This is a genomic window from Limnohabitans sp. Jir61, assembly GCF_003063545.1.
Classification (GTDB): domain Bacteria; phylum Pseudomonadota; class Gammaproteobacteria; order Burkholderiales; family Burkholderiaceae_C; genus Limnohabitans.
Genome location: NZ_NESD01000003.1, coordinates 230,687 through 285,731, shown reverse-complemented (window position 1 = coordinate 285,731; position 55,045 = coordinate 230,687). Strand labels below are relative to the sequence as shown.

Below are 55,045 nucleotides of genomic sequence, written 5' to 3'. Positions count from 1 at the left end.
GCTACACTTTGAGGCATGCCTAATCCCCTTTCGGCTCCTATTGATACGTGTGCCTGCCCTTTGTGCGGCCAACCGAATCAGTGCTCCATGGAAGTCGCCAAAACAACCGGGCAACCCATTGCCAAGTGCTGGTGTTTGAACGTGTCGTTCTCGCCTGAGTTACTCGCCCAAATACCCGTCGCCGCGCAAAACAAAGCTTGTATTTGCCAAGCCTGCGCCACGAAAGAAGCCAATGGCTGAACGCGGCTCATTGGCTGACCTTCAAAGTCGCTACGGCACACGCCACCGTTGGCTGATGCTGACCACGGTGATGATCGGCTCCATGGCTGCCATCATGTCGTCCACCATCATGAACGTGGGCATTCCCGACATGAGCATGCAGTTTGGCATTGGTCAAGAATTGGCTCAGTGGGTGAGCTCTAGCTTCATGGTGGCCATGACAGTGTCCATGCTCACCACGCCTTGGCTGTTGGCACGCTTTGGCTATCGCACCACCTACTTGGGCTGCATGCTGGTGCTGCTCTCGGCAGGCATTGCAGGCGGGCTATCCACCGACTACAACCTTGTGCTGGCTGCACGCGTGATTGAAGGCTTGGCCGCTGGTGTGGTGCAACCTATTCCCGCCATCATCATCTTGCGTGCGTTTGACACCTCAGAACAAGGCCGTGCCAACAGCTTCTTTGGCATGGGCGTGGTGTTGGCACCCGCGCTTGGGCCCAGTATCGGCGGCTTGCTGGTGGACTGGATGAGTTGGCGAGCGTTGTTCTTCATGGTCGTGCCGTTCTGCACAATTTCCATTTGGATGGCTATGCGATACGTCCCCACCACCGCACCTGGTGGCGTGAGTGCCAACCACGGCAAGCCCTCGCTTGACTTAGCTGGTCTCGCACTCGCCACAGTTGGCACGCTGTGCTTGCTCAATGGCTTGGTGATGCTGCACAGCGGCAATGTCATGGGCTCTCTGACCTTGATCGGCGCCGCCATCTTGTGCACGGTGGGCTTTGTGGTGTGGCAACGTATGCAAATGCAAAACGATGGCAAGCCTTTGATGAACTTGGCATTGTTCACCCATCGCCCATTTGCCATGGGCACCACTGTGGCATTCATCTACGGCATTGCGATGTTTGGCTCCACGTATTTGCTACCGTTGTATTTGCAGCTTGGGCTGGGTTTGTCACCTAGCTATGTAGGCACTTTGCTATTGCCATCTGGCTTGTTGTTGGCGTTCACGATTGCCATTGTGGGCCGCTACTCCAGCACCCACCCCACCCACTTGATGGTGAGCTTTGGCTTGTTGTTGTTGGCACTTTCATTTGCACTCATGGTCACCGTGAATTTGCAAACGGGTTTGTGGGTGCTTGTGGCCTTTGCCATTTTGGGGCGCATCGGACTGGGCTTTATCTTGCCCTCACTCAACATCGGCGCCATGCGCGGCATGGATGGCAGTTTGATTCCGCAAGGCGCCAGCGTGATCAACTTTTTGCGTATGCTCGGCGGCGCTGCAGGCGTGAGCCTGTGTGGCATCTTGCTAGAGTGGCGATTGGCTGTACATGGTGATTCGTTACAAAACACGAACACCTCGGCATCACGCTTGGCAGCGTTTGACGAGGTATTCTTGATGCTCGCTTTTGTTTGTATGCTGGCACTGTTGGCGGCTTGGCGCATTCGTCAGCCTCATCCACACAGCCATTGATTTTTTAAAACACCATGTGTCAACTGCTCGGCCTTAACTGCAAAAACCCAACGGATGCTACGTTTAGCTTCAGCGGATTTGCGCAACGCGCAGGGGTTACCGACCATCATGCTGATGGCTGGGGAATTGCGTTCTTTGAAGGCTCTGAACAAGACCGTGGATTGCGCCACTTCATTGACCATTTACCCGCCAGCACCTCACCCGTGGCCGAGTTGATTCGCAAGTACCCGATCAAAAGCCGTAATGTCATTTCGCACATCCGCAAGGCCACACAAGGCGTGGTGGCGCTAGAGAACTGCCATCCCTTTGTGCGTGAACTGTGGGGGCGTTACTGGGTGTTTGCGCACAACGGGAACCTTGAAAACTATGCGCCCCGCTTGCACGGCAACTTCAAACCCGTAGGTCACACCGACAGCGAGCAAGCGTTTTGTTGGTTGATGCAAGAGATGGCCAAGTCACATGCGAGCGTGCCATCGATTGATGAGCTCACGCTCACCTTGAAAGAGCTGGTACCGCAAATTGCCAAACACGGCACGTTCAACTTCTTGCTGTCGAATGGCCAAGCGTTGTGGGCGCATGCGTCAACCCATCTTTGCTACATCGAGCGCAAGCATCCGTTTTCAAGTGCCACGTTGAGTGACCAAGACATGAGCATTAACTTTGCGGAGCACGCATCGCCCGATGACCGTGTGGCTGTGGTTGTCACTGCGCCGCTGACGACCAATGAGGTTTGGACACCGTTTGCGCCGGGGGAGTTGAAGGTGTTTGTAGATGGGCAACTAAGGGCCTGATGCTTTTGACCTTCGCGTAAGGAGTCACCTCTCTTGCCCGCCACGCATCAGCCAGCATTCGCCGTGGCTTACACCGCTTTGCGGTGAATGGCGCCACACCGAACGCTGACTGCTGTGTGACTGGGTTACTTTTTTGCTGCGGCCTCAAGCGCGTCGACAAACATTGCAGCCACATCGAAGCCGGTCTGGTCAAAAATTTCTTGGAAGCACGTAGGGCTGGTCACATTCACCTCGGTGAGGCAGTCCCCAATTACATCCAAACCGACCAACAACAAACCGCGTTTGGCAAGGATGGGGCCAAGGGCTTCGGCAATTTGTTGATCACGTGCAGAGATGGGTTGTGCCACGCCTTTGCCGCCGGCAGCCAAATTGCCGCGCACTTCGCCGCCTTGCGGGATACGCGCTAAACAATAAGGCACGACCTTGCCGCCGATGACGAGTACGCGCTTGTCGCCTTTGTCAATCGCAGGAATGAACTTTTGTACCATCACGGTTTGTGCACCGTCACGGTTGAGGGTTTCGGTGATTGCGCCCAAATTCAGGCCATCGTCCTTCACACGAAAGATGCCCATGCCACCCATGCCGTCGAGTGGCTTCAAGATGATGTCGCGATGCTGTGCATGGAATGCGCGAATGGCATCGGCGCTGCGCGTGACCAGCGTGGGACTGATGAATTGGGCGAACTCCAGAATGGCTAATTTTTCTGGATGATCGCGTAAAGCAGTTGGCTTGTTGAACACCTTCGCGCCTTCGCGTTCAGCTTGCTCTAGCAAGTGCGTGGCGTAAAAGTATTCGCTATCAAAGGGCGGGTCTTTTCGCATGACGATGGCGTCTGCGCTTTTGAGTGCGTAATGCTCGTCCACACTTTGCACTGCAAACCAATCTTTAGCATCACCCGTCAAGTGCACTTGCTGCACGCGTGCCGACACCTGCTGGCCGCTTTGCCACACGATGTCTTGCGGTTCGCAGGCCAACACTTGGTGGCCACGACGCTGCGCCTCACGCATCATCGCAAACGTGGTGTCCTTGTAAATCTTGAAGGACGACAGCGGGTCTGCGACGAAGAGGATGTGCATGAGTTTTAGATTTCGATTTTGCTGCCCAGCTCCACCACGGAGTTGCTAGGCAAGTTCAAGAAGTCGGCAGCAGAACTGGCGTTAAGGTGCATTTGCGCAAACAGTTTTTCACGCCATTGCGCCATGCCGTTGCCGATCGTGGGCACGATGCTGTCGCGAGACAAGAAGTAGCTGGTGGTCATGGGGTTGATTTCACAGCCCATGCCGTGCAGATGCGTCAATGCGCCCGGCACATCGGGATCGTCTTTAAAACCATAGTGAATCACCACTTGCCAGCACTCATTGCCCAAGGGCGTGATTTCCAAACGGTCTTTGTCTGCAATCCATGGCACTTCATGGTTGTGCACATTCACAAACAAGTTTTGTGCGTGGAGCACTTTGTTGTGCTTCAAATTGTGTAGGAACGCGTTAGGCACGGCGCCCATGCCTGAGGTCAAGAACACGGCTGTGCCATCCACGCGCGTTGGGGGCGATGAAAACACGGCGCCCAAGAAGCTTGGCAAGTCCAATGCATCTTCGCGACGCTTTTCTGCAAGCAACGCACGACCATCGCGCCAAGTGAGCATGAGCATCATGATGAACGAAGCAATCAACAGTGGGAACCAACCACCTTCGAGCAATTTCATCAAGTTAGATGCCCAGAATGCAAAGTCCACTGAGAAGAAGAAGCCGGTTGCGAGCAACGACCACCAGAAAGAATATTTCCAACCGTAGTGAATCACGAAGAACGTGAGCACCGTCGTGATCAACATGTCCGTACACACGGCAATACCGTAGGCAGCAGCCAAATTGCTAGACGACTTGAACATCACCACAGCCAACACAATGACGGCAAACAAGCCCCAGTTCACGAACGGGATATAGATTTGACCTGTGTCTTTCACGCTGGTATGCAGGACTTGCAATCGCGGCAAGAAGCCCATTTGCACCACTTGCTTGGTCACGCTGAAAGCGCCTGAAATCAGTGCTTGAGAAGCAATCACCGTCGCCGCAGTGGCCAACACAACCAAAGGTACCAGCAGCCAATCAGGCGCCATGTTGAAGAAGGGGTTTGTCACAGCACTGGGGTCGCTAAGCAGTAACGCGCCCTGCCCAAAGTAATTGAGCGTGAGCGATGGCATGACCACCATGAACCACGCAATGCGGATGGGCTTCTTACCAAAATGGCCCATGTCGGCGTACAAAGCTTCGCCACCGGTCACGCACAAGACAACGGCACCCAAAATCAGAAAGGTAATGGCGGGTTCATTGACCATGAACATCACCGCGTAATGCGGACTAATGGCCCACATGATTTCTGGATGTGCAGCAATGTGATACACACCCAAAGCAGCGATGGCTGCAAACCACACCACGGTGATGGGGCCAAAGAACTTGCCAATGCCACTGGTGCCGCGCTTTTGCACAACAAAAAGGCCAAACAAAATCACAATCGTGAGTGGGATCACATACTTGGTGAAAGCAGGTGACACAACCTCTAAACCTTCCACCGCAGAGAGCACAGAAATCGCTGGCGTGATGACGCCATCACCATAAAACAAACACGTGCCGAAGATGCCCACGATCAACATGCGCTGACGCAACACAGGTCGGTCTTTGACGGCCATGGAGGCCAAGGCCAACATCGCGACCAAACCACCTTCGCCGTTGTTATCGGCGCGCAGCACCAAAGCCACGTACTTGATAGACACGATCACGGTCAATGTCCAGAAGAAGATAGACAAGATGCCGTAGATGTTGTTGGGCGTGAACTGCACATGGCCAGAGCCAAACACTTCTTTCATCGCATACAGCACACTTGTGCCGATGTCGCCGTATACGACGCCAATGGCGCCTAAGGTGAGCGCCGCGAGCGACGACTTGCCGTGTTGTTCCATCATTTACCTCAGTCGTAATTCTCTGCTTCGGGGTCTGTGGCCTCGAGTTCATAACTCGCAGCCAGCATGGCCAAACGGCCAATGACGCCATACATGTAAAAGCGGTTGGGGGCGCTAGCGCCGGGTTTCATGCCTGGCTGTGGCGTGTGTGCACTTTGCTCGAAAGCCAAAGGCACAAAGCTGGCGCCGGGCGCGTTCAAGTTTTCGTCCACGCCACGGTCGGCATGCACGCGGTAGAAGCCGCCCACCACATAGCGGTCCATCATGTAGACCACGGGTTCGGCCACTGCATCGTTCAAGCGTTCATGCGTGAGCACGCCTTCTTGAATGATGACTTGATTCACTTCTTGACCGTCTTTGACCACGCTCATTTTGTTGCGCGTCTTGCGGTTGACCACATCGAGGTCTTTGACATCGCGCACGGTCATGATGCCCATGCCATACGTGCCGTTGTCGGCCTTGACGATGACGAAAGGTTTTTCGTTGATGCCGTACTCTTTGTATTTGCGTTTGATCTTGGTGAGCAAGGCGTCCACATTGGTCTTCAAACACTCCATGCCTGTGCCTTCAGCGAAGTTCACTTCACCGCACTGGTTGAACATGGGGTTGATCAGCCAAGGGTCGATGCCCAGCAGCTTGCCAAAACGCTTGGCCACTTCTTCATAGCACTCAAAGTGTTTGCTCTTGCGACGCACGCTCCAACCGGCATGCAGCGGTGGCAGCAGATGCTGCTCGTGCAAGTCTTCCAAGATGCCGGGGATGCCTGCGCTCAAATCGTTGTTGAGCAAGATGGTGCAAGGGTCAAAGTCTTTCAGACCCAAACGATGCTTGCCGCGAATCACCGGCTCAAGCGTGACGCTGTCACCATTGGGCAAGTCGATGGTGGTGTTTTCTTTGATCTCTGGGTTGATCGAGCCCACGCGCACATTCAAACCCGCCATGTGGAAGATGCGCTGCAGCTGCGCCACGTTCGACAAGTAAAAGGTGTTGCGTGTGTGGTTCTCAGGAATCAACAACAGGTTGCGCGCTTCGGGACAAATCTTCTCAATCGCGGCCATCGCGGCTTGCACCGCGAGTGGCAACATCTCGGGCGTGAGGTTGTTCCAGCCGCCTGGGTAGAGGTTGGTATCGACCGGCGCGAGCTTGAAGCCTGCATTGCGGATATCAACCGAGGTATAGAACGGGGGCGTGTGCTCCATCCACTCCAAACGAAACCAGCGCTCGATGGCGGGCATGGAATCGAGGATGCGTTGCTCAAGCTCGTTGATGGGGCCGTTGAGGGCGGTGATGAGGTGAGGGACCATGGTGTCTCAAAAAGTTGTGGGCCATTTTAGGACCTATGAGCCACGCATTTTCTAGAGGCACCACCCTCTAAAAAGTGTGGTTTAAACGCGAATTTCGCCTTGGCCCAGCACCACATATTTCAGTGACGTGAGGCCTTCGATGCCCACGGGGCCACGCGCATGGAATTTGTCGGTGGAAATGCCTATTTCGGCACCCAAACCGTATTCAAAACCATCTGCAAAGCGGGTGCTGGCATTGACCATCACGCTGGATGAATCTACCTCGCGCATGAACCGCTGGGCATGCATGTGGTCGCGGGTGAGGATGGATTCGGTGTGGTGACTCGAATAATGGTTGATGTGGGCAATCGCCGCATCCAATCCGTCCACCACTTTGACACTGATGATGGGGCCGAGGTATTCCTCAAACCAATCTTGCTCGGTCGCGTCTTTGAGGTTGGCACCTTTGACTTGCGTGAGGATGGCTTTGGCCACTGGACAGCAACGCATCTCTACGCCTTTGGCGGCATAGATCGCGCCAATCTTTGGCAAAAATTCTGCGGCCACGCCGCGAGCTACCAACAAGCTTTCGCTGGCGTTGCATGGGGTGTACTTTTGCGTCTTTGCGTTGTCGGCCACGGTGACGGCCATGTCGATGTCGCAAGGGTCATCCACATAGGTGTGGCAGTTGCCATCCAAATGTTTGATGACGGGCACTTTGGCGTCGCGGCTGATGCGCTCGATCAAACCCTTGCCGCCGCGCGGAATGATGACATCCACAAACTCGGGCATGGCAATGAGGTGGCCCACGGCTTCACGGTCAGTGGTTTGCACAAGCTGTACCGCATCGGTGGGCAAACCACTTTCGTTTAATGCTTGTTGCACCAACTTGGCCAAGGCTTTGTTGGAGTTAATCGCTTCTGAGCCGCCACGCAGGATGCAGGCGTTGCCGCTCTTGATGGACAAAGACGCGGCTTCGATCGTCACGTTGGGGCGGCTTTCGAAAATCATGCCGAATACGCCTAGGGGCACACGCATTTGACCCACGCGAATGCCGCTGGGTTGCTGCTTCATGCCAATGATTTCACCAATCACATCGGGCATCGTCGCGAGTTGCTCGCATCCCTCGGCGCAGGTTTGTAACACTTTGGGTGTGAGCTTTAAGCGATCCACCATCGGGGCATCCAAACCAGCAGCGATGGCACGCTCAATGTCTTTGGCATTGTCGATTTGCAAGGCATCGATGTTCTCGCGCAGCAGTGCAGCGAGCTTGCGCAGCGCGGTACTTTTGACTGCCGCCGAAGCTTTGGCCATTTGCGCAGACGCAGCTTTGGCTTGCGCGCCCAGCGCGTGCATGTGATCGGCAACGTTGAGAGTCGTCATGTGTATTTTCCTAATTAAGCGTTGCGCGGCATACAAGCGCGGCACAAACGCATGGCCAAACGGTGCAGGGCCTGCCAGTTGTCGGCAGGCCATTCTGGCGTTTTCAAACCTTTGACAATGCCGTCGACCTGATGGGCCGACTGCAACAATTTTTCAAGCATGCCCACACTCAAGCGTGGTAGCACGCGTTCAAACAAACGCTCGCGCGGGCCCCAAATGCGCTGTTCGCGCAATGCCATGGGCAAAGCTTTGCCGGAAGCCACAGCGTCTTTGACGCGCTTCAAGGCGCGGATTTCTTCGGCCAGTGTGTAATGCACCAACACCTCTGCTTCGCCTTCGGCTTTCAAACCATCAAGCATGCGCTGCACGCGTAGAGGCTGGCCACTGAGGACAGCCTCTGAGAGTTTGAACACGTCATAACGCGCCACGTTCAACACGGCACGCTCCACTTGCTCAAAGCTCAGCTCGCCTTCTGGATACAAAAGCGCGAGCTTTTGAATTTCTTGGTGTGCAGCGAGCAAGTTACCTTCCACACGCTCGGCGAAAAACTGCAAGGTGTGCTGACCCGCTTCGCCAGCGGCCACGCGTTGTTGCTGTGCACCCAAACGTTGCGCAATCCATGTGGGCAGTGCATGACGTTCAATCGGGTCAATCTGTACGCTGATGCCATTGTTCTCTAGGGCGCAGAACCATGCTGAGCTTTTTGTTGCTTTGTCTAAGCGAGGCAACAGCACGACTGTGAGTGTGCTGTCGTTGCCAACCGCTAACTCTGCAATTTGCTGCAAGGCGGTGCTGCCCTCTTTGCCAGGCTTACCTGAGGGAATGCGAATTTCAATCAGCTGCTTGTCGGCAAACAAGCTCATCGAACCACCCGCGGCTAGCACCTCACCCCAATCGAAATGAGCACCTGCCACGGTGTACACACTCCGCTCGGTATAGCCTTGGGCGCGTGCGGTGTTACGCAACGCGTCTAACGCCTCTTGCTGCAAAAGCGGCTCATCGCCATGGAAGGTGTAAAGGCTGCGCAGACCCTTGCTCGCCTGTGCTTGCAAATGGTTGGCAAATTGAGCGCTAGCGACTTGCATTTAGATCTGGCGAATCGCGGCCAAGCGGCGTTGAATTTGCAACACCAAGTCGTTTTCCATATCTTTGTAGAGCAAACCCTCTTCCGACTCTTTGGAAAGCGCACCAGTTTCGTTGAAGTTGATGTCTCGATTTAAAGTAATTTCAGTATCTGGAATCAACTCAATTCCGCTTTTAGACCGCACACGAAAACGATAACGCAGCCGTAATTGGTATTCGCGAATAGCGCCTGTCGAGGTACGGCCCACAATGATTTTTTCACGCAGCTCAAACAGCTGGTCAAAAATGACTTCGGCTCGCTCAATTTGACGCGGATCGGTGATGACTTCCACTTGGCCCGAAGATTCCAAGCTGCGTTTTAGCTTAATGCCAAACGGGGACACGATCGGAATACTACTGAACAACGTGCTGAACGCGTAGCGCGGAGGCTTACGCAGCTCGAAACCACACCCTACCAGCCCTGCAACAAGGGCAGTGGACATCAACCAGGCGCGGCGTGTGCTTTGCATATCAACCTTTAAACAACGATGTTGACCAAGCGGCCAGGCACAACGATGACCTTCTTAGGCGCAGCACCATTGGCTTGCTTGATGAAGGCTTCCGTGGCCAAAGCCGCTTGCTCAATTTGTTCTTTGCTCGCGGTGGCGCTGACCAAAACAGAACCACGCAGCTTGCCGTTGATTTGGAGCATCAGCTCCAACTCATCTCGCTGCAAAGCGCTCTCGTCCACTTCAGGCCACGCAGTATCGAGCAAGCCGCCCAAGCGTGCTGCGTAGCCCAGCTCAGCCCACAAGTTGGCCGTGATGTGTGGGCACGCGGGGTAGAGCATGCGCAGCAAAACAGACACGCCTTCGCACAGCACAGCGTTATCGCCATCGCTGCCATCGGCCTTGAAATCTTCCAAGGCATTGAGCAACTTCATGCAGCCCGACACCACGGTGTTGTATTGCATGCGGTCGTAGTCGTAGCTGACTTGCTTCAAAACCACGTGCATTTCGCGGCGCAAATCGGCAGCCTCTTTGCGTGGCTTGGCGGCGCTCAAATTGCCAGCGGTGGCGGCTTTGAGGGTGGCTTCGTGCTTGTGCGCGAAGTTCCACACGCGGCGCAAGAAGCGATAGCTGCCTTCCACCGCCGCATCGTTCCACTCCAGCGTGGCTTCGGGCGGTGCAGTGAACATGGTGTACAGACGCGCGGTATCTGCGCCGTAGCGCTCGATCAAGTCTTGCGGATCCACACCGTTATTCTTCGACTTCGACATGGTGCCCACGCCTTCGTAGTCGATGGCGGTGCCCACAGGCAGTTTGCCGTCGCTGCTGTCGGCTTCGTTCTTGAGCTTAGCGCCCACCACTTTGCCTGCATCGTCGAGCACGTGTTCGACATCGTGTGGCCAGAAATAATCTTTGCCACCTTTGGCGGTGCGGCGTGAGTAGATGTGATTGAGCACCATGCCCTGTGTGAGCAACTTGGTGAACGGCTCGTCCACTTTGACCAAACCCATGTCACGCATGACTTTGGTCCAGAAGCGCGCGTAAAGCAAGTGCAGGATGGCATGCTCAATGCCGCCAATGTATTGGTCCATCGGCGCCCAGTACTGCGCGCCCTCGGCCACCATCGCATTGATGTTGGTTGGGTCGCAATAGCGCATGAAGTACCACGACGAGTCCACAAAGGTGTCCATCGTGTCGGTCTCGCGGCGTGCAGGCTTGCCGCACACGGGGCAGGTCACACCCGCATGGAAACCTTCGTGCTTGTGCAAGGGGTTACCAGAGCCATCGGGGATGCAGTCTTGCGGCAGCACCACGGGCAAATCTTTTTCGGGCACTGGCACCGCGCCGTGTTCGTCGCAGTGAATGATTGGGATCGGCGTGCCCCAGTAGCGCTGACGGCTAATACCCCAGTCGCGCAAACGCCATGTAGTTTTCTTCTCACCTAAGCCTTTGGCAGCGAGCAACTCGGCTACTTTATTGACAGCAGCTTTTTGGCTCAGAGCATCGAGCTCGCCAGAGTTGATGCACGCACAGCTTTGCTTATCGCCGTACCACTCTTGCCATTCTTTGTCGTTGAACGCTTGGTCTTTGACCGACACCACTTGCTTGATCGGCAAGTCGTATTTCAAAGCAAACGCAAAGTCACGCTCGTCGTGCGCAGGCACGCCCATGACCGCGCCATCGCCGTAAGACATGAGCACGTAGTTGCCCACCCAAACTTCGACCTTCGCGCCGGTCAGTGGGTGCGTGACGAACAAGCCCGTGGGCATGCCCTTTTTCTCTTGCGTGGCCAACTCAGCTTCGGTCGTACCGCCGCTTTTGCATTCTTCGAGGAAGGCAGCCATGGCAGGGTTGGTCGCCGCTGCATGCAGCGCCAGAGGATGCTCGGCAGCCACTGCACAGAATGTGACGCCCATGATGGTGTCGGCGCGTGTGGTGAACACATACATCTTGCCGTCGCCAATCAAAGCGCCGTCTGCACCAGCAATGTCGTGGGTGAACGCAAAGCGCACGCCCTCAGATTTGCCGATCCAGTTTTCTTGCATCAAGCGCACTTTGTCAGGCCAGCCGTTCAACGTGGCTTTGTCGTTGCCCATTTGTACATGCTCAAGCAACTCTTGTGCGTAGCTGGTGATGTCGAGGTAGTAGCCAGGGATCTCACGCTTCTCAACCGGTGCGCCTGTGCGCCAGCCTTTGCCGTCAATCACTTGCTCGTTGGCCAACACGGTTTGGTCGACTGGGTCCCAGTTCACCACTTGGGTCTTGCGGTAGGCAATGCCTTTTTCAAGCATCTTCAAGAACAACCATTGGTTCCACTTGTAGTAGGTCGAGTCACAGGTGGCCACTTCGCGTGACCAGTCAATGGCCAAGCCCATCGCCTGCATTTGCTTCTTCATGTAGGCGATGTTTTCGTAAGTCCACTTCGCAGGTGGCACACCGTTTTTCAATGCTGCGTTTTCGGCGGGCAAACCAAAGGCATCCCAGCCCATGGGCATCAACACGTTGTAGCCCTTCATGCGCAGGTTGCGCGTGAGCATGTCGTTGATGGTGTAGTTGCGCACGTGGCCCATGTGCAGCTTGCCGCTGGGGTAAGGCAGCATGGAGCAGGCATAGAACTTTTTCTTGGACGCGTCTTCGGTCACGCGGTAAGCGTCGGCTTGGGTCCAAGCGGCCTGAACGGCACGTTCGACCTCGGTGTGGTTGTATTTGTCTTGCATGGAATCAGTCAGAGAACCCCGTCTTGTGCGGGGAGCAGCGCCTTAAACAGCCAAGGCGCATCAAACCTAGATTTTAGGCTGGGTTGGGAGTAGATCAGGGTTTGGCTGAGGGCTGTTTGCGCTCGGTCACAAAGCCAATGCGGTTCATGCCGGCTTGCTGGGCTAGGCCCATGACTTCGACCACTTTACCGTAAGGCACGCGCTCGTCGGCACGCAGCTGGACTTCGGGCAATTCGCCATGGTCCATGGCCAACGCCTTGGAGGCTTGGGCATTCAGGCTGCGTTTGAGGTCTTCTAGCGAGGTGGCTTTGTCGTCCAAATACACCACGCCTTTGGCGTCGATGCTGAGTTTGACAAAGCGCGGCGGCGCGCTGCTGGCCTGTGCGCCTTCGGTTTTGGGCAAATCCAGCTTCAAAGCGCTGACCATCAAAGGCGCGGTGATGATGAAGATGACCAACAACACCATCATCACGTCGACCAATGGGGTGACGTTGATGTCGCTCATGGGCGTTTGGCCCGGCGTGCGCTCAAAACGTCCAAAAGCCATCAGAGCTCTCGCAGGTCGTGGGCAAAGCCTTCCAGCTCTTGCTCCAGGCGGTTGATCACGCGGCCCATCACGTTAAACGCCAACACGGCTGGCAAGGCCACAGCCAAGCCCGCAGCTGTCATGACCAAGGCCTCGCCCACAGGGCCAGCGACACGTTCGATCGTGAGCTGACCTGCGGTGGCAATGCCAGTCAATGCGTGATAAATACCCCACACGGTACCGAGCAAACCCACAAACGGCGCGGTGGAACCCACCGTGGCCAACAACACTTGGCCCGATTGCAAACGGTGCAGCACCACGTGCAAAGCATCACGCAATACGCGAGTTCGCTGGGCTGACACATCACCTTGCGCACCCAAGGTGCCGGGCATCAGTTGTTGGTTAGCTTGGGCCAGAGGCAGCAAAACAGCCGTGCGCTCAACAGCAACTAGCGCCTGAATACCCTGCTGCACATCACGCGCCTGCCAAAAGGCAGCTTTACCTTGCGCCACACCAGTGCTCACGCGATGCAGCAACCACGCTTTGTAAAAAATCACCGTCCAGCTGGCCACCGACATAACAAGCAAGCCAAAGGCCAATGTTGCGCTCAGCGCGTCACCTTGCAAAGCTGCAGCGAAGAAGTCCATAAAAATTAGCGCAGGTTCAACACGTCAAACATGTCGAACAAACCGTTTTTCTTGCTTGCCAAAAAGCTGGCGGCACGCAAGCTGCCTTGCGCATAAGTGGCGCGGCTAGATGACTTATGCGTAATTTCGATGCGCTCGCCAATGCCCGCGAACAAGACAGTGTGGTCACCCACAATATCGCCACCACGGATGGTGGAGAACCCAATTGTCGATGGGTCACGTTCGCCAGTGTGGCCATAGCGCTCATACACGGCGCAGTCTTTGAGGTCGCGGCCAATGGCGTCGGCAATGACTTCGCCCATTTTCAAGGCGGTACCCGAAGGCGCATCGACCTTATGGCGGTGGTGCGCTTCGATGATTTCGATGTCATAGCCTGTGGGCATGGCTTGCGCAGCCATTTGCAACAGCTTCAAGGTCACGTTCACACCCACGCTCATGTTGGGGGCCATGACGATGGCGATGTCTTTGGCGGCTTCGGCGATTTCTGCTTTTTGCTCGTCCGTAAAACCCGTCGTGCCAATGACAAGCTTCACGCCCAACTCGCGGCAAATTTTCAAGTGAGCCAGCGTACCTTCAGGGCGGGTGAAATCAATCAGCACTTGGCTGTTTTGCAAGCCTTTGCGCACATCAGCCTCGATGCTCACGCCGCTGGCTTGCCCCAAAAAGCCGGTGGCATCGTTGCCAATGCCGGGGCTAGACGGCACGTCCAACGCACCGGCCAATAGGCAAGTGGGATCGTTGCGAACGGCTTCGATCAGCATGTGACCCATGCGGCCACTGGCGCCAGCAATAGCAACTTTCAAAATATCAGGAGATTGAGCCATGGTGTTTCGGCGCTTTCAAAAATCAACGAACCGCTTCGAGCGGTGGGTATGTAACAGGGCCAGCAGGTGCCGCTGGCTGAACTGCGCCTGCCGCTGAGGCAGGTTTGGCGGGGAATTTTGCCAAGTCCGCCTCAGTCGCCTTGAGTTCTGGCAATTTAGCGGGTGGGCGGCGGCTATCTAAGCGCGCAGCGAACTCTGCCTCTGTTGGAAGTGGGTCACCTTCCACACGATCGAGCATGTCATTTTTAAAAAACACACTAAAGCGTCGTTGCTGTGGTTCTGACCCTTGGCGACGAATGGTGAACGCGTAATCCCAACGATCAGCATGAAACAAACTGGTGACCAAGGGCGTTCCCAAGATGTCACGCACAGCTTGGCGTGGCATGCCCACGCGAAGCGCTTGAACTTGTTCACGCGACACAAAGTTGCCTTGCACGACTTCTGGGCGATAAATCAAACCAGAACAGGCACTGAGCCCCAAGCAAGCAGCCAAGCCCGCAGACACAAGGCCATGGCGCTGAAGACGGGAGGTTGGGAAAGCGTTTCGACAGAATTCAAACATGATGTGAAAGGCCGAATGAGGCGCTAGGGCGTATAACAAGATCATTCTAACGGCGCAGCTAGATGCGCCGTTAACGGGTAACGTTATTTGCCGGACATGGCACGTTGATGGCGTGCAATAAATTCTTGATAAGTATCCACGCCACGCAACTGCAAAATCGAGTTACGCACCGCAGCTTCCACCAACACCGCAATGTTGCGACCAGCCACCACTTGGATCACCACCTTACGCACGGGCACACCCAACACATCTTGCGTGAGTGGCTCGTGGGGCAAGCGCTCGTAGTCACGCTCTAACGTCTCTTTGCGTACGAGGTGCACGATGAGCTTCAAACGCATCTTGCGACGCACCGCGGTTTCACCAAAGATGGCTCGGATATCGAGCAATCCAATGCCACGCACTTCGAGCAAGTTTTGCAGCAACTCAGGGCAGCGCCCTTCAATGGTGGTTTGGTTGATACGGTACAAATCCACCGCATCATCGGCCACCAAGCCATTGCCACGAGAAATCAGCTCCAAGCCCAGCTCGCTTTTACCCAAGCCGGACTCGCCGGTGATCATCACGCCCAAGCCCAAAATATCCATGAACACACCGTGCATGGTGGTGCGGTCGGCGAAGTGCTTGGAAAGATAGGCACGCAATAAATCGATGACAAATGCCGCTGATTCATTGGTGGCAAATAAGGGAATTTGTGCGCGCTCACACATCGAAATCAAAGCCTCTGAAGGCTGCTGGCCATCTGCCAACACCAACATAGGCGGCTCTAACGTGACGATACGTGCGATGCGACGGGCGCTGTCTTCAGGTGATGCTTTGCTGACGTAGTTGGCTTCGCGTTCACCTAGCACCTGCACGCGATAAGGGTGGATGTAATTAAGGTAGCCCACCAAGTCAGCACCAGAACGGGCGCTGCGTACAGCCACCTCGTCAAAGTGACGCTCTGAAGCGCCTAGACCCGCAATCCATTCCCAACGCAGTCGCGTGCGAAATGCTTCAAACAGCACATCCGCGCTGATGACGGAAGGCCTCACGGTTGCACCGAATTCCAGGTAGAGATGATGCGGTGGAGTTCCAATGCATCATCACAGGTTTTGATTTTTTCTCGCAAACCAGTATCACTGAGGAGTTCTGCAATCTCAGACAAGATCTCGAGGTGCTTTTGCGTGGACGCTTCTGGCACCAACAAAAAGATCAGCAAGCTCACAGGCTGCTCGTCTGGGGCATCAAAACCGATGGCTTTGTCCAATTGGAATACAGCCGCCATCGGGGCCTTCAAGCCTTTGATGCGACCATGAGGAATCGCCACGCCATGGCCCAAACCTGTTGAGCCCAAACGCTCACGCGCAAACAAGCTCTCGGCCACCAAGGCGCGATTAAGGCCGTGAAGGCCTTCAAACAACAAGCCCGCTTCTTCAAAAGCGCGCTTTTTGCTGGTGACCTCAACACGCACAAGAACTTGTGCGGAAGGAAGAATGGAAGCTAGGCGATTCATGGTTGAGCGCAGATTATGCACTCACAAAATAACAGAGTCTAAAACGACAAAACCGCCTTAATGCGGCGGTTTTGATAAGTTTACAAAGATCACATCAAGCGTTTTGGACTCTCGTGATGGTGATTTTGCAAACGGTCCTTGTGTTTAACCACCTGTCGGTCAAGTTTGTCAACCAAATCATCCACCGCGGCATACATGTCTTCATGCGCGCTTTCTGCAAACATGTCGTTGCCCTTCACGTGGATATTGCATTCAGCTTTTTGACGACGCTCTTTCTCGGTTTGGTTCTCAATGCTTAACAGCACCTTCACGTCCACCACTTGATCGAAATGTCGGGTAATGCGGTCTAACTTCCCTTCTACATAAGTGCGCAAGGCGGGAGTTACTTCAAGATGGTGACCACTGATCGTCAAGTTCATAAAAACCTCCATTGGTGAGTTAGCGCTTTCACTATGCCCCCAGCCTTGGGAAAAGGCAATGGGTAGAACTCAAAAACCGTTCAAAAACACCCTACGGAAAACCCCTAGATAGCCCCACTACGGTGCCATAATCTGATCCACATCAACAGCGGAGCCATCTCCTTGGAAACCTACCCTAGTCGGTAGCTTTCGGATCGCATCAGGCCCTTTAAGCGCCGCGCGAGTTCGAAAGCTGCATTTTTTACCCTTCGAATTTCTGCGCTCCACACGCAAGGACTGCCATGCTCAATATCTTCACGCTGGCCAACGGTCGTCTCTTCCAAGAAGAGATCGAGTCGCTGGAAGAACTCTCTAAATTCCGTCCCATCTGGGTTGACCTCGAAGCGCCCACGCTTGAGGAAAAACGCTGGATCAAACAGTACTACGGCCTCTCCATCCCTGAAGACGCGATGGACGAGGACATCGAAGAATCCGCCCGTTTTTACGAAGAAGACAACGGTGAACTCCACATCCGTAGCGACTTTTTGATTGCCGACGAAGACGAGCCCCGTACCGTGCGTGTGGCGTTCATCTTGAACCAAAACAACGCTTCGCTGCGCAGCCGTGGCGTTTTGTTTTCGATCCACGATGAAGACGTCCCTGTGTTCCGCCTGCTGCGAATGCGTGCGCGTCGTGCGCCTGGCTTGATTGAAGACGACAAAGACGTGTTGCTCAAATTGTTTGATGCAGACGCCGAATACTCAGCCGACACGCTAGAAGGCATTTACGACCAGCTGGAAAAAGCAGGCAAGCTGGTGCTGTCGGAAGACGTGACCGACGTGCTGGCCGGTGAAGTGCTGGGCGCAATTGCCCGCCAGGAAGACTTGAACGGCCGCATCCGCCGCAACGTCATGGACACCCGCCGCGCTGTGAGCTTCATGATGCGCTCGCGCATGCTCAACGCCGACCAGTTTGAAGAAGCCCGCCAAATCTTGCGCGACATTGAATCGCTCGACAACCACACGGCCTTCTTATTCGACAAGATCAACTTCTTGATGGACGCGACCGTGGGTTTCATCAACATCAACCAGAACAAGATCATCAAGATCTTCTCGGTGGCCAGCGTTGCCTTGCTGCCACCAACCTTGATCGCCAGCATCTATGGCATGAACTTCCAGTTCATGCCCGAACTAGACAAGACTTGGGGCTACCCCTACGCACTAGCTTTGATGATTGCTAGCGCCTTGGTCCCCATGTGGTATTTCCGCAAGCGCGGCTGGCTCAAGTAATCAGATGGGCAAGGCAACCAGCAGGCGGTTAAGTACCGCCACGCTGTAACGGCTGGCAATGCTTTGAATGAAACGCGGAAAGTCCACATGCGCCGCGTCATCGGCGCGGTCTGAAATGGTGCGCACTGCAGCCAAGGGCACGCCGTAGTCGTGGCAGACCTGCGCCATCGCGGCACATTCCATCTCTACCGCCAACGCATCGGGCAGCTCACGCTGCAAGGCTTGACTTTCCAGGTTTTGCGACACAAAGCGATCCCCGCTGGCGATCAAGCCTTGGTGCACTTGCGAATTAGCTAAATCTAAATTGAGCCACTCCGATTGGGGCAATGCAGTCAACATGTCTTTCAAGGCCAAAGGTGCAACGATAGCCAAGACATCACTCAGCGCAGAATCTGCAAGAAAGCGCGTCATGCCCGTCAAAGGCACTTCGTGACGCGGAAACAAAGGCGAGGCATCCATGTCATGCTGAATGAACTCACGCGCCACCACCACATCGCCCACATTCACGTGCGGCGCTAAGCCACCTGCCACGCCTGTGAACACGATGCGGCTCACACCAAAATGTTCAATCAAAGCGGTGGTCGTGGTGGCGGCAGCGACCTTGCCGATTCGCGAGAGCACCGCCACCACCTCGTGGCCATGCCAATGCCCCACCCAAAACTCGCGGCCTGCGACCACTGTTTTTTGTTCATCGGGCATCCGTGCCAGCACAGCCGCCAGCTCTTCGTGCATGGCGCTGACTAACGCAATGCGGCTCATGCTGGTTTTTGGTCCCGCAGCTCTCGACGCAGCACTTTGCCCACAGGGGTTTTAGGCAGCTCGTCTCGGAACTCCACCACGCGTGGGCGCTTGTAGCCCGTTAGGTTGTGGCGGCAGTGTTCCATCACTTGTTCTTCTGTCAGGCTTTCATCCTTCTTGACGATCACCAATTTGACGGCTTCGCCAGAATGCTCGTCCGCAATGCCAATCACCGCGCACTCCAACACGCCAGGCATCCCTGCAACAACCTCTTCCACCTCGTTGGGGTATACGTTGAAGCCACTGACCAAGATCATGTCTTTTTTGCGATCCACGATTCGAAAGAAACCGCGCTCGTCCATCACACCCACATCGCCCGATTTGAAAAAGCCATCAACAGTCATCACGCGTGCTGTCTCATCCGGGCGTTGCCAGTAGCCGGCCATCACCTGAGGGCCGCGTATGGCAATTTCACCCGGTTGACCAATGGGCACTTCGCTTCCGTCGTCGTCGATGATCTTCATTTCCGTACTGGGCAATGGCAAACCGATCGAGCCATTGAAGGCTTTGCTCGTCACTGGATTACTGCTAGCGCCAGGGCTGGTTTCCGACAAACCATAAGCTTCGCAAATGGGGCAGCCTGTTTTCTCCAGCCACAACTTGGCCACAGGGCCTTGTACAGCAGTGCCGCCGCCGAGCGATAGCACCAAGTTCGACCAATCCACTTTGGCAAAGTCTGGATGGTTAGCCAATGCGTTGAATAAGGTGTTCACCGCCGGGAAGATGTGGAAGCGATGCTTGGCCAACTCTTTGCAAACAGCTGGGATATCGCGTGGATTAGGAATCAGCACCGAACAACCACCCATACGCATGCATGACATCAAGTTCAAGTTGAAAGCAAAGATGTGATACAGCGGCAATGGACAAATAAAGATCGGCTGCTCATGTCCAGGAATGCGCGTGAGAGCAGGCTCGCACCACGCAGCCGCTTGCAGCATGTTCGCTATCAAATTGCGATGCAACAACTCTGCGCCTTTGGCCACACCCGTTGTTCCGCCTGTGTACTGCAGCACGGCTAAATCATCACCATGAATTTCTGGCAAGGTAAGCGTACAACGTTCGCCTTGGGTCAACGTGTCGTTGAAGCGCACGGCCGTTGGCAGCGCAAATGAGGGCACCATTTTTTTAACTTTGCGAACCACATGGTTCACCAGCGTACCTTTGAGCCAGCCCAAGCGGTCGCCCATTGCACACAGCACGATGTGTTTGACAGGCGTACGCTCCAAACACTCTTGCAAGGTAGCGCCAAAATTCTCAAGAATCACAATGGCTTTCGCATCCGCATCTTTGAGCTGTGCCTCAAGCTCGCGTGGGGTGTAAAGCGGGTTGATATTGACCACAACAAAGCCAGCACGTAGAACCGCCGCAACGGCAATGGGGTACTGCAACACATTAGGCAACATGATGGCCACGCGGTCACCAAACACTAGCCCCAAACTTTGCAAATAGGCGGCAAAAACTTGACTGAGACGGTCTAGCTCTTTGTAACTCAGGCCTTTACCTAAAAAGCTAAATGCAGTGCGTTCGCCATATTGACGAAAGCTTTCTTGCATCAAGTCGACGATCGAGCTGTAGGCATGCGCATCGATTTCCGCAGGCACGCCGTCAGGGTAGGAGCTAAGCCAAGGCTTTTGTGTAGAGTTCATGCAATTGCCTTTTGCTGTTTTTTGAGCAGGAAACGCATCACGCGGTGCACCTTTTTTATGTAACTATCGCTGTCAGAGTGATGCAAGGTTACACGACTTTGCCCCTGTTAATGAGGCGTAAAAACCCGAAAGATAATCACCAAATGAATAAACGTTGGAAGCCCAGTGTCACCGTCGCCGCCATCATCGAGCGCGACGGTCGTTACATGTTGATTGAAGAGCACACGCCCGAAGGCTTGCGCCTCAACAACCCCGCTGGCCACCTAGACCCAGGCGAGTCCCCCAAAGACGGCTGCGCGCGCGAAGCACTGGAAGAAACCACGCACACGTTTAAGCCCACGGAGCTTGTGGGCATCTATATCTCGCGCTTGCAGCGCCCCGCGCGTGAAGGCCGCGCCGCAGAAGACGTGACCTACTTTCGCCTCGCGTTTTGCGGCGAGTTGGGAGAACAAGTACCAGGAGCCAAGCTGGACAAAGGCATCGTGCGTACCTTGTGGATGACACCAGACGAAATTCGCGCCAATGTGGATCGCCTGCGCAGCCCGCTGGTGCTGCGCTGCATGGAAGACCACTTGGCTGGCCAACGCTTTCCACTGGACATGATCTACACCGACCCCAGTGTGCTGGCCCCCGCAAAGGGATAATTGCCGCATGGCAAATAACAAACGTGTGGTGGTGGGCTTGAGCGGCGGTGTGGACTCCGCCGTCAGCGCCTACCTGTTGAAGCAGCAAGGCTACGACGTCGTCGGCATCTTCATGAAAAACTGGGAAGACGATGACGACAGCGAATACTGTTCGTCCAACATCGACTTCGTCGACGCTGCCGCCGTGGCCGACGTGATTGGCATTGAGATTGAACACGTCAACTTTGCCGCCGAATACAAAGACCGCGTGTTTGCTGAGTTCTTGCGCGAATACCAAGGCGGCCGCACGCCCAACCCCGACATTTTGTGCAACGCTGAAATCAAGTTCAAAGCGTTCTTAGACCACGCCATGCGCCTAGGTGCAGAAAAAATTGCCACCGGTCACTACTGCCGCGTGCGCGAAGTGGACGGCGCGTTTCAACTGCTCAAAGGTTTGGACCCGAGCAAAGATCAAAGCTACTTTTTGCACCGCTTGAACCAAGCGCAATTGTCCAAAACCTTGTTCCCCGTTGGCGAGCTGCACAAAACCGAAGTGCGCCGCATTGCGGATGAAATAGGCTTGCCCAACGCCAAGAAAAAAGACTCCACTGGCATTTGCTTTATTGGCGAACGCCCTTTCCGCGAGTTCTTAAACCGCTACATCGCCAACGAACCCGGGCCCATCAAAGACGAACGCGGTCGAAAAATTGGCACGCATGTGGGTTTGAGTTTCTACACACTCGGGCAACGCCAAGGCCTAGGCATTGGTGGTCTCAAAGAAAAAGGCGCTCAACGTGGCGGCGGTGAACACCAGCCTTGGTTTGTGGCCCGCAAAGATATGGCGACCAACACCTTGTACGTGGTGCAAGGCCACGACCATCCTTGGTTGCTTTACGGCGCACTGCACGCCGACGACCTGAGCTGGTGCGCCCCGCATCAACCCGCGCCCGGCCGCTACGCCGCCAAAACCCGCTACCGCCAAGCCGATGCACCGTGCGAGCTGAGCTACAACGACGAAGGCGAGCTGGTGCTCGCCTTTGATGATCCTCAGTGGGCCGTCACGCCCGGCCAATCGGCTGTGTTGTATGACGGTGAGGTGTGTATGGGCGGCGGGGTTATTGCAAGCGCTGCAGCGCTGAACGCAACCCCTGCCTGAGTTGCCCGCGGCCTTGATGCCGCGTTGGCTTTATTTGATGACGGCGGCAGCAGGCGCTGCGGCTTCCACTTTCTTAGTGGCGTCAGCCTTAGCTGCGACTTTCTTTTCTTTCATCACTTTTTTAGCTTCGGCTTTAGCAGCTGGTGCAGCTTCTGCCTTAGCAGTTGCAGCGGCCACAGCAGGTGCGGCGGTTGCAGGTGTTGCCACTGGTGCAACCGGTGTGGTTGCGAACGCGGCAGCAGAGAAAGCACCAACGATCAAAGAGGCAATCAACTTGTTCATACAAAATTTCCTTTGAGGTTTTGAACAACTCCAACATCGGAGTGATCAAACAACGGGGGCTGATACACACCTGTTGACGTAAATATTTAATTATTTCGGTCAACGTTTTTGCATGCGTTTCGTTGTGCCGCTCTAACTAAAACGCCAAATTTGCCAATAGACTTCTCACATGTCTTCTCTTTTTCTCTTCTTCGCTTATGCCTAATTGGGGCGTCTTCGTTGCACGCGTGCTCAGCGCCATTGGCTCGTGGTTAGACGCGAGCAATTTGCGCAACCGCGTCTACAAGTTACAAGAAGAAAATGAAATCATGCGCGTCGCACTAGACGACATTCAACGCATGGATGCAGAGGGTCGCATTGGTTGGATTGCGCAAGAGACGCTAAGCAACGTCAAGAAATACTGACACACCGACATCGCACAGGCATAAAAAAACCGACTGGCTCGCGCCCGTCGGTTTTTTATTGCTTGCTAAGTTTGTAGCGACAAATTAAAACGGAATGTCGTCATCCATGTCGTCAAACCCACCCTTGGCAGGCGCAGGGGCCGCAGGGCGTTGCGCTGCTGGCGCTGCAGCGCGAGGTGCGGCTGCTGGGCGGCTGTAGCCACCGCCGCCTTCTTCGCCACCACCGCTGGGACCGCCCATGCCTTCACGGCCGCCCAAGAGTTGCAATTCAGTGGCAATGATGTCTACGGTGTTTTTCTCCACGCCTGTGGTTTTGTCGGTGTACACGCCGTATTTCAAGCGGCCTTCCACGTAAATGGGACGGCCTTTTTTGACGTATTCGCCAGCGATTTCGGCCAAGCGGTCATAGAACGTGACGCGATGCCACTGTGTGTCTTCAATCATCTCGCCGCTGTTTTTGTCTTTGCGGCGGCTCGATGTGGCCACGCTCACGTTGGCCACGGCTTGGCCGCTGGGCAGGTAGCGCACTTCAGGGTCGCGGCCGCAGTTGCCGACGAGGATGACTTTGTTAACGGATGCCATGGGTAAATTCCTCCAGATATGGGCTGATTATGGGGTCTTTGCGGAATGAACTGGACGCTTGGGCGCCACCATGGGCCAAGCTACCACCAGCCACAGCACCATGAGTGCCGCGCAAGTTAAAAACAAGCCTTGTGTACCGTAGCTTTTGACAAGCTGACCGCCCATCACGCCACCTGCAAAAAAGCCCAGCGATTGCAGCGTGTTGTACACGCCCATGGCCGCACCCCGCGACGAGGCGGGCGCAATGCGTGAAACCAAACTGGGCTGTGTGGCTTCGAGCACGTTGAAGCCGCAAAAGAACGCAAACAACAACCAAGCCAAGCACGTCACGCTGGGCGCGCCAGACGACACCCACAGCAGCGCCACTTGCACCAAGGCAATCAAAGCAATGGCGCTTAAAAACACCGCACGCAAATAGCCACGACGCTCGAGCGGAAACACCGCGCCCATCAACACGAACGAACCGAGCACAGCGGGCAAGTAAATTTGCCAATGGTCGTCCTTGCCCAAACCGGCTTGCACCAAAAAGGCGGGAATCGCCACCCACATGGCCAGCTGCACCGCGTGCAAAACAAACACGCCAATGTTCAGGCGCAGCAACGCGGGGCTAGACAACACTTGGCGCAGGCCCCCACGGGCGGCGTCTTTGTGGGCCTCAGGCTCAGCCGGCACGCCGCACACCACCACGGCCGTGCCCAGCAGCGCCAGCACCGCCGTCAAGACAAACAAGCCAGACAAACCGATGTGCGCCGCGATCACGGGCGACACCACCAGCGACAACGCAAACATCAGCCCAATGCTCGCACCCACCAAAGCCATGGCTTTGGTGCGCACCACATCGCGGGTCAGATCGGCCAGCAAAGCCGTCACCGCGGCAGACACCGCGCCTGCGCCTTGCAGCGCACGACCGGCCAGCACGCCCATCAAGGTATCGGCACTGCCAGCCACCAAGCTGCCCAAAGCAAATATCAGCAGACCAAAAATAATCACCCGCTTGCGGCCCAAACGGTCAGACGCCATGCCAAACGGAATTTGCAACAGGCCTTGCGTGAGGCCATAAATGCCCATGGCCAAGCCAATCAGCGCCGGGTCGTCCCCGCCGGGGTACTTGCGCGCTTCCAGCGCAAAAACGGGCAACACCAAAAACAAGCCCAACATGCGCAAGGCAAAGATGGACGCAAGCGAGCCACTGGCGCGCAGCTCGGTGCGCGTCATGGTGGGGCTATCGTCCAGCGTGGGGTCGGGGGTCAGATTGATCGTCACAGCCCGCCATTGTCCCGCATTCTGTAACTCAGCCGCCAACTATGGCGGCGAATCAGATCAGGTCAAGCGCTGCGTGAATGACGCGCCACATACTGGCGCAAAACGGTGTCCATAAGCGATTGCCAACCATCTCCCGTGGACTTGAAATAGTCAATCACCTCTGGGCTATATCGCACCGACACCAAGCGTTTTTTGTTCTCAGACTTTGGCCGCCCGCGCAAAGCCTTCATGGGCACCATGCCCTTGAGTTGTTGGCTGGTCAGCGGCTGCGCATCTGGGTCGAGCTTGGCGGCAGCGTTGATGGCGCGGTCTTCCTGCGCACTTGGCATTTGAACTTTAGAACGTTTCATCATTTTCGACATAGTGCTTCACCTCGCGTCGGTTGGCTCGACGAAGACTGATGATTCTTCGTACGTCACCACGGTCCACAAACGCCACGCAATAAAGAATTTCGGTTTTTGGAGCAAGCGCAATCATGCGCATTTCGTTGTAATCAACCCGCTCATCCAACCATACCCAAGCAGCGTCCCAGTCAAGCTCTGCGGCCATGGCCAGCGAGACACCATGCTTAAGCCGGTTACTCGCATCTTTGGTCGGATCGAACTCGATACGCATATTTTAATGTAGCTACAAAAATTATGGTGTGTTTTTCTGGAGTGTGGTTTGCAGGTTGGTACTGCCAAGAAACTCACCATCAAATCTTTTGGGCTTTGCACGTACACAACGCCTGTGTGTGCATCTTTCTTAATGCGCCACTATCATGGCGGGTTGCCCTTTTATTTTGAGTGTCCAGTGAACGCACCTTCTGACGGCGCCTACTTAGGCCAAGCCCTGAACCATCCTTCTGCCATGCGAAACATCAGCATTCGCGGGGCGCGCACGCACAACCTGAAAAACATCGACCTCGACATTCCGCGTAACCAGTTGGTGGTCATCACGGGTTTGTCGGGTTCGGGCAAATCCAGCCTCGCGTTTGACACGCTGTATGCCGAAGGCCAGCGCCGTTATGTGGAAAGCCTCTCGGCCTACGCCCGCCAGTTTTTGGGCCGCTTGGACAAGCCCGATGTGGACCTGATTGAGGGCCTGTCGCCCGCTATCAGCATTGAGCAAAAAGCCACCAGCCACAACCCGCGCTCCACCGTGGGCACGGTGACCGAAATTCACGACTACCTGCGCTTGCTGTTTGCCCGCGCGGGCACGCCCTATTGCCCTGACCACAACTTGGCGTTGCAAGCGCAAAGCGTGTCACAAATGGTGGACGCCGTCATGGCGCTGCCCGAAGACACCAAGCTCATGCTGCTCGCGCCCATCGCGCGTAACCGCAAGGGCGAGTACAGCGAAATCTTCACGCAGCTGCAAGCGCAAGGCTATGTGCGCTTTCGCATCGAGGGCAAGGTGTACGAATACGACGAACTGCCCGAGCTGAAGAAAACCGAGAAGCACGACATCGACGTGGTAGTGGACCGCATCAAGGTGCGTCATGAAGCGCCAACCGCTCCTGCACCTGTGGCAGCGCCCAGCATTGGCGATGTGGCCGTGGCCGCACCACCGCCCGGATTGCGCCAGCGTTTGGCCGAGAGCTTTGAAGCTGCTTTGCGTTTGGCCGAAGGCCGCGCCATTGCGCTAGAGATGGACACGGGTGTGGAGCACGCGTTCAACGCCAAGTTTTCTTGTCCGCAGTGCACGTATTCCATCAGCGAACTCGAACCGCGTTTGTTCTCGTTCAACTCACCGGTGGGCGCTTGCCCCTCGTGCGACGGCTTGGGTCACCAAGACTATTTCGACCCTGCACGCGTGGTGGCGTTTCCATCGCTCAGCCTGGGTAGCGGAGCCATCAAAGGCTGGGACCGCCGCAACGCGCATTACTTCACGATGCTGGAAAGCTTGGCCAAACACTACAAATTTGACCTCGACACACCGTTCGAAGATCTGAGCCCCGAGACACGCCAAGTGCTGTTGTACGGCTCGGGCGAAGAAGAAATCAAATTCAACTACAGCCTTGAAAACGGCTCTGGCAAAAAGCTGAGTAAGAAGCACCCCTTCGAAGGCATCTTGGTCAACATGGAGCGCCGCTACCGCGAGACCGACTCCACCGTGGTGCGCGAAGACCTGTCGCGCTACCGTGGCGTGCGTGCGTGTACCTCCTGCGGCGGCACACGCTTGCGTCGCGAAGCGCGTAATGTGCGTATTGGCGAAGGCGAGCAAATGCGCGGCATTTTCGACATCAGTCACACCACGCTGGGCGAATGCTTTGGCTACTTCAACACACTCAAACTGCAAGGTGCAAAAGCAGAAATTGCAGACAAAGTGGTGCGCGAAATTGCCTCACGCTTGAAATTTTTGAACGACGTGGGCCTGAACTACCTCAGCCTCGACCGCAGTGCCGACACGCTGTCGGGCGGCGAAGCGCAACGCATTCGCCTCGCGTCACAAATTGGCTCGGGTCTGACGGGTGTGATGTACGTGCTCGACGAGCCCAGCATTGGCCTACACCAGCGCGACAACGACCGCCTGATTGACACCCTCAAACACCTGCGTGACATTGGCAACAGCGTGTTGGTGGTGGAGCACGACGAAGACATGATTCGCGCTGCCGACTTTTGCGTAGACATGGGCCCCGGCGCGGGCGTACACGGTGGCCAAGTGATGGCGCGTGGCACACCTGCCGAGATTGAGGCCAACCCCAACTCATTGACAGGTCGCTACCTCGCGCAAGCCTTGCGCATCGACGTGCCTGCCAAACGCAACGCCTTTTTGCCCGTGGAAGCCGAAGAGCTGAAGTTCCAACGCAAGCTGCACAAAGATGCGTCGGAGCACCAAGTGATTCGCATCCGTGGTGCGCGTGGCAACAACTTGAAAAACGTCACCGCCGATTTCCCTGTGGGATTGCTCACCTGCGTCACCGGCGTGTCGGGTTCGGGCAAATCCACGCTGGTCAACGACACGCTGTACACCGCAGCGGCGCACACCATTCACCGCGCACACGACGAGCCAGCGGCACACGATGAGATTACGGGCCTCGACTATTTCGACAAAGTCATCAACGTCGACCAGTCACCCATTGGCCGCACGCCACGCAGCAACCCTGCCACTTACACCGGCCTGTTCACGCCCATTCGCGAGTTGATGGCCGAAGTGCCGATGGCACGCGAACGTGGCTACGGCCCAGGGCGCTTTAGCTTCAACGTGGCCGCGGGCTCAGGCGGCGGTCGCTGCGAGGCTTGCCAAGGCGACGGCATGGTGAAAGTGGAAATGCACTTCTTGCCCGACGTGTATGTGCCCTGCGATGTGTGCCACGGCTTGCGCTACAACCGCGAAACCTTAGAGGTGATGTACAAGGGCAAAAACATTGCGCAGGTTTTAGAGCTGACGGTGGAAGCCGCTTTGCAGTTCTTTAACGCCGTGCCCAACATCGCCCGCAAGCTGCAAACCTTGATGGACGTGGGCCTGTCGTACCTGCAACTCGGCCAAGCAGCCACCACGCTATCGGGCGGTGAAGCGCAACGCGTGAAGCTGGCCTTGGAGCTGAGCAAACGCGACACAGGCCGCACGCTTTACATCTTGGACGAGCCCACCACGGGCCTGCACTTTGCCGACATTGCGCTGCTTCTGAAAGTGCTGCAACACCTGCGCGATGCGGGCAACACCATCGTCATCATCGAACACAACCTCGACGTCATCAAAACCGCCGACTGGCTGATTGACATGGGCCCAGAGGGCGGCAGCGGTGGTGGCACGGTGGTGGGTGTGGGTACGCCAGAAGACTTGGCGGCCAACCCTGCCAGCTTTACCGGCAAGTACTTGAAACGCTTGCTACCCAGCTGATATCAATGCTGATGCCCATGCGTGCCGTGCACATGGCGGTGGGCAATTTCTTCAGCCGTGGCGGCGCGCACATCCGTCACGGTGCAGCTGAAATGCAGCGCTTGACCCGCCAACTCGTGGTTGCCGTCTAGGTGTACTTCGGGGCCTTTGATCTTCACCACGTTGAACACGCGTGGCTGACCATCGTCGCCCGCGCCTTGCAACTGGCCGCCCACTTTTACGCCCGGTGGAAACTCCGCCTTAGGGATGACGCGCACCAATGATTCGTCACGTTCGCCAAAGGCATCTTCAGCGCTCAAATCCAGCTTGACTGCAACGCCAACGGCTTGACCATTGAGTGCTGCTTCTACCTTTGGAAAAATGTTGTCGTAGCCGCCGTGCAGATACGACAAATGCCCCGAGTCCAAAGGCTTGCCTGCGGGTGAGGTGACTTGGTATTTGATGGTGACGGCCGTGTCTTGAACGATTTGCATGGCTAGGCTCTGAATGAAAAATGCCATTGTCCACGACCTCTGATGTGGCGCGTCATCAAGCCTTACCATTCACCCCCATGAAACCTGTCATACGTGCCTTTTTCCAAACCCTGCGCCTTGTGCTGGGCCCTGTCATGCTGCTCAAAGAGCGCCTCACGAACCCCGAGGGCGTACAACGCGACGCTGCGGCTCAAGCCGCGGTTGATCTGCAATGTCAAAGCTTGGCGCTGTACCAATTCAACACCTGCCCGTTTTGCATCAAGGTGCGCCAAGAAATGCGCCGCTTGTCGCTGCCGATTGAGAAACGCGATGCGCAACACCACGTTGCCAACCGCGACGAACTGCACCAAGGCAGTGGCGCTACCAAAGTGCCTTGTTTGAAAATCACAGAAGCCAACGGCGAGACGCGTTGGCTGCAAGACTCGAAGGTTATCGTGGACTACCTCCGCACACGCTTTACAGCCGCTTAAGACAATCAAATATGCGTCTCATCAAATCGTCATTCTTTCCTTGCACAATCGCATTTTTAAGCAAAAACGATGAATTCATCACACACCCACTACGACACCCTGAGCCGTGCATTGCATTGGCTCACCGCCATCGCGGTCATTGCCGCCTTCATTCTTGGGCCAGAGCACTTTGGCCGCGAAATGCGCAACGGTTTAGACCCAGCGACACGCATCGACATCGTGTTGCATGAGTCGCTGGGCATATTGGTGATGGCACTGACGTTGCTACGCCTAGTCTGGGTAGCCGTACGTCCAGCCAAGCCCAGTTTTGACATGCCCGCATGGATGCACATCGCATCCAAAGCCACGCAGGGCTTGTTGTGGTTGATGCTGCTGGCTGTGCCTGTTTCGGCCATGCTGACATTGGGCAGCGAAGGCCATCCACTGACATTGCTGGGCGGCATTCGCGTCAACGACATGCCCTTCATCGCGCAATCTGCGATCGCCGATATGACGGATTGGGGCGAGGTCCATGAGCTGTTGGGCAATGCCATCATGTGGTTGTCTGGCTTGCACTCGGTGGCAGCCATCTATCACCACCGCATTCTCAAGGACGGCGTGCTGCTGTCCATGTTGCCCCCGCGCAGCTGAGCGAACTCAATACGCAAGATGGAAACTGAGCTCAAGCTCTGCATGCGCCAGCAAGATGTACCCGTGCTGTTGATGCATCCGCTGCTGGGCGCACCTGCCAAAGTGCAGCGCCTGCTCAACACTTACTTTGACACGTCCACTATGGATTTGAAGCAACGCCGCATGGCCGTGCGCGAACGTTTGGCTGGCGAGCAATGGCTGCTGACCGTGAAGACCGCAGGTAAAAGCGAGAACGGCCTGTCGCGTCGCCAAGAGTGGGAAGCCCCCACCACGCCAGGCGCGTTGGACTTTGCAGCCTTGGTAGATGACGCTAACTTGGCCGCATCGTTAATGGCTTTGCGTGCCGAACTCAAGCCCTTATTTCGCACTGACTTTGAACGCCACAGCTGGGTGTTGACGCACGACAGCGCCAGCATAGAAGTGGCGCTGGACCAAGGCCACATCACCGTGCCGGGCACAGCGTTGAGCGAAGACATTTTGGAGTTGGAGCTTGAGCTGCTCAGTGGGCCAGAGACGGCCCTGCATGCATTGGCAGATGCGCTGCGCCAAACGCCTAGCGGTGCAATTGCGCTCACGCCATCCGACGCGAGCAAAGCACAGCGCGGATTGGCGCTGTTCGCGCAATCCGCACAAAGCTAAAAGTTAAGCAGCTTTCGCCGCCTGCAAAGTCTCGCGCGTTTGCAAGGCCACACGACGTGCAGCTTCTGCAAAGTCGTCACCCTTGGACGCATACAAAATCGCACGCGATGAGTTGACGATGATGGGGCCGGTGGTGGTGTCGCCGCTCACACGCAAGCCTGCTTTCACCGTGGCTACCGCATCACCACCTTGTGCACCCACACCTGGGATCAGCAAAGGCACAGTGGGTGCAAGTTCACGCACACGCTCGATCTCTTTGGGATAAGTCGCGCCCACCACCAAGCCCAATTGACCGTTGAGGTTCCAAGGGCCTTGGGCCAATTTGGCGATGTGTTCGTACATCAAGGGCTGGCCTTCGACAGACGCGAGGCGTTGATTTTGCAAATCATCACCGCCGGGGTTGGAGGTGCGGCACAGCAAGAACGCGCCTTTGCCGTGGTACTTCAAATACGGAGCCACCGAATCCCAACCCATGAAGGGAGAGAGGGTCACGGCGTCTGCACCGTAACGCTCAAACGCTTCGATGGCGTATTGCTCAGCGGTGCTGCCAATGTCGCCGCGCTTGGCGTCCAAGATGATCGGCACATGGGGCGCGACGCGGCGCATGTGCTCCATCAAACGCTCCAACTGCCCTTCGGCGCGGTGCGCAGCAAAGTAGGCAATTTGGGGTTTGAAGCTATTCACCAGATCAGCGGTGGCATCGACGATGGCTGCGCAGAAGTCGTAAATCTTGTTCGAGTCGCCCTTGATGCGGTCTGGGAACTTGGTCGGTTCTGGGTCAAGGCCCACGCAGAGCATGGAGTTGTTTTGGCGCTCTGCAGCGCTGAGCATGTCAAGGAAGGTCATGGCGTGATTTTAGAAGGCTTACCATGCACCCCATGTCAGCCCTGCCCAGCCTCACCCGTCGCCAACTTTGGACGCTCATCACACTCACCTTGGTGTGGGGCATCAACTGGCCCATCATGAAGCTTGGCGTCACAGGTTTTCCGCCGCTCACGTTTCGCAGCTTGTCGATGTTGATTGGCTTGCCGGTGCTGGGCTTGGCACTGGTGCTGATGAAAGTGCCGCTGCGCATTCCACGCGCACACTGGTGGGAACTGTTGAAACTGGCATTTTTCAACCTGTTCGTTTGGCACGTGTTGGTCATCTTGGCTTTGCCCAAGTTGCCCAGTGGGCGTGCGGCGATCTTGGGCTACACCATGCCCGTTTTCTCGGCTATTTGGGGTGTGATTTGGTTCAATGCGCCGTTGCGGGCGCGCCAATGGTTGGGAGTAGCCGCGGCAGGCGTAGGTGTGTTGCTGCTGCTTTGGAATGAATTGAACAATCTCTCCGGCCAGCCGTTTTGGGTGCTGATGGTATTGATTGCCGCTGCTGTGTGGGCCTATGGCACGCAACGCTTGCGCCACACTCACATTGAAGTGCCCACGCTCGCTATCGCATTTTGGATGACGAGCATGACCACGATATTGCTGACGGTGCTGGCCTGTGTGTTTGAGCAAGACCGCTGGCAAATGCCCGCCGAGAGCACGCAGTGGGCGATTCTTTACAACGCGCTGGGCGTGTTTGCGTTTGCGCAGGCCGCGTGGCTGACACTAGCACGCGGCCTGCCGCCTGTGGCATCTACTTTGAGCGTGATGTTCATTCCCGTGCTGGGCGTGTTCACAGGAGCGTGGCTACTGGATGAAGTGCTGCACTGGCAAGACTGGACAGCCGTGGTGCTGATGGTGGTGGCCATTGCGTCGGTGCTGTGGCCAGCGAGGTCTACTCAGAACCCTTGAGGTGCGCCATGGCCAAACAAAGGTCGGCCCAAACCTTGGCCTTCTCCGGCAAGTTACGCAGTACGTAGTTGGGGTGATAGGTCACCACCACCGGCACGCCTTGGTACTGATACACGCGCCCACGCAGCTTGCCGTAAGGCGTGCCTTCTAACTCGGGCACGCTGTCGCGCAACAAGGCCTGCACCGCAAAGCGGCCCATGGCCAAAATCATTTTGGGTTTGAGCAACGCGACTTGGCGTTCTAGGTAGGGCAGACACTGCGCCACTTCTTCGGGCTTGGGGTTGCGGTTACCAGGTGGGCGGCACTTGAGCACGTTGGCGATGTACACGCCGCCGCCCTCTGCTGTGCGCTCGCCGGTGCGTGAGAGCTTCATCGCACCCAGCATGTTGTCGAGCAGTTTGCCAGCCTGGCCCACGAACGGTTCGCCTTGGCGGTCTTCTTCTTCGCCCGGCGTTTCGCCCACGATGAGCCAATCCACCTGCGGTGCTTGGCCGTCTTTGGCGAGTGCGCCCACGCCAAACACGGTGTTTTGGCGCGAGCCGCATAGCGTGCAAGCTTGGCAACCTGACACGGTGCTGTGCAAGGCTGACCAATCCATTTGGTCAATGCCTTCGGGGCGTTGAATGATGATGGGGGCAGCTTCCGGTTGGGCCTTGGACACCGGCACAGGCATTTGTCGCGCTGCTGTGTCATAGCCTGCTGCGTTGGCAATGGCTTGGGTGGCCAGCTCGCTGGCAGCGGCAAAGCTGTGCGCTTCTTCTGCATGGGCTTGCATCGCCACGTCGCTGGGCACAGAGGCGGATGTATCCACCACCAAAGTTTCCACAGCAGGTGCGCCCATGACGGCGGCTTCAGACATGGGTGACCACACGCGCACGCCCATTTCGGCCAGCATGGCGCGTTGGCGTTTGTCGAGGTGCAAGGTGTCGGTCATGGGTAATAGCTTACAGCTTGAGCGACATCACCACCGCGTGCTCGCGTTGGCCGTGGTCGGCGGGGTAATAGTTTTTGCGTTCGCCCACACGACGGTAGCCATAACGCTCGTACACCTGCATGGCGCGGGTGTTGCCCACGCGCACCTCTAGCCACAGCCATTGGGCTTGGCGGCTGCGCGCCCACACCGACAAGGCATCGAGCATCAGCACACCATAGCCTTGGCCCTGAAACTGTGGCGCAACGGTGATGTTGAGCAAATGCACTTCCTCCACGCCCTCCATGGCCACAAAGTAGCCAATCAAGGTATCGCCGCCCATCAGCGCCAGCAGCTGATAGCCCGACTTGAGTGAGTCTGCAAAATTGCCTCGTGTCCACGGGTGGGCGTAGGCGCTGTTTTCGATGCGCAGCACATCGTCGAGCAGCGCTTCAGTCAGCGGCTCTAGGCGTACTTCGGGTTTCAAAACGGCGTTCATAGGCCAGCCGCGTGCTGCGCTTTGATCTGCATACGCTCGTCGGTGGTTTGCGCCACTTTGTCGCGGATGTAAAGCGGCAGCGCTTCTTCGGGCGGCACCGCTTGGCCTGCGGCCCACGCGGCGGGGGCCAGGCGCAGCAGCGCGGCGGCGGTGGGCAAAGCCATCAGCTGAGGTGCAGTCAGCGCAACGGGCCAACGGCCTGCGTACACGGGCCATGCATTACCTGCTGCGATGAAACTGTCTTGCGACCAATCGGCGGGCCAATGCATAGATTCGGGTCTGTGCAGCTCGGGCTGCTGCACACAGCACCACATGCCTTGCAACGGATTTGCTTCGCTTGACGCATCGGTAGCGTTTGGCGTGAACTCATACGCCGCCACATACACCTGCTCCATGCGCGCATCCATCACGGCCAGCACGCGCGTCACGGGTGCTGCACCTGTTAAAGCATTCGCCGCACGCGCCTCTTCAGTCACGGCCAACAAGGTGTCAATCGGCAACACGGGCAAGTCAGCACCAAAAGCCAAACCCTGCGCCACCGAGCACGCCGTACGCAAGCCCGTGAACGCGCCCGGTCCACGGCCAAACACCACGGCCTGCAAATCGGTCAATGCCAAACCGGCCTCTTTCAAGAGCGCCAAGGATTGCGGAATCATGTGCGTGGACGTGAGCGCACCGCCTGCGCTGGTGTGCGTCCATGTCTGCGTGCCGCGTGCGACCGCAAGAGAAAGAGTGTCGGTGCTGGTCTCTAAAGCCAGCCACTGGTTGGTGTGCATCTGCTGATTATCCCAGCCGTGATAATTTGCCCATGACCTGCACGCACATGCCCACTTTGCACACGCTCACACCCCGCATCCATCCTGCGCGATGGCACTTTGTGCGCTCACCTTTGGCCTATGCGTTCATGGTCGCCGTGATGTGCGCCACAGCTCTAACGGCGCACGCAGCACCCAGTTCAAAAGCCGTGCGTAGCGAACCCCCCAAACACACAGATGGCAACATTGGCCAACTGCCGCCCGAAGTGCAAGCCGCGCTGCAACGCGCCAAAGTGCCCAGCGACAACTTCCATGTGATGGTGATCGACACACACACGGGCAGCACACCGCGCCTAAGCCACCAAGCCCAAGAGCGCGTGAACCCTGCTTCGCTGATGAAGCTAGCCACCACCACCGCCGCACTCGACACCCTTGGCCCCGCCTTTGTGTGGCGCACGCCCGTGTACGTGGACGGCTCTGTGCGCGACGGCGTGTTGCAGGGCAATGTCTACATCAAGGGCAGCGGCGACCCACGCTTGGTGGTGGAGCGTTTGTGGCTGCTGATGCGCCGCATCCAAGGCTTGGGCATTCAAAAAATTCAAGGCGACATCGTGCTCGACCGCAGCGCGTTTGATGTGCCCGCTCGTGACGCCGCCAGCTTTGACGGCGAACCGCTTCGCCCCTACAACGCCGCACCCGATGCGCTGCTGCTCAACTTCAAATCGCTGCTCATTCAGTTTGTACCCGACCGCGCCGCCAATGTAGCGCGTGTGCAAATCGAACCGCCACTGGCAGGCGTGCAATTCCCAGCCACCGTGCCATTGAGCAACGGCGACTGCAGCGACTACCGCAGCGCCTTACGCGCCGATTGGAGCGATGCCACACGCATCCGCTTTGCCGGCAACTACCCCGCTGTGTGTGGCGAAAAAATGTGGCCGATCGCCTATGCCGCACCTCAGCAATTTGCCGCACGCGCCATTGCCGGTATGTGGCAGCAACTCGGTGGCCAGCTCAGCGGGCAAGTGCGCGATGGCAGCATTCCCGCCAACTTGCAGCCCATCTTCAACGTCGAATCCGCCACCTTGGCCGAGACCATTCGCGACATCAACAAGTACAGCAACAACGTGATGGCGCAACATGTGTTCCTCACGCTCAGCCAACAACAACGCGGCGTAGGCAGCTTTGACGCCTCGCGTGATGTGATGCAACGCTGGTGGCGCGAACGCGTGGGCGGCGAAGTGCCCACCTTTGACAACGGCTCGGGCCTGAGCCGCGAAGAGCGCATCAGTGCGCAAGCCTTGGCGCGTTTACTGCAAGTGGCGTGGACCTCACCCAACATGTCTGAGCTGATGAGCTCGTTGCCAGTCACCGGCCTAGACGGCACGATGAAACGCAGCAAAGCACAAGCCAGTGCGCATTTGAAAACCGGTAGCTTGCGGGATGTAGCGGGCATAGCTGGGTTTGTGGACACAGCCAGTGGCAAACGACTTGTGGTGGTGGCCATCCTGCACCACGCCAATGCCAATGCAGCGCGCCCAGCGCTAGATGCGATGATTGACTGGGCGGGCAAGCAGCCCTAATTCAGAAAGACCCGAATGAACTACACCGAATGGATCGGCTACGCCGCTGCCAGCCTGACCACCGCGAGCTTTGTGCCGCAAGCGTGGTTGACCTTCAAGACGCGCGACGTGAGCGGCATTTCTTTGGGGATGTACAGCGCGTTCACGCTGGGTATTGCACTGTGGCTGGCCTACGGCTTGCTAATCGAAGCCTGGCCTGTGGTGATTGCCAACGTGATTACGCTGGTGTTGGCAGCCAGTATTTTGGCGATGCGCTTGCGCTTTGGGCGCAAGGCATCAGCCGCTGATTAACGCCAGCCGCTGGCCGTGGCGTTGTAAAGAAAACTCGCCACCCATTGATTGCCTACGGGCGTTAAATTTAAGTTGTCGGCAAACAGCGTGGTTGCAACTGTCGTGTCATCACCCGAAGCCATAGCGCAACCGGTTAAGGTTGTTGGACTTGAACAATATGGAACTTGAGTGCTGGTCGTGAACTGACCGTAGGGTGTCGTGTAGGTGTAGGTGTTGAAGTTGGAAGAAAGTCCTGTGGCATTTGTAAAAATCACTGGATTTTTAGCGTAACCACCACCTCGAACCAGCGCTTGAAGCTGCGTCAATTCTTCGTTAACAAAAGTCACTGTTTTGCCGGCGTATGTGCCAGCTGCACGACCGAATGGCGTATAGGCAATATCCAAAGGCTGCATGATTAACACATGTTTTGCATTGGCATCCAGCAATCTGCGTACTTGCCCAGTGAGTGCTGCTACGGTTGTCACAGCATCCAAATTCCCTTTGATGTCACGCGTACCTGCAGTGATGATTATCAAATCTTTATCAGTGAAGGTGCCTACGTCTGCCAACACACGATCCACTTGTTCGGTCAATGATGCGTCCGCAGCACCCGTACCACTGATCAGCGAATCACCCATGGCATAACTGAAAACGCCTGTTGCTGGAAGGCTTGCACGGGGTGTGCGAATCGCAGTGCCCGCGGAGCCCACGCCAAACAAAGCGGCCACTTGCTCCACCACCGTTTGCACCGTCGATGTACCAGTTACCGTAAATGCCGCACCTGGCGACAAGCCCACATCGTTGTAAGCATCGCCCAATCCAATCACGCGGTTAGGCGTGAAGGGATCGACCGTTTTGCTAGACCCGCAAGCAAAGAGAGCTGCACCCAGTGCAACAGTGCATACAACTTTAAACAGACGACTAAACATTGATTTCATCACAGGCTCTCTTTTGAGTACCACGTTAGTTTAACGAGTTGGCGCAGAAGCACGCGTTAAGCGGTCTTGTACGCCCTCCCATTCCGGCAATTGGGGTGGCGCTTCGACCCAAATATGGGCTACACCTTGGGCATCGAAGCTGCGAAGTTGGGCAAACAACTGGTGCGCGCACTCGGCCGCCAGTTGCGGCATGGCTTCGCATATGAACGCGGCAGCACTGGCGATTGGCACTTGAACTTGGCTACGCGACCACACCGCAACTGTGCCTACGGTATGACTCATCGCGTTTGCACTTGAATACGCGTCGATGGCTTTTTGCAATCCTGCTGCGGTCATCAGCTGCACCTTGGCAGCTGGCGCGTAATGCGACTCCAAAGTGCCTGAGGCACGAGGCGCATTGGCATCAGGCTCGTTGGGTGTGATGACCGTCACACCACACGCATCGCTCAGTTGCTGAGGCGTCAGCACACCAGGGCGTAACAACACAGGTGCAGCACGTGTGCAGTCAACGATGGTGGACTCAATGCCTACATCGCACGCACCGCCATCGAGGATGAGCAAGCCTTCGCCGAACTCTCCAGCCACATGCTCGGCGGTGGTGGGGCTGACGCGGCCAAACAAATTGGCGCTGGGTGCAGCCACGCCAAACACGCCCAAAGCTTCAGCGCTTTTCAACACAGCTAGCGCCACTGGGTGTGAGGGGCAACGCAAGCCCGCCGAGTTTTGTCCGCCTGCGGCCACAGCTGCCACCTCGGGTCGACGCGGCAAGATGAGCGTCAAAGGGCCGGGCCAAAACGCATCAATGAGCTTTTTCGCAAAGTCCGGTACATGGCTGGCAAAGCGTTGCACGCCTTGCGCGCTGGCCACATGCACGATGAGCGGGTGATTAGCAGGGCGACCTTTGGCTTCAAAGATTTTGGCGACTGCGGCGTCGTTGCCTGCGTCTGCGGCCAAGCCGTAGACGGTTTCGGTCGGCAAACCCAACAGCTCACCGCGCTGCAAAGCTTGTGCAGCAACAGCGATGGATTGAGGAGACTGACCGTCAAGAATCATGGGGCAAGTACGTCGTCGTTTGATACGTTGGTGCAATCGGTATGACGCCGTTAAAACGGCGCGATACCCAGAATAGCAGCCGCTTGCAAAGCCACAACACTTGCGGCTTCTGGCGTAGCCGCGGTGACGTTGAGGTGGCCCATCTTGCGGCCCACGCGCGCTTCGCGTTTGCCGTACAGATGCAAATGTGTGCCGGGTAGCGCCAGCACTTGTTGCCATGCGGGCTCGACTTGCTCAGCATTCGCATTTGCAAACCACAAATCACCCAACAAATTCAGCATGACCGCGGGGCTGTGCAAACGCGGCTGCGTCAAAGGCAAATCGGCCATGGTGCGCACTTGCAGTTCAAACTGCGACACATCGCAAGCGTCTTGGCTGTAGTGGCCGCTGTTGTGCGGGCGAGGGGCAATTTCGTTGACGACTAACGAACCATCAGCCAACACAAAAAACTCCACGCACAACACGCCCACATAGTTCAGCTCTTGCGCCACAGCTTTTGCGGCGGTGATGGCTTGGTTGGCCAAGGCTTCAGGCACGTTGCCAGCAAACACCTCGGTCACGGCCAAGATGCCATCACGGTGCAAGTTGCGTTGCACGGGCAAGTTCACCATCTCGCCATCGCGGCCACGCGCCACGATGACCGAGCATTCGCTAGCCAAGGGCAACATTTTTTCGAGCACACAAGGCACGCTTCCAAGCTTGGCCCAACCGGCGTTGAGCTCGTCACGCGTAGTCACGCGCAACTGGCCTTTGCCGTCGTAGCCCATGCGAGAGGTTTTCAAAATGCCGGGCAGCAAGTGGTCGTTCACGGCGGCGAGTTGCTCTGCCGTGTCAATCACCGCATGCGGAGCCACAGGCACGCCACATTTCACAAAATGGGCTTTCTCGCGCGCACGGTCTTGCGCCACGGCCACGGCAGATGCGGCAGGTGACACAGGCAGCGTGGCTGCGAGTTGCGCCAGCGCGTCGGCGGGCACGTTCTCAAACTCGGTGGTTACCGCTTGGCACACAGTGGCAAGTTGCTTCAAGCCTGCGAGGTCTAAGTAATCGGTGTGGATGTGGTGATGGCTCACCAAGCCTGCGGGGCTATGCGCATCGGGGTCTAGCACCGCGGTGTTGTAGCCCATGCGCTGCGCCACATGCGCCCACATACGACCCAACTGACCACCGCCCAACACGCCCAAGGTGGAGCCGGGCAGCAAAGGCTTTAGCGTTTGACTCATACGGGAGGCAAAGTCATGTTGCGCGCCACTTCGGTTTGCGCCACACGGAAGGCCTGCAGCTTCTCGGCCAAAACGGCATCGGTCGATGCCAGCAAAGCCACCGCAAACAAAGCTGCGTTGGCAGCACCCGCATTGCCAATAGCGAAGGTAGCCACCGGAATCCCTTTGGGCATTTGCACAATGCTGTGCAAAGAGTCCACACCTTGTAAATGCTTGCTCGCCACCGGCACTCCCAGCACGGGCACGATGGTTTTGGCAGCAATCATGCCGGGTAAGTGGGCTGCACCGCCCGCACCTGCGATGATGGCGCGCAGGCCACGGCCTTGCGAGCTTTCAGCGTAGGCAAACATGTCATCGGGCATGCGGTGGGCTGAAACGACGCGGGTTTCAAAAGAGACGCCAAATTCTTGGAGAATCTGGGCTGCATGTTGCATGGTGTCCCAATCGGAATTGGAACCCATGACGACACCGACTTGGCACTGGGTCATGATGTGGCTGTGTGTGAGCAAAAACGAATTTTAAGACGGGACCCCCATGATTGATGTGACGATGGAAAATTTCGAGGCCGATGTGATTGGCGCCTCACAAACCACCCCTGTGCTGGTGGACTTCTGGGCCGACTGGTGCGCCCCGTGTAAATCACTCGGCCCCGTCCTCGAAAAGCTAGAAGCTGACTACCAAGGCCGCTTTAAGCTGGTCAAAATCAACGCTGACACCGAGCAACAGCTGGCCGGTGCGTTTGGCGTGAAGAGCCTACCCACCTGCATCTTGCTCATGGACGGTCGCCCTGTGGACGGCTTCATGGGTGCGTTGCCAGAAGGCAAGGTGCGCGAATTCTTAGACAAGCATTTGCCATCCGACAACGAAGTGGCTGCACAGGCCGATGCCCAAGAGGCCGAGCAACTCATCAACGCGGGAGATGCACAAGCCGCCATCGCCAAGCTGCAAGAGGCTTTGAGCCTCAACACCGCTGACGACGAAACCCGTTACAACTTGGTCAAGTTGTTGATTTCGGTGGGCGAGCTAGAAGAAGCGCAAGCAGCACTGGCACCTAAGCTGACCGAAATCCCACTGCAACTGCGCTTTGATGCGCTCAACTACTGGCTGCAAGCCTTGGTGTTTGTGTCCACTGACCCACGCGCCGAGTGGACCTTTGAGCAGTTCGAAGCCGCCATCGCCCAAAACAAACGCGACTTCGACACCCGCTTGGCCAAAGCCCGCGTGCTGATAGCCGCCGAATTGTTTGAAGCCGCGATGGACGAGTTGCTGGAAATCATCATGCGCGACAAGACGTGGAACAACGACGTGGCGCGCAAGACCTATGTGTCCATCTTGGAGCTGATGACACCTCCCAAGCCCAAAACGGACGATGCCGCCTTCGGCAAATCCGCAGGCGGCATCGAGTTAACCGGCAAAGCTGCGGTGCAAGAAGACCCCGTGTTGGAGTTGATCTCTCGCTACCGCCGCAAGCTCAGCATGGCGCTGAACTGAGGTTTCAGTCCTTCAACCGATCCCAAGCCTCTTGGTACTTGGCGGCGGTTTGGGCAATCACCTCTTGCGGCAAATGCGGCGCAGGCGGTGATTTGCTCCAAGGCTTACCTTGCACTTGGGCTGTCTCCAGCCAATCGCGCAAGAACTGCTTGTCGTAGCTCGGTGGGTTCACGCCTTCTTTGAAGCTTTGCGCGTAGCTATCCGCTGGCCAGTAGCGTGAAGAATCAGGTGTGAGCACCTCGTCCATCAAGACCAAGTCGTTGTTGGCATCCAAACCAAACTCAAACTTCGTGTCGGCAATGATGATGCCCTTGGCTGCAGCCACATCACGCGCGGTTTCGTACAAGGCGATGCTGACGGTTTTGATCTTCTCGGCCAAGCCACTGCCAATCATCTCCACCACTTGTTCGTAAGTGATGTTCTCGTCGTGGTCACCCACGGCCGCTTTGGCGGCTGGTGTGAAGATGGGCTCTGGCAATTTGCTGGCGTTCTTCAAACCTTTGGGCAGCTTGACGCCGCACACCGCTTGGTTCTCTTGGTATTCCTGCCAGCCGCTGCCTGCCAAGTAGCCGCGCACCACTGCTTCCACAGGGATGGGCTTCAAGCGTTTAACCAACATCGAGCGACCAATGACCTGACCCACTTCGTCCGCACTCACCACGCTCTCAGGCGCTTCACCCGTCAAGTGGTTGGGGCAAATATGACCGAGTTTCTTGAACCAAAACAAAGCCATCTGGGTGAGCAACTCGCCCTTGCCCGGAATGGCTTCGCCCATGATGACGTCAAACGCGCTGATGCGGTCTGAGGCCACCATCAAGATGCGGTCGTCGCCCACGGCATAGTTGTCGCGCACTTTGCCGCGTGCGAGCAAAGGCAAAGAAGTGAGCGCAGAGGTGTGCAGAGCTGTCATGTATTACTTCACCAACTGAGCGAGTTCGCCCTTGGCGTACTTGGCAGCCACTACAGAGAGGCTGTCGCCCTTGACCTTTGCACCTTGGCCTTCGCAACCGAATTCCAAATAGCGTTGTTTGCAAATGTTCATCGCAGCTTCGCGGGCAGGCTTGAGCCATTCGCGGGCGTCGAATTTTTCTGGGTTCTCAAACATGAACTTGCGAGCCGCAGCTGTCATGGCCAAACGGATGTCGGTGTCAATGTTGACCTTGCGCACGCCGTGCTTGATGGCTTCTTGAATTTCAGACACGGGCACGCCAAACGTCGTTTTCATCTTGCCGCCGTATTGGTTGATGATGGCCAACAGGTCTTGCGGCACGCTACTAGAGCCGTGCATGACCAAGTGGGTGTTGGGAATGCGCGCGTGAATTTCTTTGACGCGGCTGATGGCCAAGATGTCGCCGGTGGGCTCGCGTGTGAACTTGTATGCGCCGTGGCTGGTACCGATGGCAATGGCCAACGCATCGAGCTGCGTGGCTTTGACAAACTGCGCGGCTTCTTCTGGGTCGGTCAACATTTGGCTGTGGTCGAGTTTGCCTACGGCGCCAATGCCGTCTTCTTCACCGGCTTCGCCAGTTTCCAAATTGCCCAAGCAACCCAATTCACCTTCAACAGACACGCCCACTTTGTGCGCCATGGCCACCACTTGTTGGGTGACTTGCACGTTGTACTCAAAGCTAGAAGGCGTTTTGCCGTCTTCCATCAATGAGCCGTCCATCATGACGGAGCCAAAGCCAAGGTCAATCGCGCCTTGGCAAATCTTGGGCGATGTGCCGTGGTCTTGGTGCATGACCAAAGGAATGTGTGGGTAGGCTTCGGTGGCGGCTTGGATCAAATGCTTGATGAACGGCTCACCCGCGTATTTGCGTGCGCCAGCACTGGCTTGCAAGATCACAGGCGCGCCCACAGCGTCAGCAGCCATCATCACGGCTTGCACTTGCTCCAAGTTATTGACGTTGAAAGCTGGAATGCCGTAACCGTGCTCTGCAGCGTGGTCCAGAAGTTCGCGCATTGATACGAGTGCCATGGGGAAATCCTCAAAAATTAAAAACTGATGTAACTGCTGCCAATTTTAAAGGCCGCAGCATCGCACCCAGCTGACAGGCGCTAGAGCGCGCCAGCTGTGCATCTATGCGGAAAGCGTGCTTAACGGACTTCGCAAATGCGCAGCATGTTCGTGCCGCCTGGCGTACCCATCGGGTCGCCACAGGTGATGGCGTACACATCGCCCGCATCCACAATGCCGCGCAACTTTAGATGCGCTTCTGCTTGGGCTAGGGCCGTATCGCGGTCAGCGCTGGTGTCCATCAACAAGGGGCGCACGTTGCGGAACAAGGCCATGCGGCGTTGCGACGCCACTTTGGTGGTCACGGCGTAGATGGGGATGTGAATGCGATGACGGCTCATCCACAGCGCGGTGGAGCCAGACTCGGTCAAGGCCACGATGGCTTTGGCGCCCAAGTGGTGCGCGGTAAATAAAGCGCCCATCGCAATGGTTTGGTCAATGCGGTTGAAGGTTTGGCCTTTGAAATCGGCGTCCAGTTCCACATCTTCAGCGGCTTCGGCAGCCTCGCAAATTTTGGACATTTCTTGCACGGTTTCCAGCGGGTACTTGCCTGCCGCCGTTTCGGCGCTGAGCATCACGGCATCTGTGCCGTCAATCACGGCATTGGCCACGTCACTCACTTCGGCGCGTGTGGGCACGGGGTTGGTGATCATGCTTTCCATCATTTGCGTCGCGGTGATCACCACTTTGTCGTGCTGACGCGCCAGCTTGATCATGCGTTTTTGCAGCGCGGGCACAGCAGCGTTGCCCACTTCCACGGCCAAGTCGCCACGCGCCACCATGATGCCGTCGCTGGCACGCAAAATTTCGTCGAGCAGCGGGATGGCCTCGGCGCGTTCAATCTTGGCAATCAAGCCCGGCTTGTGTTTGTACTCAGCGCCAGCCACGTTGGCCAGTTGGCGCGCCATTTCCATGTCGGTCGCGTTTTTGGGGAAGCTCACTGCGAGGTAATCCGCTTGGAAGCTCATCGCGGTTTTGATGTCTTCCATGTCTTTGCCCGTCAGGGCTGGTGCTGTCAAGCCGCCACCTTGTTTGTTGATGCCTTTGTTGTTGGACAACTCGCCACCCACCTTGACGGTGGTGTGCACTTGCTCACCGCGCACGGCTTCGACGGTCAACACAATCAAACCGTCGTTGAGCAACAGCAAGTCGCCAGGCTTCACATCGCGGGGCAGCTCTTTGTAGTCCAAGCCCACGCCTTGCAAATCACCGGGCTCGGTGCGTGAGGCATCAAGCACAAACTTCGCGCCGTTCTCGAGCATGACCTTGCCATCGACAAACTTGCCAACTCGGATTTTTGGCCCTTGCAAGTCGGCCATGATGGCCACTTCGCGGCCTGCACGGGCGGCGGCCTCGCGCACGAGTCGAGCGCGGTCAATATGGTCTTGGGCTTTGCCGTGGCTGAAATTCAGTCGCACCACATTCACGCCAGCGCGGATCATGGCCTCTAGCAATGCGGGGTCGCTGGAAGCGGGGCCTAAAGTGGCAACGATTTTGGTGGCGTGACGGGCCATATTGATGTCTCCTGTTGGTTTTTTGTTTGTTTGATTCTGACACGCTTAATGGGGAAGTTTTCGTTGGTTTTCAACGCACCGACGCTAGCAAACGAATTCTTTATGTCTCTTTTATGACCTATGGCCTTGGCTCAGCAACGGGTAAACACCCACTTTTTATGCGTATGCGACGATAATCGGGGAAGTAATTGATGCAAATCAGTGCACATCTGCACCGACCACCTAAGATTCATTTTCTATGACCACACATATCCAACCTATCCTCCCCGGCGAACCCATGCCACACCGCAAAGTCATGCGCGAGTGGTTGATCCCTTTGGCTGAGCGCACCACCGTGCTCGCCATCGTGATGCTCGTCGTTGACTACGTTCTGTGGGCCGCCCTGATGGCTGGCACCGTGTATTTCGACGCTTGGTGGGCCAAGCTCCTGAGCGGCTGCGCTGCTGGCTTCGTGATTGGCCGTCTGTTCATCATCGGCCACGACGCTTGCCACCAAAGCCTCACACCGCACCGCAACCTCAACAAGTGGTTGGGCCGCATCGCTTTCTTGCCTTCGTTGACCGCCTACAGCTTGTGGGACATCGGCCACAACGTGGTGCACCACGGCTACACCAACCTCAAAAACTTTGACTTCGTCTGGGCCCCTTACACCCCCGAAGAGTACGCAGCCTTGAGCACAGGTGCCAAACTCAAAGACCGCATCTACCGCAGCGGCTGGGCACCTGGCCTGTACTACATGATCGAAATCTGGTGGAACAAGATGGTGTTCCCCAACGAAAAGAACATGCCTACACGCCGTCCCATCTTCATCAAAGACTGCTTGCTCATCACCGCCTTTGGCGCGGCTTGGATGGCTGCCATGGTGTGGGCAGCGATTGCCACTGAACAAACCATTGGCTACATCTTGTTGATGGGTGTGGCTGTGCCCTTCTTCTTCTGGGTGACCATGATTGGGTTCGTGGTGTACGTGCACCACACCCATGTGGACGTGTCTTGGCACGAAGAGCGCACAGGTTGGTCAAAGGCTTCGCCTTTTGTGTCCACCACTGTGCACTTGACCTTCCCATTCAACATCGGCTCGCTGATGCACCACATCATGGAGCACACCGCTCACCACTTGGACATGAGCATCCCTCTGTACAAGCTCAAGCAAGCGCAAAGCAAACTCGAAGAGTTGCTGCCAGAACGCATCATCGTTCAGCCTTTCTCTTGGAGCTGGTATGTGCAAACCGCTCGCGACTGCAAGCTGTATGACTTCAAGACCGACAGCTGGACCACGTATGACGGCAAGGTCACCAGCCCTCGCGCTATGAAAGCCGCTTAAGTTTTTAACCTTTCAAAGCCCCGCAAGTTCACACGAATTTGCGGGGCTTTTTCTTGTACGCTTCACACCCATGAAACGCCTTGTTTTACTTTTGCTCTTGCTCGCATGTGCCGCCGCTCAGGCCATGTGGGTGACGGTCACGCGCAACGAAGTGGCTACTGTCTACATCGACTCCATGTCCATCCAAAAAATGGGCTACAACCGCCGCGTGTGGGTGGTGTACGACCTGAATGCACCCGACGCCACTGGCCAACAATCGGTCAAGTCCCACATTGACTACGACTGCACCGAAGGCAAATACAAAACCCTCAGCGCCAGCAGCCACCCCAACAAAATGGGCAACGGCCCCGCCATCAAAGCCCTGCCCGTGCCCGAGGGCTGGCGACCCATCAGCCAAGACAGCATGAGCCGACAGTTATTTTCGTTTGCGTGTGCTTGGTGAGGCTAATGAGCGCAAACCTGTTCGCCCGTTGATTCGCGTTTGTAGCAATTCATAAGCGGTTTGGTTTCTACGCTGTTCAATCGGGGGGGTAGCGGCGCATAGCGCTCTTTCATTTGCTTCTCCCACTCTTGCCCTTGTGCTTTTTGCTGCACCTGACAGTCTTGAATTGCCACATGATTAGGCAAAGTCACGCAGTTCATAGGCGAACCAATTGGATATGGTTGCAACGTTTGAGCCCAGATCGTGAGCGGAAAAAGTACAAGCCCAGCGGAAACAAAATTGAATATGAATCGCATCTTCAACACCACAAATGAAAACACGGGCCATGATGCCCGTGTTACTTGATTGTTCGTTGAGTTGAACTCTAATTATGAACAGTATCAGCCCGCAGCGCGCTTGGTCAAAATTTCAAACGCAGGCAAGGTCTTGCCTTCGAGCACTTCCAAGAAGGCACCGCCGCCGGTAGAGATGTAACCCACTTGCTTTTCAATGCCGTACTTGGCAATGGCTGCCAAAGTGTCGCCGCCGCCGGCGATGCTGAAGGCGCTAGATTCGGCAATGGCATGCGCAATGGTCTTCGTACCGTTCTCAAACGCGGCGAATTCAAACACGCCTACAGGGCCGTTCCACACAATCGTGCCGGCTTTCATCAGTTGCTCGGCCAACTTGGCTGCGGTCTCTGGGCCGATATCCAAGATCATGTCGTCGTCGGCTACGTCTGTGGCTTTCTTCACAGTGGCCACTGCGTCAGCAGCGAATGTTTTGGCAGTCACCACGTCGGTCGGGATTGGCACTTCTGCGCCGCGTGCCTTCATGATGTCGATCACGGCTTTGGCTTCGTCCACCAAGTCGTGCTCGGCCAAGCTCTTGCCGATGTTCAGGCCTGCGGCCAGCATGAAGGTGTTGGCAATGCCACCGCCCACGATGAGCTGGTCCACGTTGTTGGCCAAGCTCTTAAGGATGGTCAGCTTGGTAGACACCTTGCTGCCCGCCACGATGGCAGCCAGTGGTCGTTTGGGGTTGGCCAAGGCCTTGGTGATGGCGTCAATCTCAGCGGCTAACAACGGACCTGCGCAGGCCACGGGCGCATATTGCGCGATGCCGTAGGTTGTGCCTTCAGCGCGGTGCGAGGTACCGAATGCGTCGTGCACAAAAATGTCGCACAGCGCGCCCAACTTGCGGGCTAATTCGTCGTTGTTCTTTTTCTCGCCTTTGTTCACGCGGCAGTTTTCCAGCAGTACCACATGGCCGGGCTCAACCTTGACGCCGTCCACCCAATTGGCCACCAGCGGCACATCGCGGCCCAGCAACTCGCCCAAACGCTTAGCCACAGGCGCCAATGAATCTTCAGGTTTGAACTCGCCCTCAGTGGGTCGGCCTAAGTGAGACGTGACCATCACAGCTGCACCGGCTTTGAGCGCCATCTCGATGGCGGGCACAGAGGCGCGCACGCGGGTGTCTTCGGTGATGTGGCCTGCGTCGTCTTGCGGCACGTTGAGGTCGGCGCGGATGAAAACACGTTTGCCTTTGGCCGAGCCGTTGGCACACAAATCAGAGAAGCGAATGACGTTCATATTGAGCTGGTGATGAGAATGACAAAACCCCTATTCTAAAGTTTGGCCATTGCGCAACCTGAAGCACCTCACATCACCGCACCCAACTGCCAAGGCACGAATTCGTTTTGCCCGTAGCCATGCTGTTCGCTCTTTGTTTTTATGCCGGAGGCTGTGTCGATCATCATTTCGAAAATGCGCTCGCCCGCTTGCTGAACAGTTTCTGAGCCATCCACCACGCCACCGCAATTGATGTCCATGTCGTCCTCTTGGCGCTGCCACAAGGCTGTATTGGTGGCCAGCTTGAGCGATGGGCTTGGTGCACAGCCATAGGCAGAACCTCGACCAGTGGTGAAGCAAATGAGGTTTGCGCCGCCCGCCACTTGGCCCGTGGCAGACACGGGGTCATAGCCGGGCGTGTCCATGTAAACAAACCCACGTGCCGTGACCGGTTGTGCAAATTCGACCACGTCCACCAAATTGGTGGTGCCACTTTTGGCAATCGCGCCCAAGCTTTTTTCAAGGATGGTGGTCAAGCCGCCAGCCTTGTTACCGGCTGAGGGGTTGTTGTCCATTTGCATGTGGTTGCGCTCGGTATACGCCTCCCACCAGGCAATGCGCGCCAGCAGCTTGTCGGCCACTTCTGTGCTCACCGCACGGCGCGTGAGCAAATGTTCGCCGCCATAAATTTCAGGCGTCTCTGAGAGCACCGCGGTGCCGCCATGTCGCACCAATAAATCGACAGCCGCCCCCAGCGCTGGGTTAGCACTGATGCCCGAATAACCATCGCTGCCGCCGCATTGCAAGCCCACGGTGAGGTGACTCAAAGGCACAGGCTCGCGCTTGACTTGGTTAGCGTCTGGCAACAAGGCTTGAATCAAGGCCACGCCTTTTTCCACCGTCTTGCGTGTGCCACCTGTGTCTTGAATGTTGAAGGTCACCAGCTTGACGCCTTCTTGCAAACCCTCTTGCGCCACCAAACCTTGAATTTGATTGGTTTCACAACCCAAGCCGACCACCAATATGGCCGCAAAGTTTGGATGCTTGGCATAGCCACCTAGCGTGCGACGCAACACCTGCAACTCCTCACCATCACTGGCCGTCGCACAACCCATGCCGTGGGTCAAGGCCACCACACCGTCGACATTGGGGTAGTCGGCCAAAGCCTCGGGATGCACATCACGCCGAAAGTGATCAGCAATAGCGCGTGCCGCTGTGGCCGAGCAATTCACCGAAGTCAAGATACCAATGTAGTTGCGGGTGGCCACGCGGCCATCGGCACGCACAATGCCCTCAAACGTGCGAGGCTCGGCCACATACGCCGTGGCTTGCGCGGCCGCACCGGGCGCATGTTCGCGCGCGAAATCGCTGAAGGCCAAGTTGTGGGTGTGCACATGCTGGCCCGCCGCAATGGGTTGCGTGGCCATGCCAATGATTTGGCCGTAGCGTCGCACGGGCTCGCCTTGGGCAATGTCCGTCGTGGCCACTTTGTGGCCAGGCGGGACCAAGCCCAAGACGGTGACGCCTTCGCTGGCCAACACCGTGCCGCCTAAAAGTTGTTGGCGCGCAATGACCACGTTGTCATGCGCGTGAATGCGAATGACGGGCGACATCAGTTTGACCAACCACCGTCAATGATTTGCGAAGTGCCCGTGGTGAAGCTTGATTCATCACTGGCCAAGTACACCGCCAGCGATGCAATTTCATCCACACGACCCACACGCCCCATGGGCTGACGCGCCACAAAGGCGGCTTCGACTTGCGCAATGGTTTGACCACTGGCCTTGGCTTGGGCCGCAATGCGGTCACGTAATGAAGGCGACTCCACTGTGCCAGGGCAAATCGCGTTGCAACGCACGCCCGTGGTGATGTAGTCAGCCGCCACGGCCTTGGTCAAACCAATGATGGCGGCTTTGGTGGTGCCATACACGAAACGGTTGGGCGCACCTTTGATGCTGCCTGCCACTGAGGCGACGTTGATGATGGAGCCCTTGCCCTTTTTCAACATGCCAGGCAAAAAGGTTTGAATCATGCGGAATTGAGAGCGCACGTTCAAGTTGAACGCAAAGTCCCACTCGGCTTCGGTGCAATCGAGCACTGTGCCTGCATGCACAAAACCTGCGCCGTTGAACAGCACATCAATCTCGCCATGCTTGGCATGTGCGGCTTGGATGGCCGCAGGGTTGGTCACATCCAGCACATCAATCGCACAGCCGCACTCTTGCTTGAGCGACTCCAGTGCAGCCGAATTCACATCGGTGGCAATCACGTGAGCACCTTCGCGCACAAAGGCCAGCGCGGTGGCACGGCCAATGCCTTGTCCAGCGGCGGTGACGAGGGCGGTTTTTCCTGCTAATCGTTGGGTCATGTTTGTCTCTCTCTCTTTTGAATTTAAGTGTGGGATGTTTTAGGAACCAAATTGGCGCCCGTGATGCGCTCTTGCGCCTCCACCAGTGAAGGCACGAATTTCTTACCAAAGCCCAAGGCACTGGCCATGCTGAGTGACTGATGCACCGCCTCACCCATCAACGTGGGCACACCCATGCCTTCAGCCAAATGGGTGTAGTAGCGAATGTCTTTGCGAGCGTTGTCGAGCTCAAACATCAAGCCCGTCAAATCACCATCCAGTGTTTTGGCCATCGCTTGGAATAAACCAGAGTTCACTGGTCCAGCACCCACCAACGCGACCAACTGTTTGGGGTCTACGCCTGCGAGCTTGCCGACTGCAAATGCCTCGGCCGTGGCCGCGCAAATGGCTTGACCAATGAAGTTGTTCAAGAGCTTGATGCCGTGACCTGCACCTGGGCTACCAACGTGGAACACGTTTTCTGCACAGCACTTGAGAATGGGCTCAAGCTTGGCAAACATCTCAGGTGTAGCGCCCACCATGATGTTGAGCCGTCCCGCCTCGGCTTCAACAGCCGAGCGTGCCAAGGGTGCATCAACGAACGTGACGCCTTGGGCATGAGCCAACTCACGCAAATGGGTGGTGGATGCGGGTTCGCTAGTTGAGCAATCCACAATCACCAAGCCTGCTTTGGCGTGGGCCAGCAAACCATTCGGGCCAGTCACCACGGCTTCAACTTGGGGGGTGCCCGTGACGCAAATCATCACCACGTCACAACTCACGCCCAGATCAGCCACGCTGTTTTCAAGGGTGGCGCCCATGTCCAACAAGTCTTGTACACGCTCTCTGTTTTTGTGAACCGTGATGGAAACTTGCTGACCCTTGGCCAATAAATTTTTGGCCATGCCATGACCCATGAGGCCTGATGCGCCGATGTATCCGATTTTCATCGTTGTCTCCTGTTGGTTGAATTCACACTAAACATGGGCCGCTTGCAGTTGCGCTCGCGTGGGTAAGCCTTCGTTGTCGCCACGCACTTGCACAGCCTGCGCGCCCATCCAAGCTGCACGCACGACCGCTTGCTTCAAATTCAAGTTCTCTAACAAACCACTGATCACACCCACCGCAAACGCATCGCCTGCACCCACGGTGTCCACCACACGCGCAACGGGTGTGGCCGCTACATAACCTTGGCCATTCAGCCCATCAAAATAAGCGCCTTCGCGCCCGAGCTTGACCACCACCACAGACGCGCCTTCGTCGCGATAGAACTTGGCAATTGCCTCTGGCGTGTGTTGCCCCGTGAGCAAGCGTCCTTCATCCAAGCCGGGCAGCACCCAATCGGCACGAGCTGCCAGTGCATTCACGGTAGCTCGCATGTGGGCCTCATTGGCCCAAAGCGCAGGACGCAAATTGGGATCAAAGCTGATGGTTTTACCTTTGTCTCGCATGGCTTGCATGCAGACTTGTGTGAGTGCCAAGGTGCTCGTCGACACCGCGGGAAACACGCCCGTCACATGCAAGTGCCGGGCTTGGGTGAGCCAATCTATGTCGACATCGTTCGGCCCCATGCAACTGGCGGCTGAGTTATGGCGGTGGTATTCAATCGGCGGGTCTGTGCCATCGTCTACACGGCCTTTGTACATATAACCCGTGGCTTCACCCTGCGCCAACGTCACCCGCGTGCAGTCGATACCCTCGCGCACAAACGCATCGCGCAAGTAGTGCCCTTTGTCGTCATCGCCTAATCGGCTGGCCCACGCCACCCGCAACCCTAAGCGTGCCAAGCCCACCGCCACATTGGTTTCAGCCCCAGCGGTATACGACGTGAAACTGCGTACCGAGGCCAAAGGCCCGGGCTCGTTGGCAGCCAACAACACCAAGGCTTCGCCCACGGTGATCACGTCATGCATGACCTTTTGCGTCAGCCGCGACCAACGAAAGGCATCTTGTTGGCCATCACTGTGACAAACAAAATGTTGGAAGACAGGGGCAAGCTGGCCATGGTCATAAAGGTCTCGACCACTGAGCTCATGTCCATGCGCGCTTCTGGTTTGATCGAGCCATCGGCTTGGTGCACACCGTTGACCATCTTCAGTGTCATGTCGCTGGCCACATTGCCAATGTCAATCTGGCCCACGGCAATGTCAAAGCCTCGGCCATCCAAATTGGCAGCGCGCGTCAAGCCGCTGATGGCGTGCTTGGTGGCGGTGTAGGCAATCGAGCCTGGGCGCGGCGCATGCGCAGAGATGGAGCCGTTATTGATGATGCGGCCACCCTGAGGCGACTGGGTTTGCATTTGCTTGAACGCATGCGACAAGCAATAGAACGCGCCGTTCAAGTTCACATCCACAGCTTGCTTCCAAGTGTCTGCAGCCATGTCGCCAGGCAGGGTGTAGGGGATCGAAATGCCTGCATTGTTGAACAACAAATCCACGCGACCAAATTTGGCCACCACGGTGCTGAACAGCGCAGCCACTTCTTCGTCTTTCGACACATCGGTAGGGACGGCCAAGGCGTGTGCGCTGTGCTCACCTGCTTCTGCAATGGCGGCATGCAACGCATCTGCACGGCGGCCCACCAACGCCACGTGCCAACCCGCTTTGAGCAAGGCCAACGCACATGCTTTGCCAATACCCGAACTTGCGCCGGTGACGACTGCTACTTTTGTCATTTGAGTTCTTTCTTAATGGTTGTCTTTGGGCACCGCAGAGCCGCGCATGCCACGCAAAAAGTCTAAATCAGCGCCTTCATCCGCTTGCAGCACATGGTCAATATAGAGCTTCCAATAACCACTATTCATGGCGGGTTCAGGCGGCTGCCATGCAGCACGGCGCTTGGCCAGTTCGGCATCGTCCACATGCAAGTGCAAGCTGCGCTTGGGCACATCCAGTGTGATGAGGTCACCGTTTTGCACCAAGGCCAAGGTGCCGCCGGCGGCTGCTTCGGGTGCCGTGTGTAGCACCACCGTGCCATAGGCAGTCCCGCTCATGCGTGCGTCGCTGATGCGCACCATGTCGGTGATGCCCTTGCGCAGCACCTTGGGCGGCAGGGGCATATTGCCCACCTCAGCCATACCTGGGTAACCCTTGGGGCCACAGTTTTTCAACACCAAGATACAGGTTTCATCCACATCCAAGTTTTCATCGTCGATGCGTGCATGAAAGTCATTGCTGTCTTCGAACACCACAGCACGGCCTGTGTGCGTCATCAACTCGGGCGTGGCCGCGCTGGGTTTGATGACGGCACCGCGGGGTGCCAAATTGCCACGCAACACGGCGATGCCTGCTTTGTCTTTGAATGGCTTGTCAAACGGCTTGATGACGTCTTCGTTGTAGTTTTGAGCGACTGCCACGTTTTCGCCCACGGTTTTGCCATTGGCTGTCACCACGTCGGTATGCAACAGATGCGCGATCTCTTTCATCACAGCTGGCAGGCCACCGGCGTAGCAAAAATCTTCCATCAAGTATTGGCCCGAAGGCTGCAAATTGACCAAGCATGGCAACTCGCTGGCCAAGCGATCAAAGTCATCGATGCTCAATGGCACGCCTAAGCGTCCAGCAATGGCTACCAAATGAATCACCGCATTTGTGCTGCCACCAATCGCTGCCAAGGTGCGAATGGCATTCTCGAACGCCTCACGCGTCAAAATCTGAGAAATCTTGATGTCGTCTTTGACCATTTGCACAATGCGTCGGCCTGCGTCTCGTGCCAATACATTACGGCGACCATCAACTGCTGGATAGGCTGCATTACCAGGCAAGCCAATACCCAGCGCTTCCACCATACTGGCCATCGTGCTGGCAGTGCCCATCGTCATGCAATGGCCATGACTGCGGTGCATGCAGCTTTCCGCTTCGAAGAAATCTTGCAGCTTCAAAGTGCCTGCGCGCACTTGCTCGCTCATGCTCCACACGCCCGTGCCAGAGCCGAGTTCTTGACCACGCCATTTGCCGTTGAGCATTGGGCCGCCACTCACGCCAATCGTGGGCAAGTTCACGCTTGAAGCACCCATCAACAAACTGGGGGTGGTTTTGTCGCAACCCATCAGCAACACCACACCATCGATCGGGTTGCCACGAATGCTCTCTTCCACATCCATCGACGCGAGGTTGCGATACAACATGGCTGTCGGGCGCAACAAGGTCTCGCCCAAGGACATGACGGGGAATTCCAAAGGAAAGCCACCCGCCTCGTACACACCAATCTTCACTTGCTCAGCGAGCGTGCGGAAATGTGAGTTGCAGGGTGTGAGTTCACTGAAGGTGTTGCAAATACCGATGACGGGGCGACCATCGAATTGGTCATGCGGTACGCCTTTGCCTTTGACCCAACTACGGTATGCAAAACCATCGCGATCTTGACGACCAAACCATTGTTGACTGCGTAAATCTTCGGGTCTTTTTTTAGGCTGGTCCGTCATGTTTTGTC

At 56.5% G+C, this 55,045-nt stretch carries 58 protein-coding genes; 17 read left to right on the top strand and 41 right to left on the bottom strand.

Annotated elements, in window-relative coordinates; genetic code table 11:
* Positions 1-15: 15 nt before the first annotated feature.
* Genes B9Z35_RS11210 through B9Z35_RS11200 form a run of 3 tightly spaced genes read left to right on the top strand, consistent with a single transcriptional unit; the run spans position 16 to position 2,484 of the window.
* The gene (locus tag B9Z35_RS11210; protein WP_108283776.1) at positions 16-240 is read left to right on the top strand and encodes a cysteine-rich CWC family protein; all 225 of its coding nucleotides are present in this window, start codon (positions 16-18) and stop codon (positions 238-240) included.
* A complete protein-coding gene (locus B9Z35_RS11205; protein WP_108283775.1) occupies positions 233-1,693 on the top strand; it encodes an MFS transporter in 1,461 nt (486 codons plus the stop codon). Before B9Z35_RS11210 ends, B9Z35_RS11205 begins: the two co-directional genes overlap by 8 nt.
* A 14-nt stretch (positions 1,694-1,707) precedes the next feature.
* On the top strand, positions 1,708-2,484 hold the full coding sequence (locus tag B9Z35_RS11200) for a class II glutamine amidotransferase (protein ID WP_108283774.1): 777 nt from the start codon (positions 1,708-1,710) through the stop codon (positions 2,482-2,484).
* A 125-nt stretch (positions 2,485-2,609) separates the two neighbouring features.
* On the opposite strand, the gene gshB is transcribed toward B9Z35_RS11200, so the two are convergent.
* The 14 genes from gshB to hpf form a co-directional block, all read right to left on the bottom strand.
* The gene (gene gshB / locus B9Z35_RS11195; protein WP_108283773.1) at positions 2,610-3,560 is read right to left on the bottom strand and encodes a glutathione synthase; all 951 of its coding nucleotides are present in this window, start codon (positions 3,558-3,560) and stop codon (positions 2,610-2,612) included.
* A gap of 5 nt (positions 3,561-3,565) precedes the next feature.
* Positions 3,566-5,440, bottom strand: a complete 1,875-nt coding sequence (locus tag B9Z35_RS11190; protein ID WP_233246558.1) for a potassium transporter Kup — start codon at positions 5,438-5,440, stop codon at positions 3,566-3,568.
* Positions 5,441-5,445: 5 nt separating this feature from the next.
* On the bottom strand, positions 5,446-6,741 hold the full coding sequence (gene gshA, locus B9Z35_RS11185; protein WP_108283771.1) for a glutamate--cysteine ligase: 1,296 nt from the start codon (positions 6,739-6,741) through the stop codon (positions 5,446-5,448).
* Positions 6,742-6,822: 81 nt separating this feature from the next.
* Complete coding sequence (locus tag B9Z35_RS11180) at positions 6,823-8,103, bottom strand: glutamate-5-semialdehyde dehydrogenase (protein ID WP_108283770.1); 1,281 nt, start codon at positions 8,101-8,103, stop codon at positions 6,823-6,825.
* A gap of 14 nt (positions 8,104-8,117) precedes the next feature.
* Positions 8,118-9,188, bottom strand: a complete 1,071-nt coding sequence (gene holA / locus B9Z35_RS11175) for a DNA polymerase III subunit delta (RefSeq protein WP_108283769.1) — start codon at positions 9,186-9,188, stop codon at positions 8,118-8,120.
* On the bottom strand, positions 9,189-9,695 hold the full coding sequence (gene lptE, locus B9Z35_RS11170; protein ID WP_108283768.1) for an LPS assembly lipoprotein LptE: 507 nt from the start codon (positions 9,693-9,695) through the stop codon (positions 9,189-9,191).
* Between the two features lie 8 nt (positions 9,696-9,703).
* Complete coding sequence (leuS, locus tag B9Z35_RS11165; RefSeq protein WP_108283767.1) at positions 9,704-12,391, bottom strand: leucine--tRNA ligase; 2,688 nt, start codon at positions 12,389-12,391, stop codon at positions 9,704-9,706.
* A 94-nt stretch (positions 12,392-12,485) separates the two neighbouring features.
* Complete coding sequence (locus B9Z35_RS11160) at positions 12,486-12,938, bottom strand: biopolymer transporter ExbD (protein ID WP_108283766.1); 453 nt, start codon at positions 12,936-12,938, stop codon at positions 12,486-12,488.
* The gene (locus tag B9Z35_RS11155) at positions 12,938-13,564 is read right to left on the bottom strand and encodes a MotA/TolQ/ExbB proton channel family protein (RefSeq protein ID WP_108283765.1); all 627 of its coding nucleotides are present in this window, start codon (positions 13,562-13,564) and stop codon (positions 12,938-12,940) included. The genes B9Z35_RS11160 and B9Z35_RS11155 overlap by 1 nt, the downstream gene beginning before the upstream one ends.
* Positions 13,565-13,569: 5 nt before the next feature.
* On the bottom strand, positions 13,570-14,388 hold the full coding sequence (gene dapB / locus B9Z35_RS11150) for a 4-hydroxy-tetrahydrodipicolinate reductase (RefSeq protein WP_108283764.1): 819 nt from the start codon (positions 14,386-14,388) through the stop codon (positions 13,570-13,572).
* 22 nt (positions 14,389-14,410) lie between these two features.
* Positions 14,411-14,893, bottom strand: a complete 483-nt coding sequence (locus B9Z35_RS11145) for an outer membrane protein assembly factor BamE (protein WP_233246557.1) — start codon at positions 14,891-14,893, stop codon at positions 14,411-14,413.
* 140 nt (positions 14,894-15,033) lie between these two features.
* On the bottom strand, positions 15,034-15,981 hold the full coding sequence (gene hprK, locus B9Z35_RS11140) for an HPr(Ser) kinase/phosphatase (RefSeq protein WP_108283763.1): 948 nt from the start codon (positions 15,979-15,981) through the stop codon (positions 15,034-15,036).
* Positions 15,978-16,442, bottom strand: a complete 465-nt coding sequence (locus B9Z35_RS11135) for a PTS sugar transporter subunit IIA (RefSeq protein WP_108283762.1) — start codon at positions 16,440-16,442, stop codon at positions 15,978-15,980. Before B9Z35_RS11135 ends, hprK begins: the two co-directional genes overlap by 4 nt.
* Positions 16,443-16,531: 89 nt before the next feature.
* Positions 16,532-16,861: a ribosome hibernation-promoting factor, HPF/YfiA family gene (gene hpf, locus B9Z35_RS11130; protein ID WP_108283761.1), complete on the bottom strand. Its 330-nt coding sequence runs from the start codon at positions 16,859-16,861 to the stop codon at positions 16,532-16,534.
* A 281-nt stretch (positions 16,862-17,142) separates the two neighbouring features.
* Here hpf and corA point away from each other — a divergent pair, with 281 nt between their 5' ends.
* Positions 17,143-18,129 carry a magnesium/cobalt transporter CorA gene (gene corA / locus B9Z35_RS11125; protein ID WP_108283760.1) on the top strand — a complete coding sequence of 329 codons (987 nt, stop codon included), beginning with the start codon at positions 17,143-17,145 and terminating at the stop codon, positions 18,127-18,129.
* On the opposite strand, the gene B9Z35_RS11120 is transcribed toward corA, so the two are convergent.
* Together B9Z35_RS11120 and B9Z35_RS11115 are read right to left on the bottom strand one after the other, a co-directional pair.
* The gene (locus B9Z35_RS11120) at positions 18,130-18,888 is read right to left on the bottom strand and encodes a 5'-methylthioadenosine/adenosylhomocysteine nucleosidase (RefSeq protein WP_108283759.1); all 759 of its coding nucleotides are present in this window, start codon (positions 18,886-18,888) and stop codon (positions 18,130-18,132) included.
* Positions 18,885-20,573, bottom strand: a complete 1,689-nt coding sequence (locus tag B9Z35_RS11115) for a long-chain-fatty-acid--CoA ligase (protein ID WP_108283758.1) — start codon at positions 20,571-20,573, stop codon at positions 18,885-18,887. The genes B9Z35_RS11120 and B9Z35_RS11115 overlap by 4 nt, the downstream gene beginning before the upstream one ends.
* A 143-nt stretch (positions 20,574-20,716) precedes the next feature.
* Between B9Z35_RS11115 and B9Z35_RS11110 the strand changes: the two genes are divergently transcribed.
* Together B9Z35_RS11110 and mnmA are read left to right on the top strand one after the other, a co-directional pair.
* On the top strand, positions 20,717-21,217 hold the full coding sequence (locus B9Z35_RS11110) for an NUDIX hydrolase (protein ID WP_108283839.1): 501 nt from the start codon (positions 20,717-20,719) through the stop codon (positions 21,215-21,217).
* A 7-nt stretch (positions 21,218-21,224) separates the two neighbouring features.
* Complete coding sequence (gene mnmA, locus B9Z35_RS11105) at positions 21,225-22,352, top strand: tRNA 2-thiouridine(34) synthase MnmA (protein ID WP_108283757.1); 1,128 nt, start codon at positions 21,225-21,227, stop codon at positions 22,350-22,352.
* Positions 22,353-22,382: 30 nt separating this feature from the next.
* Here mnmA and B9Z35_RS11100 read toward each other — a convergent pair whose 3' ends face one another.
* Complete coding sequence (locus tag B9Z35_RS11100; RefSeq protein WP_108283756.1) at positions 22,383-22,634, bottom strand: hypothetical protein; 252 nt, start codon at positions 22,632-22,634, stop codon at positions 22,383-22,385.
* Between the two features lie 197 nt (positions 22,635-22,831).
* Between B9Z35_RS11100 and B9Z35_RS11095 the strand changes: the two genes are divergently transcribed.
* Positions 22,832-23,038 (top strand): hypothetical protein, encoded by a 207-nt coding sequence (locus tag B9Z35_RS11095; RefSeq protein ID WP_108283755.1) that lies wholly within the window; start codon positions 22,832-22,834, stop codon positions 23,036-23,038.
* Positions 23,039-23,122: 84 nt separating this feature from the next.
* Here B9Z35_RS11095 and ssb read toward each other — a convergent pair whose 3' ends face one another.
* The 4 genes from ssb to B9Z35_RS11075 form a co-directional block, all read right to left on the bottom strand.
* Positions 23,123-23,620 (bottom strand): single-stranded DNA-binding protein, encoded by a 498-nt coding sequence (gene ssb / locus B9Z35_RS11090; protein ID WP_104800452.1) that lies wholly within the window; start codon positions 23,618-23,620, stop codon positions 23,123-23,125.
* 27 nt (positions 23,621-23,647) lie between these two features.
* Positions 23,648-24,835: an MFS transporter gene (locus B9Z35_RS11085; RefSeq protein ID WP_108283838.1), complete on the bottom strand. Its 1,188-nt coding sequence runs from the start codon at positions 24,833-24,835 to the stop codon at positions 23,648-23,650.
* A gap of 110 nt (positions 24,836-24,945) precedes the next feature.
* Positions 24,946-25,236 carry a BrnA antitoxin family protein gene (locus B9Z35_RS11080; RefSeq protein WP_233246556.1) on the bottom strand — a complete coding sequence of 97 codons (291 nt, stop codon included), beginning with the start codon at positions 25,234-25,236 and terminating at the stop codon, positions 24,946-24,948.
* Positions 25,220-25,498, bottom strand: a complete 279-nt coding sequence (locus tag B9Z35_RS11075) for a BrnT family toxin (RefSeq protein WP_108283753.1) — start codon at positions 25,496-25,498, stop codon at positions 25,220-25,222. Before B9Z35_RS11075 ends, B9Z35_RS11080 begins: the two co-directional genes overlap by 17 nt.
* Before the next feature lie 234 nt (positions 25,499-25,732).
* On the opposite strand from B9Z35_RS11075, the gene uvrA reads away from it, so the two are divergent.
* On the top strand, positions 25,733-28,708 hold the full coding sequence (gene uvrA, locus B9Z35_RS11070) for an excinuclease ABC subunit UvrA (protein WP_233246566.1): 2,976 nt from the start codon (positions 25,733-25,735) through the stop codon (positions 28,706-28,708).
* A gap of 2 nt (positions 28,709-28,710) precedes the next feature.
* On the opposite strand, the gene B9Z35_RS11065 is transcribed toward uvrA, so the two are convergent.
* Positions 28,711-29,181 (bottom strand): peptidylprolyl isomerase, encoded by a 471-nt coding sequence (locus B9Z35_RS11065; RefSeq protein ID WP_108283751.1) that lies wholly within the window; start codon positions 29,179-29,181, stop codon positions 28,711-28,713.
* 77 nt (positions 29,182-29,258) lie between these two features.
* Here B9Z35_RS11065 and B9Z35_RS11060 point away from each other — a divergent pair, with 77 nt between their 5' ends.
* The 3 genes from B9Z35_RS11060 to B9Z35_RS11050 all read left to right on the top strand — a co-directional run bounded on the left by B9Z35_RS11060 (position 29,259) and on the right by B9Z35_RS11050 (position 30,920).
* On the top strand, positions 29,259-29,651 hold the full coding sequence (locus B9Z35_RS11060; protein ID WP_108283837.1) for a glutaredoxin: 393 nt from the start codon (positions 29,259-29,261) through the stop codon (positions 29,649-29,651).
* 69 nt (positions 29,652-29,720) lie between these two features.
* On the top strand, positions 29,721-30,281 hold the full coding sequence (locus tag B9Z35_RS11055) for a cytochrome b (protein ID WP_108283750.1): 561 nt from the start codon (positions 29,721-29,723) through the stop codon (positions 30,279-30,281).
* 18 nt (positions 30,282-30,299) lie between these two features.
* Positions 30,300-30,920, top strand: a complete 621-nt coding sequence (locus tag B9Z35_RS11050) for a CYTH domain-containing protein (protein ID WP_108283749.1) — start codon at positions 30,300-30,302, stop codon at positions 30,918-30,920.
* 3 nt (positions 30,921-30,923) lie between these two features.
* Here the strand turns inward: B9Z35_RS11050 and pyrF are convergent, their stop codons facing one another.
* Positions 30,924-31,766, bottom strand: coding sequence for an orotidine-5'-phosphate decarboxylase (gene pyrF, locus B9Z35_RS11045; protein WP_199219814.1), 843 nt, complete (start codon positions 31,764-31,766; stop codon positions 30,924-30,926).
* Between the two features lie 41 nt (positions 31,767-31,807).
* On the opposite strand from pyrF, the gene B9Z35_RS11040 reads away from it, so the two are divergent.
* A complete protein-coding gene (locus B9Z35_RS11040) occupies positions 31,808-32,698 on the top strand; it encodes a DMT family transporter (RefSeq protein ID WP_108283835.1) in 891 nt (296 codons plus the stop codon).
* On the opposite strand, the gene B9Z35_RS11035 is transcribed toward B9Z35_RS11040, so the two are convergent.
* From B9Z35_RS11035 to tsaB, 3 genes are read right to left on the bottom strand one after another with little or no spacing between them, the layout of a single operon-like run.
* Positions 32,682-33,632, bottom strand: coding sequence for a uracil-DNA glycosylase family protein (locus B9Z35_RS11035; RefSeq protein ID WP_233246555.1), 951 nt, complete (start codon positions 33,630-33,632; stop codon positions 32,682-32,684). The genes B9Z35_RS11040 and B9Z35_RS11035 overlap by 17 nt on opposite strands.
* Positions 33,633-33,642: 10 nt before the next feature.
* Positions 33,643-34,107: a ribosomal protein S18-alanine N-acetyltransferase gene (rimI, locus tag B9Z35_RS11030; RefSeq protein ID WP_108283748.1), complete on the bottom strand. Its 465-nt coding sequence runs from the start codon at positions 34,105-34,107 to the stop codon at positions 33,643-33,645.
* Complete coding sequence (tsaB, locus tag B9Z35_RS11025; RefSeq protein ID WP_108283747.1) at positions 34,104-34,883, bottom strand: tRNA (adenosine(37)-N6)-threonylcarbamoyltransferase complex dimerization subunit type 1 TsaB; 780 nt, start codon at positions 34,881-34,883, stop codon at positions 34,104-34,106. Before tsaB ends, rimI begins: the two co-directional genes overlap by 4 nt.
* Positions 34,884-34,915: 32 nt before the next feature.
* Between tsaB and dacB the strand changes: the two genes are divergently transcribed.
* Both dacB and B9Z35_RS11015 read left to right on the top strand, forming a co-directional pair.
* Complete coding sequence (gene dacB / locus B9Z35_RS11020) at positions 34,916-36,442, top strand: D-alanyl-D-alanine carboxypeptidase/D-alanyl-D-alanine-endopeptidase (protein ID WP_108283746.1); 1,527 nt, start codon at positions 34,916-34,918, stop codon at positions 36,440-36,442.
* A gap of 15 nt (positions 36,443-36,457) precedes the next feature.
* Positions 36,458-36,733, top strand: coding sequence for a SemiSWEET transporter (locus tag B9Z35_RS11015; RefSeq protein ID WP_108283745.1), 276 nt, complete (start codon positions 36,458-36,460; stop codon positions 36,731-36,733).
* On the opposite strand, the gene B9Z35_RS11010 is transcribed toward B9Z35_RS11015, so the two are convergent.
* The 4 genes from B9Z35_RS11010 to purE are packed head-to-tail and all read right to left on the bottom strand — an operon-like array spanning position 36,730 to position 40,414.
* Positions 36,730-37,650 (bottom strand): hypothetical protein, encoded by a 921-nt coding sequence (locus tag B9Z35_RS11010; protein ID WP_146178988.1) that lies wholly within the window; start codon positions 37,648-37,650, stop codon positions 36,730-36,732. The two genes, B9Z35_RS11015 and B9Z35_RS11010, sit on opposite strands and share 4 nt — an antisense overlap.
* A gap of 30 nt (positions 37,651-37,680) precedes the next feature.
* On the bottom strand, positions 37,681-38,703 hold the full coding sequence (locus tag B9Z35_RS11005) for an L-threonylcarbamoyladenylate synthase (protein ID WP_108283743.1): 1,023 nt from the start codon (positions 38,701-38,703) through the stop codon (positions 37,681-37,683).
* Positions 38,704-38,753: 50 nt separating this feature from the next.
* Positions 38,754-39,926: a 5-(carboxyamino)imidazole ribonucleotide synthase gene (locus B9Z35_RS11000; protein WP_108283742.1), complete on the bottom strand. Its 1,173-nt coding sequence runs from the start codon at positions 39,924-39,926 to the stop codon at positions 38,754-38,756.
* Positions 39,923-40,414 carry a 5-(carboxyamino)imidazole ribonucleotide mutase gene (gene purE, locus B9Z35_RS10995; RefSeq protein ID WP_108283741.1) on the bottom strand — a complete coding sequence of 164 codons (492 nt, stop codon included), beginning with the start codon at positions 40,412-40,414 and terminating at the stop codon, positions 39,923-39,925. The genes B9Z35_RS11000 and purE overlap by 4 nt, the downstream gene beginning before the upstream one ends.
* A gap of 46 nt (positions 40,415-40,460) precedes the next feature.
* On the opposite strand from purE, the gene trxA reads away from it, so the two are divergent.
* Positions 40,461-41,417: a thioredoxin gene (gene trxA / locus B9Z35_RS10990; protein ID WP_108283740.1), complete on the top strand. Its 957-nt coding sequence runs from the start codon at positions 40,461-40,463 to the stop codon at positions 41,415-41,417.
* Between the two features lie 4 nt (positions 41,418-41,421).
* On the opposite strand, the gene B9Z35_RS10985 is transcribed toward trxA, so the two are convergent.
* The 3 genes from B9Z35_RS10985 to pyk form a co-directional block, all read right to left on the bottom strand.
* Positions 41,422-42,327 carry a phosphoribosylaminoimidazolesuccinocarboxamide synthase gene (locus B9Z35_RS10985; protein WP_108283739.1) on the bottom strand — a complete coding sequence of 302 codons (906 nt, stop codon included), beginning with the start codon at positions 42,325-42,327 and terminating at the stop codon, positions 41,422-41,424.
* Between the two features lie 3 nt (positions 42,328-42,330).
* Complete coding sequence (gene fba / locus B9Z35_RS10980; RefSeq protein ID WP_108283738.1) at positions 42,331-43,395, bottom strand: class II fructose-bisphosphate aldolase; 1,065 nt, start codon at positions 43,393-43,395, stop codon at positions 42,331-42,333.
* Between the two features lie 119 nt (positions 43,396-43,514).
* Positions 43,515-44,948, bottom strand: coding sequence for a pyruvate kinase (gene pyk / locus B9Z35_RS10975; RefSeq protein ID WP_108283737.1), 1,434 nt, complete (start codon positions 44,946-44,948; stop codon positions 43,515-43,517).
* A 238-nt stretch (positions 44,949-45,186) separates the two neighbouring features.
* Here pyk and B9Z35_RS10970 point away from each other — a divergent pair, with 238 nt between their 5' ends.
* Together B9Z35_RS10970 and B9Z35_RS10965 are read left to right on the top strand one after the other, a co-directional pair.
* Complete coding sequence (locus B9Z35_RS10970) at positions 45,187-46,272, top strand: fatty acid desaturase (RefSeq protein ID WP_108283736.1); 1,086 nt, start codon at positions 45,187-45,189, stop codon at positions 46,270-46,272.
* 70 nt (positions 46,273-46,342) lie between these two features.
* Entirely contained in the window at positions 46,343-46,714 is a 372-nt protein-coding gene (locus tag B9Z35_RS10965; RefSeq protein ID WP_108283735.1) for a surface-adhesin E family protein, read from the top strand.
* Positions 46,715-46,891: 177 nt separating this feature from the next.
* Here the strand turns inward: B9Z35_RS10965 and B9Z35_RS12995 are convergent, their stop codons facing one another.
* From B9Z35_RS12995 to B9Z35_RS10925, 8 genes are all read right to left on the bottom strand, one after another.
* Entirely contained in the window at positions 46,892-47,041 is a 150-nt protein-coding gene (locus B9Z35_RS12995; RefSeq protein ID WP_158268144.1) for a hypothetical protein, read from the bottom strand.
* A gap of 53 nt (positions 47,042-47,094) precedes the next feature.
* Positions 47,095-48,288, bottom strand: a complete 1,194-nt coding sequence (locus B9Z35_RS10955; protein ID WP_108283733.1) for a phosphoglycerate kinase — start codon at positions 48,286-48,288, stop codon at positions 47,095-47,097.
* A gap of 68 nt (positions 48,289-48,356) precedes the next feature.
* Positions 48,357-49,880, bottom strand: coding sequence for a UxaA family hydrolase (locus B9Z35_RS10950; protein WP_108283732.1), 1,524 nt, complete (start codon positions 49,878-49,880; stop codon positions 48,357-48,359).
* The gene (locus B9Z35_RS10945; protein ID WP_108283731.1) at positions 49,880-50,635 is read right to left on the bottom strand and encodes an SDR family oxidoreductase; all 756 of its coding nucleotides are present in this window, start codon (positions 50,633-50,635) and stop codon (positions 49,880-49,882) included. The genes B9Z35_RS10950 and B9Z35_RS10945 overlap by 1 nt, the downstream gene beginning before the upstream one ends.
* Positions 50,636-50,658: 23 nt before the next feature.
* A complete protein-coding gene (locus tag B9Z35_RS10940; protein WP_108283730.1) occupies positions 50,659-51,564 on the bottom strand; it encodes an NAD(P)-dependent oxidoreductase in 906 nt (301 codons plus the stop codon).
* A 27-nt stretch (positions 51,565-51,591) separates the two neighbouring features.
* The gene (locus tag B9Z35_RS10935; RefSeq protein ID WP_108283729.1) at positions 51,592-52,527 is read right to left on the bottom strand and encodes a sugar kinase; all 936 of its coding nucleotides are present in this window, start codon (positions 52,525-52,527) and stop codon (positions 51,592-51,594) included.
* An 11-nt stretch (positions 52,528-52,538) separates the two neighbouring features.
* Positions 52,539-53,288: an SDR family oxidoreductase gene (locus B9Z35_RS10930; protein WP_108283728.1), complete on the bottom strand. Its 750-nt coding sequence runs from the start codon at positions 53,286-53,288 to the stop codon at positions 52,539-52,541.
* A gap of 12 nt (positions 53,289-53,300) precedes the next feature.
* Positions 53,301-55,037: an IlvD/Edd family dehydratase gene (locus B9Z35_RS10925; protein ID WP_108283727.1), complete on the bottom strand. Its 1,737-nt coding sequence runs from the start codon at positions 55,035-55,037 to the stop codon at positions 53,301-53,303.
* Between the last annotated feature and the right edge of the window lie 8 nt (positions 55,038-55,045).

What these genes read in the sequence shown, in the direction of transcription:
- B9Z35_RS10925 (WP_108283727.1), bottom strand. Translation starts at nt 55,037, where the DNA reads ATGACGGACCAGCCTAAAAAAAGACCCGAAGATTTACGCAGTCAACAA.
- lptE (WP_108283768.1), bottom strand. Translation starts at nt 9,695, where the DNA reads ATGCAAAGCACACGCCGCGCCTGGTTGATGTCCACTGCCCTTGTTGCA.
- ssb (WP_104800452.1), bottom strand. Translation starts at nt 23,620, where the DNA reads ATGGCATCCGTTAACAAAGTCATCCTCGTCGGCAACTGCGGCCGCGAC.
- B9Z35_RS11050 (WP_108283749.1), top strand. Translation starts at nt 30,300, where the DNA reads ATGGAAACTGAGCTCAAGCTCTGCATGCGCCAGCAAGATGTACCCGTG.
- fba (WP_108283738.1), bottom strand. Translation starts at nt 43,395, where the DNA reads ATGGCACTCGTATCAATGCGCGAACTTCTGGACCACGCTGCAGAGCAC.
- B9Z35_RS11075 (WP_108283753.1), bottom strand. Translation starts at nt 25,498, where the DNA reads ATGCGTATCGAGTTCGATCCGACCAAAGATGCGAGTAACCGGCTTAAG.
- B9Z35_RS11210 (WP_108283776.1), top strand. Translation starts at nt 16, where the DNA reads ATGCCTAATCCCCTTTCGGCTCCTATTGATACGTGTGCCTGCCCTTTG.
- mnmA (WP_108283757.1), top strand. Translation starts at nt 21,225, where the DNA reads ATGGCAAATAACAAACGTGTGGTGGTGGGCTTGAGCGGCGGTGTGGAC.
- purE (WP_108283741.1), bottom strand. Translation starts at nt 40,414, where the DNA reads ATGACCCAGTGCCAAGTCGGTGTCGTCATGGGTTCCAATTCCGATTGG.
- B9Z35_RS11055 (WP_108283750.1), top strand. Translation starts at nt 29,721, where the DNA reads ATGAATTCATCACACACCCACTACGACACCCTGAGCCGTGCATTGCAT.
- B9Z35_RS11110 (WP_108283839.1), top strand. Translation starts at nt 20,717, where the DNA reads ATGAATAAACGTTGGAAGCCCAGTGTCACCGTCGCCGCCATCATCGAG.
- hpf (WP_108283761.1), bottom strand. Translation starts at nt 16,861, where the DNA reads ATGAACTTGACGATCAGTGGTCACCATCTTGAAGTAACTCCCGCCTTG.
- B9Z35_RS10940 (WP_108283730.1), bottom strand. Translation starts at nt 51,564, where the DNA reads ATGAAAATCGGATACATCGGCGCATCAGGCCTCATGGGTCATGGCATG.
- B9Z35_RS11065 (WP_108283751.1), bottom strand. Translation starts at nt 29,181, where the DNA reads ATGCAAATCGTTCAAGACACGGCCGTCACCATCAAATACCAAGTCACC.
- pyrF (WP_199219814.1), bottom strand. Translation starts at nt 31,766, where the DNA reads ATGACCTTCCTTGACATGCTCAGCGCTGCAGAGCGCCAAAACAACTCC.
- leuS (WP_108283767.1), bottom strand. Translation starts at nt 12,391, where the DNA reads ATGCAAGACAAATACAACCACACCGAGGTCGAACGTGCCGTTCAGGCC.
- B9Z35_RS11060 (WP_108283837.1), top strand. Translation starts at nt 29,259, where the DNA reads ATGAAACCTGTCATACGTGCCTTTTTCCAAACCCTGCGCCTTGTGCTG.
- gshA (WP_108283771.1), bottom strand. Translation starts at nt 6,741, where the DNA reads ATGGTCCCTCACCTCATCACCGCCCTCAACGGCCCCATCAACGAGCTT.
- B9Z35_RS11085 (WP_108283838.1), bottom strand. Translation starts at nt 24,835, where the DNA reads ATGACGCGCACCGAGCTGCGCGCCAGTGGCTCGCTTGCGTCCATCTTT.
- corA (WP_108283760.1), top strand. Translation starts at nt 17,143, where the DNA reads ATGCTCAATATCTTCACGCTGGCCAACGGTCGTCTCTTCCAAGAAGAG.
- B9Z35_RS11010 (WP_146178988.1), bottom strand. Translation starts at nt 37,650, where the DNA reads ATGAAATCAATGTTTAGTCGTCTGTTTAAAGTTGTATGCACTGTTGCA.
- trxA (WP_108283740.1), top strand. Translation starts at nt 40,461, where the DNA reads ATGATTGATGTGACGATGGAAAATTTCGAGGCCGATGTGATTGGCGCC.
- B9Z35_RS11205 (WP_108283775.1), top strand. Translation starts at nt 233, where the DNA reads ATGGCTGAACGCGGCTCATTGGCTGACCTTCAAAGTCGCTACGGCACA.
- B9Z35_RS11000 (WP_108283742.1), bottom strand. Translation starts at nt 39,926, where the DNA reads ATGAGTCAAACGCTAAAGCCTTTGCTGCCCGGCTCCACCTTGGGCGTG.
- B9Z35_RS11015 (WP_108283745.1), top strand. Translation starts at nt 36,458, where the DNA reads ATGAACTACACCGAATGGATCGGCTACGCCGCTGCCAGCCTGACCACC.
- B9Z35_RS12995 (WP_158268144.1), bottom strand. Translation starts at nt 47,041, where the DNA reads ATGGCCCGTGTTTTCATTTGTGGTGTTGAAGATGCGATTCATATTCAA.
- B9Z35_RS11095 (WP_108283755.1), top strand. Translation starts at nt 22,832, where the DNA reads ATGCCTAATTGGGGCGTCTTCGTTGCACGCGTGCTCAGCGCCATTGGC.
- B9Z35_RS11115 (WP_108283758.1), bottom strand. Translation starts at nt 20,573, where the DNA reads ATGAACTCTACACAAAAGCCTTGGCTTAGCTCCTACCCTGACGGCGTG.
- dacB (WP_108283746.1), top strand. Translation starts at nt 34,916, where the DNA reads ATGACCTGCACGCACATGCCCACTTTGCACACGCTCACACCCCGCATC.
- B9Z35_RS10955 (WP_108283733.1), bottom strand. Translation starts at nt 48,288, where the DNA reads ATGAACGTCATTCGCTTCTCTGATTTGTGTGCCAACGGCTCGGCCAAA.
- uvrA (WP_233246566.1), top strand. Translation starts at nt 25,733, where the DNA reads ATGCGAAACATCAGCATTCGCGGGGCGCGCACGCACAACCTGAAAAAC.
- B9Z35_RS11180 (WP_108283770.1), bottom strand. Translation starts at nt 8,103, where the DNA reads ATGACGACTCTCAACGTTGCCGATCACATGCACGCGCTGGGCGCGCAA.
- B9Z35_RS11160 (WP_108283766.1), bottom strand. Translation starts at nt 12,938, where the DNA reads ATGGCTTTTGGACGTTTTGAGCGCACGCCGGGCCAAACGCCCATGAGC.
- B9Z35_RS10985 (WP_108283739.1), bottom strand. Translation starts at nt 42,327, where the DNA reads ATGACAGCTCTGCACACCTCTGCGCTCACTTCTTTGCCTTTGCTCGCA.
- B9Z35_RS10945 (WP_108283731.1), bottom strand. Translation starts at nt 50,635, where the DNA reads ATGACCCAACGATTAGCAGGAAAAACCGCCCTCGTCACCGCCGCTGGA.
- B9Z35_RS10930 (WP_108283728.1), bottom strand. Translation starts at nt 53,288, where the DNA reads ATGACAAAAGTAGCAGTCGTCACCGGCGCAAGTTCGGGTATTGGCAAA.
- B9Z35_RS10950 (WP_108283732.1), bottom strand. Translation starts at nt 49,880, where the DNA reads ATGTCGCCCGTCATTCGCATTCACGCGCATGACAACGTGGTCATTGCG.
- B9Z35_RS11120 (WP_108283759.1), bottom strand. Translation starts at nt 18,888, where the DNA reads ATGAGCCGCATTGCGTTAGTCAGCGCCATGCACGAAGAGCTGGCGGCT.
- gshB (WP_108283773.1), bottom strand. Translation starts at nt 3,560, where the DNA reads ATGCACATCCTCTTCGTCGCAGACCCGCTGTCGTCCTTCAAGATTTAC.
- pyk (WP_108283737.1), bottom strand. Translation starts at nt 44,948, where the DNA reads ATGGCCCGTCACGCCACCAAAATCGTTGCCACTTTAGGCCCCGCTTCC.
- B9Z35_RS11035 (WP_233246555.1), bottom strand. Translation starts at nt 33,632, where the DNA reads ATGACCGACACCTTGCACCTCGACAAACGCCAACGCGCCATGCTGGCC.
- B9Z35_RS10970 (WP_108283736.1), top strand. Translation starts at nt 45,187, where the DNA reads ATGACCACACATATCCAACCTATCCTCCCCGGCGAACCCATGCCACAC.
- B9Z35_RS11155 (WP_108283765.1), bottom strand. Translation starts at nt 13,564, where the DNA reads ATGGACTTCTTCGCTGCAGCTTTGCAAGGTGACGCGCTGAGCGCAACA.
- tsaB (WP_108283747.1), bottom strand. Translation starts at nt 34,883, where the DNA reads ATGCACACCAACCAGTGGCTGGCTTTAGAGACCAGCACCGACACTCTT.
- B9Z35_RS11005 (WP_108283743.1), bottom strand. Translation starts at nt 38,703, where the DNA reads ATGATTCTTGACGGTCAGTCTCCTCAATCCATCGCTGTTGCTGCACAA.
- B9Z35_RS11100 (WP_108283756.1), bottom strand. Translation starts at nt 22,634, where the DNA reads ATGAACAAGTTGATTGCCTCTTTGATCGTTGGTGCTTTCTCTGCTGCC.
- dapB (WP_108283764.1), bottom strand. Translation starts at nt 14,388, where the DNA reads ATGGCTCAATCTCCTGATATTTTGAAAGTTGCTATTGCTGGCGCCAGT.
- rimI (WP_108283748.1), bottom strand. Translation starts at nt 34,107, where the DNA reads ATGAACGCCGTTTTGAAACCCGAAGTACGCCTAGAGCCGCTGACTGAA.
- B9Z35_RS10935 (WP_108283729.1), bottom strand. Translation starts at nt 52,527, where the DNA reads ATGCATGACGTGATCACCGTGGGCGAAGCCTTGGTGTTGTTGGCTGCC.
- holA (WP_108283769.1), bottom strand. Translation starts at nt 9,188, where the DNA reads ATGCAAGTCGCTAGCGCTCAATTTGCCAACCATTTGCAAGCACAGGCG.
- B9Z35_RS11190 (WP_233246558.1), bottom strand. Translation starts at nt 5,440, where the DNA reads ATGATGGAACAACACGGCAAGTCGTCGCTCGCGGCGCTCACCTTAGGC.
- B9Z35_RS11135 (WP_108283762.1), bottom strand. Translation starts at nt 16,442, where the DNA reads ATGAATCGCCTAGCTTCCATTCTTCCTTCCGCACAAGTTCTTGTGCGT.
- B9Z35_RS10965 (WP_108283735.1), top strand. Translation starts at nt 46,343, where the DNA reads ATGAAACGCCTTGTTTTACTTTTGCTCTTGCTCGCATGTGCCGCCGCT.
- B9Z35_RS11200 (WP_108283774.1), top strand. Translation starts at nt 1,708, where the DNA reads ATGTGTCAACTGCTCGGCCTTAACTGCAAAAACCCAACGGATGCTACG.
- B9Z35_RS11080 (WP_233246556.1), bottom strand. Translation starts at nt 25,236, where the DNA reads ATGATGAAACGTTCTAAAGTTCAAATGCCAAGTGCGCAGGAAGACCGC.